Origin of the sequence: Listeria goaensis (assembly GCF_900186125.1) — a bacterium.
Taxonomy (GTDB): domain Bacteria; phylum Bacillota; class Bacilli; order Lactobacillales; family Listeriaceae; genus Listeria; species Listeria goaensis.
In genome coordinates this window covers 115,344-173,014 of sequence record NZ_FYBQ01000001.1, presented here as the reverse complement: position 1 = coordinate 173,014, position 57,671 = coordinate 115,344, and the positions used below count along the sequence as shown (strand labels likewise).

54 protein-coding genes and 1 pseudogene (1 of these 55 only partly in view) are annotated in these 57,671 nt (G+C 38.7%); 9 read left to right on the top strand and 46 right to left on the bottom strand.

Annotated features, from left to right (window positions below; genetic code table 11):
* Window positions 1-10: 10 nt before the first annotated feature.
* The 5 genes from CFT42_RS00865 to CFT42_RS00845 all read right to left on the bottom strand — a co-directional run bounded on the left by CFT42_RS00865 (window position 11) and on the right by CFT42_RS00845 (window position 2,019).
* The gene (locus tag CFT42_RS00865) at window positions 11-913 is read right to left on the bottom strand and encodes an IS3 family transposase (RefSeq protein ID WP_117590146.1); all 903 of its coding nucleotides are present in this window, start codon (window positions 911-913) and stop codon (window positions 11-13) included.
* A complete protein-coding gene (locus tag CFT42_RS00860; RefSeq protein WP_088815168.1) occupies window positions 844-1,035 on the bottom strand; it encodes a transposase in 192 nt (63 codons plus the stop codon). The genes CFT42_RS00865 and CFT42_RS00860 overlap by 70 nt, the downstream gene beginning before the upstream one ends.
* A 10-nt stretch (window positions 1,036-1,045) precedes the next feature.
* A complete protein-coding gene (locus CFT42_RS00855; RefSeq protein ID WP_088815167.1) occupies window positions 1,046-1,366 on the bottom strand; it encodes a helix-turn-helix domain-containing protein in 321 nt (106 codons plus the stop codon).
* 301 nt (window positions 1,367-1,667) lie between these two features.
* Entirely contained in the window at window positions 1,668-1,847 is a 180-nt protein-coding gene (locus tag CFT42_RS00850; protein WP_088815166.1) for a hypothetical protein, read from the bottom strand.
* A complete protein-coding gene (locus tag CFT42_RS00845) occupies window positions 1,837-2,019 on the bottom strand; it encodes a hypothetical protein (RefSeq protein WP_088815165.1) in 183 nt (60 codons plus the stop codon). The genes CFT42_RS00850 and CFT42_RS00845 overlap by 11 nt, the downstream gene beginning before the upstream one ends.
* A 450-nt stretch (window positions 2,020-2,469) precedes the next feature.
* Between CFT42_RS00845 and CFT42_RS00835 the strand changes: the two genes are divergently transcribed.
* Window positions 2,470-3,567, top strand: a complete 1,098-nt coding sequence (locus CFT42_RS00835) for a hypothetical protein (RefSeq protein WP_088815164.1) — start codon at window positions 2,470-2,472, stop codon at window positions 3,565-3,567.
* A gap of 70 nt (window positions 3,568-3,637) precedes the next feature.
* On the opposite strand, the gene guaA is transcribed toward CFT42_RS00835, so the two are convergent.
* The 12 genes from guaA to CFT42_RS00775 form a co-directional block, all read right to left on the bottom strand.
* Window positions 3,638-5,194 carry a glutamine-hydrolyzing GMP synthase gene (gene guaA / locus CFT42_RS00830; protein WP_088815163.1) on the bottom strand — a complete coding sequence of 519 codons (1,557 nt, stop codon included), beginning with the start codon at window positions 5,192-5,194 and terminating at the stop codon, window positions 3,638-3,640.
* A gap of 121 nt (window positions 5,195-5,315) precedes the next feature.
* Window positions 5,316-5,711 carry a PTS sugar transporter subunit IIB gene (locus CFT42_RS00825; protein ID WP_088809064.1) on the bottom strand — a complete coding sequence of 132 codons (396 nt, stop codon included), beginning with the start codon at window positions 5,709-5,711 and terminating at the stop codon, window positions 5,316-5,318.
* Between the two features lies 1 nt (window position 5,712).
* A complete protein-coding gene (locus tag CFT42_RS00820; RefSeq protein ID WP_088808706.1) occupies window positions 5,713-6,021 on the bottom strand; it encodes a putative quinol monooxygenase in 309 nt (102 codons plus the stop codon).
* 12 nt (window positions 6,022-6,033) lie between these two features.
* Window positions 6,034-6,858: an ammonia-dependent NAD(+) synthetase gene (gene nadE, locus CFT42_RS00815; protein ID WP_088808705.1), complete on the bottom strand. Its 825-nt coding sequence runs from the start codon at window positions 6,856-6,858 to the stop codon at window positions 6,034-6,036.
* Window positions 6,859-6,916: 58 nt separating this feature from the next.
* Entirely contained in the window at window positions 6,917-8,407 is a 1,491-nt protein-coding gene (locus CFT42_RS00810) for a nicotinate phosphoribosyltransferase (RefSeq protein ID WP_088815162.1), read from the bottom strand.
* 124 nt (window positions 8,408-8,531) lie between these two features.
* Window positions 8,532-8,915, bottom strand: coding sequence for a glycerol-3-phosphate cytidylyltransferase (tagD, locus tag CFT42_RS00805; protein ID WP_088815161.1), 384 nt, complete (start codon window positions 8,913-8,915; stop codon window positions 8,532-8,534).
* Window positions 8,916-8,932: 17 nt separating this feature from the next.
* Window positions 8,933-10,069 (bottom strand): CDP-glycerol glycerophosphotransferase family protein, encoded by a 1,137-nt coding sequence (locus tag CFT42_RS00800; RefSeq protein WP_159458136.1) that lies wholly within the window; start codon window positions 10,067-10,069, stop codon window positions 8,933-8,935.
* A gap of 62 nt (window positions 10,070-10,131) precedes the next feature.
* On the bottom strand, window positions 10,132-11,157 hold the full coding sequence (locus tag CFT42_RS00795; RefSeq protein ID WP_088815159.1) for a ribitol-5-phosphate dehydrogenase: 1,026 nt from the start codon (window positions 11,155-11,157) through the stop codon (window positions 10,132-10,134).
* Window positions 11,150-11,863, bottom strand: a complete 714-nt coding sequence (locus CFT42_RS00790) for an IspD/TarI family cytidylyltransferase (protein ID WP_088815158.1) — start codon at window positions 11,861-11,863, stop codon at window positions 11,150-11,152. The genes CFT42_RS00795 and CFT42_RS00790 overlap by 8 nt, the downstream gene beginning before the upstream one ends.
* A 97-nt stretch (window positions 11,864-11,960) precedes the next feature.
* The gene (locus CFT42_RS00785) at window positions 11,961-14,531 is read right to left on the bottom strand and encodes a YfhO family protein (RefSeq protein ID WP_159458135.1); all 2,571 of its coding nucleotides are present in this window, start codon (window positions 14,529-14,531) and stop codon (window positions 11,961-11,963) included.
* Window positions 14,532-14,596: 65 nt separating this feature from the next.
* Window positions 14,597-15,583, bottom strand: coding sequence for a hypothetical protein (locus CFT42_RS00780; RefSeq protein ID WP_088815156.1), 987 nt, complete (start codon window positions 15,581-15,583; stop codon window positions 14,597-14,599).
* Entirely contained in the window at window positions 15,580-17,880 is a 2,301-nt protein-coding gene (locus tag CFT42_RS00775; RefSeq protein ID WP_088815155.1) for a bifunctional glycosyltransferase/CDP-glycerol:glycerophosphate glycerophosphotransferase, read from the bottom strand. The genes CFT42_RS00780 and CFT42_RS00775 overlap by 4 nt, the downstream gene beginning before the upstream one ends.
* Window positions 17,881-18,094: 214 nt before the next feature.
* Here CFT42_RS00775 and galU point away from each other — a divergent pair, with 214 nt between their 5' ends.
* On the top strand, window positions 18,095-19,003 hold the full coding sequence (galU, locus tag CFT42_RS00770) for a UTP--glucose-1-phosphate uridylyltransferase GalU (protein WP_088808696.1): 909 nt from the start codon (window positions 18,095-18,097) through the stop codon (window positions 19,001-19,003).
* Between the two features lie 107 nt (window positions 19,004-19,110).
* Here galU and CFT42_RS00765 read toward each other — a convergent pair whose 3' ends face one another.
* The 4 genes from CFT42_RS00765 to CFT42_RS00750 form a co-directional block, all read right to left on the bottom strand.
* Entirely contained in the window at window positions 19,111-21,114 is a 2,004-nt protein-coding gene (locus CFT42_RS00765; RefSeq protein WP_117584596.1) for an N-acetylmuramoyl-L-alanine amidase, read from the bottom strand.
* A gap of 149 nt (window positions 21,115-21,263) precedes the next feature.
* Window positions 21,264-22,205: a glycosyltransferase gene (locus tag CFT42_RS00760; protein ID WP_088808695.1), complete on the bottom strand. Its 942-nt coding sequence runs from the start codon at window positions 22,203-22,205 to the stop codon at window positions 21,264-21,266.
* A 24-nt stretch (window positions 22,206-22,229) separates the two neighbouring features.
* The gene (locus CFT42_RS00755) at window positions 22,230-23,885 is read right to left on the bottom strand and encodes a DUF6020 family protein (RefSeq protein WP_159458134.1); all 1,656 of its coding nucleotides are present in this window, start codon (window positions 23,883-23,885) and stop codon (window positions 22,230-22,232) included.
* A gap of 304 nt (window positions 23,886-24,189) precedes the next feature.
* Entirely contained in the window at window positions 24,190-26,196 is a 2,007-nt protein-coding gene (locus CFT42_RS00750) for an SH3 domain-containing protein (protein ID WP_088808693.1), read from the bottom strand.
* Between the two features lie 247 nt (window positions 26,197-26,443).
* On the opposite strand from CFT42_RS00750, the gene CFT42_RS00745 reads away from it, so the two are divergent.
* The gene (locus CFT42_RS00745; protein WP_088815153.1) at window positions 26,444-28,477 is read left to right on the top strand and encodes a DUF6270 domain-containing protein; all 2,034 of its coding nucleotides are present in this window, start codon (window positions 26,444-26,446) and stop codon (window positions 28,475-28,477) included.
* 36 nt (window positions 28,478-28,513) lie between these two features.
* Here the strand turns inward: CFT42_RS00745 and CFT42_RS00740 are convergent, their stop codons facing one another.
* The 5 genes from CFT42_RS00740 to CFT42_RS00720 all read right to left on the bottom strand — a co-directional run bounded on the left by CFT42_RS00740 (window position 28,514) and on the right by CFT42_RS00720 (window position 35,812).
* On the bottom strand, window positions 28,514-29,449 hold the full coding sequence (locus CFT42_RS00740) for an ABC transporter ATP-binding protein (protein WP_088808691.1): 936 nt from the start codon (window positions 29,447-29,449) through the stop codon (window positions 28,514-28,516).
* Window positions 29,450-29,461: 12 nt separating this feature from the next.
* The gene (locus CFT42_RS00735; protein WP_088809062.1) at window positions 29,462-30,274 is read right to left on the bottom strand and encodes an ABC transporter permease; all 813 of its coding nucleotides are present in this window, start codon (window positions 30,272-30,274) and stop codon (window positions 29,462-29,464) included.
* Between the two features lie 264 nt (window positions 30,275-30,538).
* Window positions 30,539-33,979, bottom strand: a complete 3,441-nt coding sequence (gene pyc / locus CFT42_RS00730) for a pyruvate carboxylase (protein ID WP_088808690.1) — start codon at window positions 33,977-33,979, stop codon at window positions 30,539-30,541.
* Window positions 33,980-34,240: 261 nt separating this feature from the next.
* Window positions 34,241-35,413 carry a putative lipid II flippase FtsW gene (gene ftsW / locus CFT42_RS00725; protein ID WP_088815152.1) on the bottom strand — a complete coding sequence of 391 codons (1,173 nt, stop codon included), beginning with the start codon at window positions 35,411-35,413 and terminating at the stop codon, window positions 34,241-34,243.
* Between the two features lie 120 nt (window positions 35,414-35,533).
* The gene (locus CFT42_RS00720; protein ID WP_088808688.1) at window positions 35,534-35,812 is read right to left on the bottom strand and encodes an Fpa/YlaN family protein; all 279 of its coding nucleotides are present in this window, start codon (window positions 35,810-35,812) and stop codon (window positions 35,534-35,536) included.
* Between the two features lie 160 nt (window positions 35,813-35,972).
* On the opposite strand from CFT42_RS00720, the gene CFT42_RS00715 reads away from it, so the two are divergent.
* Window positions 35,973-36,206, top strand: a complete 234-nt coding sequence (locus CFT42_RS00715; protein ID WP_088808687.1) for a YlaI family protein — start codon at window positions 35,973-35,975, stop codon at window positions 36,204-36,206.
* 54 nt (window positions 36,207-36,260) lie between these two features.
* On the opposite strand, the gene CFT42_RS00710 is transcribed toward CFT42_RS00715, so the two are convergent.
* The 4 genes from CFT42_RS00710 to CFT42_RS00695 form a co-directional block, all read right to left on the bottom strand.
* On the bottom strand, window positions 36,261-37,118 hold the full coding sequence (locus CFT42_RS00710) for a DUF5068 domain-containing protein (protein WP_088808686.1): 858 nt from the start codon (window positions 37,116-37,118) through the stop codon (window positions 36,261-36,263).
* Between the two features lie 103 nt (window positions 37,119-37,221).
* Window positions 37,222-37,821: a GNAT family N-acetyltransferase gene (locus CFT42_RS00705; RefSeq protein WP_244169912.1), complete on the bottom strand. Its 600-nt coding sequence runs from the start codon at window positions 37,819-37,821 to the stop codon at window positions 37,222-37,224.
* Between the two features lie 93 nt (window positions 37,822-37,914).
* Window positions 37,915-39,753 (bottom strand): translational GTPase TypA, encoded by a 1,839-nt coding sequence (typA, locus tag CFT42_RS00700; RefSeq protein WP_088808685.1) that lies wholly within the window; start codon window positions 39,751-39,753, stop codon window positions 37,915-37,917.
* Window positions 39,754-40,038: 285 nt separating this feature from the next.
* Window positions 40,039-40,806 (bottom strand): inositol monophosphatase family protein, encoded by a 768-nt coding sequence (locus CFT42_RS00695; RefSeq protein ID WP_369821455.1) that lies wholly within the window; start codon window positions 40,804-40,806, stop codon window positions 40,039-40,041.
* Between the two features lie 122 nt (window positions 40,807-40,928).
* On the opposite strand from CFT42_RS00695, the gene CFT42_RS00690 reads away from it, so the two are divergent.
* Both CFT42_RS00690 and CFT42_RS00685 read left to right on the top strand, forming a co-directional pair.
* Window positions 40,929-41,540: a YktB family protein gene (locus tag CFT42_RS00690; RefSeq protein ID WP_088815151.1), complete on the top strand. Its 612-nt coding sequence runs from the start codon at window positions 40,929-40,931 to the stop codon at window positions 41,538-41,540.
* 205 nt (window positions 41,541-41,745) lie between these two features.
* Entirely contained in the window at window positions 41,746-42,690 is a 945-nt protein-coding gene (locus CFT42_RS00685) for a magnesium transporter CorA family protein (RefSeq protein ID WP_088808682.1), read from the top strand.
* A gap of 119 nt (window positions 42,691-42,809) precedes the next feature.
* Here CFT42_RS00685 and CFT42_RS00680 read toward each other — a convergent pair.
* The 10 genes and pseudogenes from CFT42_RS00680 to pdhA form a co-directional block, all read right to left on the bottom strand.
* A pseudogene (locus CFT42_RS00680) lies at window positions 42,810-44,302 on the bottom strand (flotillin family protein).
* A 60-nt stretch (window positions 44,303-44,362) separates the two neighbouring features.
* Window positions 44,363-44,905, bottom strand: coding sequence for an NfeD family membrane protein (locus tag CFT42_RS00675; protein WP_088808680.1), 543 nt, complete (start codon window positions 44,903-44,905; stop codon window positions 44,363-44,365).
* Between the two features lie 133 nt (window positions 44,906-45,038).
* On the bottom strand, window positions 45,039-45,575 hold the full coding sequence (locus tag CFT42_RS00670) for a DsbA family protein (protein WP_088815150.1): 537 nt from the start codon (window positions 45,573-45,575) through the stop codon (window positions 45,039-45,041).
* Between the two features lie 15 nt (window positions 45,576-45,590).
* Window positions 45,591-45,863, bottom strand: coding sequence for a UPF0223 family protein (locus CFT42_RS00665; protein ID WP_088808678.1), 273 nt, complete (start codon window positions 45,861-45,863; stop codon window positions 45,591-45,593).
* Between the two features lie 161 nt (window positions 45,864-46,024).
* Window positions 46,025-46,315 (bottom strand): hypothetical protein, encoded by a 291-nt coding sequence (locus CFT42_RS00660; RefSeq protein WP_088808677.1) that lies wholly within the window; start codon window positions 46,313-46,315, stop codon window positions 46,025-46,027.
* A gap of 47 nt (window positions 46,316-46,362) precedes the next feature.
* Window positions 46,363-46,683 carry a hypothetical protein gene (locus CFT42_RS00655; protein ID WP_088815149.1) on the bottom strand — a complete coding sequence of 107 codons (321 nt, stop codon included), beginning with the start codon at window positions 46,681-46,683 and terminating at the stop codon, window positions 46,363-46,365.
* 111 nt (window positions 46,684-46,794) lie between these two features.
* Window positions 46,795-48,198, bottom strand: a complete 1,404-nt coding sequence (gene lpdA / locus CFT42_RS00650; RefSeq protein ID WP_088808675.1) for a dihydrolipoyl dehydrogenase — start codon at window positions 48,196-48,198, stop codon at window positions 46,795-46,797.
* A gap of 4 nt (window positions 48,199-48,202) precedes the next feature.
* Window positions 48,203-49,810, bottom strand: a complete 1,608-nt coding sequence (locus CFT42_RS00645) for a dihydrolipoyllysine-residue acetyltransferase (RefSeq protein ID WP_088815148.1) — start codon at window positions 49,808-49,810, stop codon at window positions 48,203-48,205.
* Between the two features lie 73 nt (window positions 49,811-49,883).
* The gene (locus tag CFT42_RS00640) at window positions 49,884-50,861 is read right to left on the bottom strand and encodes an alpha-ketoacid dehydrogenase subunit beta (protein WP_088808673.1); all 978 of its coding nucleotides are present in this window, start codon (window positions 50,859-50,861) and stop codon (window positions 49,884-49,886) included.
* Window positions 50,862-50,863: 2 nt separating this feature from the next.
* Window positions 50,864-51,979, bottom strand: a complete 1,116-nt coding sequence (gene pdhA, locus CFT42_RS00635; RefSeq protein WP_088808672.1) for a pyruvate dehydrogenase (acetyl-transferring) E1 component subunit alpha — start codon at window positions 51,977-51,979, stop codon at window positions 50,864-50,866.
* Window positions 51,980-52,744: 765 nt separating this feature from the next.
* Here pdhA and def point away from each other — a divergent pair.
* Genes def through CFT42_RS00620 form a run of 3 tightly spaced genes read left to right on the top strand, consistent with a single transcriptional unit; the run spans window position 52,745 to window position 54,846 of the window.
* A complete protein-coding gene (def, locus tag CFT42_RS00630) occupies window positions 52,745-53,296 on the top strand; it encodes a peptide deformylase (protein WP_088808671.1) in 552 nt (183 codons plus the stop codon).
* Window positions 53,297-53,344: 48 nt separating this feature from the next.
* On the top strand, window positions 53,345-54,343 hold the full coding sequence (locus CFT42_RS00625; RefSeq protein ID WP_088815147.1) for a ThiF family adenylyltransferase: 999 nt from the start codon (window positions 53,345-53,347) through the stop codon (window positions 54,341-54,343).
* Between the two features lie 14 nt (window positions 54,344-54,357).
* Window positions 54,358-54,846, top strand: a complete 489-nt coding sequence (locus CFT42_RS00620) for a MogA/MoaB family molybdenum cofactor biosynthesis protein (protein WP_088815146.1) — start codon at window positions 54,358-54,360, stop codon at window positions 54,844-54,846.
* A gap of 45 nt (window positions 54,847-54,891) precedes the next feature.
* On the opposite strand, the gene moaA is transcribed toward CFT42_RS00620, so the two are convergent.
* The 6 genes in view from moaA to CFT42_RS00590 are tightly spaced (at most 11 nt apart) and all read right to left on the bottom strand, a layout consistent with a single transcriptional unit that may run on beyond the window.
* A complete protein-coding gene (moaA, locus tag CFT42_RS00615) occupies window positions 54,892-55,896 on the bottom strand; it encodes a GTP 3',8-cyclase MoaA (RefSeq protein ID WP_088808668.1) in 1,005 nt (334 codons plus the stop codon).
* Between the two features lie 11 nt (window positions 55,897-55,907).
* Window positions 55,908-56,384: a cyclic pyranopterin monophosphate synthase MoaC gene (gene moaC / locus CFT42_RS00610; protein ID WP_369821452.1), complete on the bottom strand. Its 477-nt coding sequence runs from the start codon at window positions 56,382-56,384 to the stop codon at window positions 55,908-55,910.
* Window positions 56,384-56,626 (bottom strand): MoaD/ThiS family protein, encoded by a 243-nt coding sequence (locus tag CFT42_RS00605; RefSeq protein ID WP_088808666.1) that lies wholly within the window; start codon window positions 56,624-56,626, stop codon window positions 56,384-56,386. The genes moaC and CFT42_RS00605 overlap by 1 nt, the downstream gene beginning before the upstream one ends.
* Window positions 56,613-57,035 carry a molybdenum cofactor biosynthesis protein MoaE gene (locus CFT42_RS00600; protein WP_088808665.1) on the bottom strand — a complete coding sequence of 141 codons (423 nt, stop codon included), beginning with the start codon at window positions 57,033-57,035 and terminating at the stop codon, window positions 56,613-56,615. The genes CFT42_RS00605 and CFT42_RS00600 overlap by 14 nt, the downstream gene beginning before the upstream one ends.
* Window positions 57,032-57,520, bottom strand: a complete 489-nt coding sequence (gene mobB / locus CFT42_RS00595) for a molybdopterin-guanine dinucleotide biosynthesis protein B (protein ID WP_088808664.1) — start codon at window positions 57,518-57,520, stop codon at window positions 57,032-57,034. The genes CFT42_RS00600 and mobB overlap by 4 nt, the downstream gene beginning before the upstream one ends.
* On the bottom strand, window positions 57,499-57,671 hold the final stretch of the coding sequence (locus CFT42_RS00590) for a molybdopterin molybdotransferase MoeA (protein WP_088808663.1). 1,039 nt of this gene lie beyond the right edge of the window; the window shows 173 of its 1,212 coding nt (coding positions 1,040-1,212); its start codon lies off the right edge, out of view — the gene reads right to left on this strand; its stop codon occupies window positions 57,499-57,501. The genes mobB and CFT42_RS00590 overlap by 22 nt, the downstream gene beginning before the upstream one ends.

Sequence of the window (57,671 nt, the reverse complement as noted above, 5' to 3'; positions counted from 1 at the left end):
AATAATCATACTATTTATTTTTGAACTTCAAGTATTGTCTAGGCGATTTTCCATCAAGTCGCAAAGATATTCGCTCATTATTATAGTAGCTAATATAGTTATGTAGCTCGTTGGCAAAGTGCTTTATGCTTGTAAATTCTTGATTGTAGTAAAATTCTGATTTTACTGTGCCGAAGAAACTCTCAATGGCTGCATTATCTAAACAATTACCTTTCCTCGACATACTTTGAGTAATCTTCTGCTGGAATAGAATACTTTGGTATAGAAAAGATTGATAGTGATACCCTTGATCAGAATGTAAAATTGTTTCTGTTGCGTATGATCTTCGTCTTGCTACTTGTTTCATCATTCTCTCTATCATTTCTAGATTAGATGTTTGACTGATATCATATGCGATTATTTCATTATTGTACAAATCCATAATAGGAGAAAGAAATATCTTCTTTCCATTAACCTGAAACATTGTAACATCTGTCACCCATTTTTGATTGGGTTTATCAGTTTTGAAATTTCTATCAAGAATATTATTTGCAACCTTTCCAACAGATCCATAATATGAACGATATTTTTTGGGTCTAAGTGTACATTTGAGTCCGAGTTCTCTCATTAATTTTAAGACTGTTTTGGAATTTAATGTTATACCATATTCATGTAAGGCATAAGTTATTCTCCGATACCCGTACCTACCTTTATGTTGCTCATAAATTTCCTGAATATATTTTCGTATGTCTAGATATTTCCCTATTTTATCTAAATGTTTAACGTGATAATAGTATGTACTTTTTGCCAGTCTTGCTACAACTAACAACTCAGTTATTGAAAATTCATGCCTTAGTTCATAAACTATTTGTGTTTTTTCTTTTTCACTAAGATTTTTTTCTGTTGAACTAAGGCATCTAACTTTTTTAAGTATGCATTCTCAGTCCGTAATAAATTGACCTCTTCAACAAATTCTTTTCTGGACTTATGAGATAGTTTTAATGATATAGGTTTTAACTGCTCTTTATCATGCCTTCCTGATCGTTTATCAATCATTAATCCTGGCTCACCATGTCCAATGTATATTTTTTTCCCAGCTTCTTACAATAGTTGAAGAATTCAGATTAAACTTTCTTGCGGTAACTGCCAATGATGAACCGGTTCTATGCATATATTTTACTACATTTATTTTGAATTGACCATCATACACCTTAAACTTTCGTCTTTTTAATACTTCTTCACCATTCGCTTTATAATCTGCAACCCACTTCTGGATTTGGGAACGATGGATTTCATATTTTTCTGCCAAGAATCCAAAATATACCATACCTTCAGTATACTCTTTGAATAGCTTTAGCTTAAATTCATAACTATATTTCATTCTCATTATTATTCCACTCCTGTCTCACTATTATTATAGTCTAACATTTATGGACCACCTCAGACATTATAATAGGCGAATGTGTGGCGATAATAAATTGCGCCCCTTTCTTCGCTAAATTATTTATCGCCTGAAGCAAAGTTAGTTGGTGACAAAGCCGCTTCCGGTTCATCCAATAAATACACGCCATTTTCGGAAAAACGATTCAAAATGACTGCCATAAAAGCCTCACCATGCGATTGTTCATGAAGAGATACCCTGTCCCGTAAGAATCAATAATCGGATTCCCACCACCTTCTTTATCCAATTAATCTATCGTTGTAGCTAAATTATAAAAGCTTTCTGCTCTTAAAAAGAAAGAATAATCTGCTCGTTTTATTCCCTTCACAACCCGAATTGCATCACTTAATTGGCTATGCGTTTCTTTCGTATAGAATGTAAAAATTTTTGTACAGCTTTCTGGATTCAATCCGTAGTTAACCGCCATCGCTTCTAAATAAAGTCGATTTTCCCATGCCGTTTCCGCCAACAAAAAATGTTATATTTTCATCAAAAACTAGTTCTTCGGTCTTTTGAATTGAAGGAATATTGAATGGGTAGATGTCTGCATTGTTTTTGTGGATTCGGCACTTTTTGATGTAGTTTTGGTTGGTGAACATCTTTGGCAGCTCCTTTGTGTTTGACTTTTGAAATAATGCTCTTCTAATTTTTGTCTCAAATTTCGTAATCCGCTTACCAATAGATGTTGGTTAGGCTAGAAAAAAGCAACATGAAAGAATTTAACGTTTTTTAGATTTTTTGACTTTCGATTGTTATTGTAGGGTTGGTTTGCAAAATAGTTGCAGATAAAATTCAAAAAATCTTTTTAAGTCATATCTCTTCAATTGTTTTTTCCAAAAAGGTGATATAATGAAAGATAAACGATATAAAAGCATTCTTGTAACAGTGTTGGGAGAGAAACCGATTATCATACAATCGAGAATTGATAAAATCGAAGGAGTAAAAATTCAATTTGAAAATTTAGTTGTGAATCCTTATGTATCAAATAAGTTCATTACTTTATCTTTCAAAGCAGATAATATGAATTATTACTAAAGGGGAGCTTTTGAATGAGTACAAGAGAGCAAGCAATTTTATACTGGATTCTAATTTCACTTTTCCTTATTATCATATTCGGAAGAAAAAATAATTTATTAAATTCTTTAAAGAACGTTATTAAATACATGATAAAGTTTTTATTAAATCCTATTGCTATAGTGATAATAGTAATAAATTTAATCTACTTAATTATAATATATTCTTTTGTATATAGAGATAATTTGCAGATTTCACCATGGTATATAAAAGACTACTTAATTGTTTTATTTTTTTCAGTCTTTCCAATTGTTGAGTATTTAAAAAAACTGAATTTTAGAGAATTAATTCTTGAAAAGAAAACCGAATTATTTAGTATTGTGGCTATTCCACTTTTCATAAATTCAACCTATACTTTGCCTGTTATCTGGGAAATGGTATTGATATTTATTATAGCAATTCTTTCTGCATTAATAGCAGTCGCAAATAAAAAAGAAGACACAAAAATTGTTGCTAATTTTTTTAACTTCTTTTTGATAAGTATTAGCTTGTTTATGCTAGTTACTGCGATAAATCAATTTTTGAAAAATATTAATGATGTTTTTTCACTGGATTTTTGGCTGTCATTTGGAATAGAACCTCTGGTTTGGGCATTAAATGTTCCTGTGATCTATTTAGCGAGAGAAATGGCTTTTATTGAAAAGAAAGTAATATTTAGCCGATATAAAAATAGAGTATATTCTTATGTAAAATACTATGCGAAATTATTAGTGCGAAAATCAAAATTTAGAAGGTACGAACACCTTGATTCTGATATTGCAAACTATATTCAAGAAGCAAGAGAACTTTCAGCTGCTGGAGGGAATAGGATATATATTAAGTTGAAAAAAAAAGATATATCAAATGAAATTTTAATAGCTATTGCTAGTGATGCAATTTTAGGGAGAAATACGTTTACTAACATAAACAATCAAAGAGAGAAATATCCTAATGTAGTTGAAATTATAAACGTAGATAATGAATTGTGCGTATTCTGGCAAGATAATTTTTTATCTACTGATTATAGAGATACTAGAATAGACAAAATGAAAACCATTGAATTGATAGAAGGAATTAAATTAGTTCAAAAATAAAATCCTAATGGTTACGCAAATAAAAAAACAACCGTGCCCCCTACTATCAAAGGGTTCACGGTTTCTTTATTTACTCCCACTCCACCGTCGCTGGTGGTTTACTCGTCACGTCATACACAACACGATTCACGTGCTTCACTTCATTCACGATTCGCACAGAAATTTTCTCCAGCACGTCCCACGGGATGCGCGCCCAGTCGGCTGTCATGCCGTCGATGCTTGTTACGGCGCGGAGGACGACAGTGTGGTCGTATGTGCGGCCGTCACCCATGACACCCACGCTTCGGATGTTTGGTAGGGCTGTGAAGTATTGCCAGATTTCGCGTTCAAGACCGGCATTTTTAATTTCTTCTCTTAGGATAAAATCGGATTCGCGGACGATTTCTAGTTTTTCTTCCGTCACCTCACCGAGTACGCGAATACCGAGGCCTGGACCTGGGAAGGGTTGGCGCCACACAATTGCGTCTGGCATACCGAGTTCCGTTCCGAGTGCGCGCACTTCGTCTTTGAATAGCGTATTTAATGGCTCAATCAATTTAAATTGCATGTCTTCTGGAAGTCCGCCAACGTTGTGATGCGATTTAATTGTTTGCGCCGTCGCTGTGCCGCTTTCAATGATGTCCGTATAAAGCGTACCTTGCGCTAGGAATTCTACGCCGTCTAGTTTGCTCGCTTCATCATCGAATACGTAAATGAATTCGTTGCCGATGATTTTGCGTTTTTGTTCAGGATCTGAAACGCCTTTTAGTTTGTCCATGAAACGTTTTTTGGCGTCAACCTTAATAATATTCATGTTGAACTCGCCTTGAAGGGTTGCCATAACTTGATCGGCTTCACCTTTACGAAGTAAGCCATGATCAACAAAAATACATGTAAGCTTATCACCAATTGCCTTGTGGATCAAAACGCCGACGACGGAAGAATCGACCCCGCCAGAGAGAGCTAGGAGCACTTTTTTATCCCCAACAAGCTCTTGAATCTTTTTAATTTCGACATCAATGAAGTTCTCCATCGACCAATCACCCTTACAACCGCATATGTTTAAAGCAAAGTTTTTAAGCAGGTCGTTGCCGTATTCTGAGTGGCGCACTTCCGGGTGGAACTGGACACCGTACATCTTTTTGTTTTCATCAGCAATCGCTGCAACCGGACAAGACTTGCTTGTACCGATAACGTCAAAAGTTGCTGGCGCTTCAACAACGAGGTCGCCGTGGCTCATCCAGACAGTTTGGTCAGTCGGAATGCCAGCAAATAAATGGTTTGGAATTTCTAGATGTACATTTGCTTTTCCGTATTCACGGTCTTTTGCAGGTTCTACTTTACCGCCAAAATGTAAAGTCATTAGCTGCATGCCGTAACAAATACCTAAAATTGGAATGCCCATTTCAAATAAGCCTTCATCACAGCGGAATGCACCTTCATCATACACACTGTTCGGCCCGCCTGAGAAAATAATACCAGTTGGGTTAAGTGCCTTCATTTCCTCTACCGTAATCGTATGCGGGTGAAGCTCACTATATACACCAAATTCGCGGATACGTCGCGTAATTAATTGGTTGTATTGGCTACCAAAATCCAAAACGATAATTTTTTCTTGCTCTAGAAATTCTTTCATCTTTTTTTCCAAAACCACCTTATCTATAAAATTAAGCCGAGATAGTCGGCTCAAACCACAAAATAAGAAAAGGACAATCGCTTGCCCTTTCATTCTTCTTACATTTTAACGTCTTGCGAGGAAAGTTGCAACCCTAGATTTCACCAGTGAGCCTAAGCGCCTGCTCTAAAATTTTCGCACCTTCCATGCGACCAAACGCAAGCGAATCAATTTTTGCACTTGGAATCCCGATTTCTCCCAAAACTTTCTCCACTTCTTTATACATGTAACTCACTTGCGGGGCAACCAAAACGGCGTCCACTTGCTCCTTAAAGTCGCGAAAATGCGCACTCGTAATCGCCGTCACCGGACCCATGAAAAACACAACATCACGATCTTTATTTTTTTGGAAAAAATCAGCTTTCAATTTTACGTCCTCCGGGAAAAGCAAAGCGGCGTCTAAGTTTTGTTCTTTCGCGCTTTTTACAACATATTGCGCCATTAAGCCAGAAGTCGCGCCGCCCGCGCAAACAATCATAATCGTTTTCATTTTATAGCCCTTTTCCACCAATAATATCGAGTTCCTTATTGCGTTCCACATTTGCAATTAGCGGCATTGCCCGTTCGATTGCAGCCTTCGTTGCCGGGTTTTCAAGCGAAGCGCGGTGGTGCCCTTCGTCCGTCCAAATTTCGCTCACGTAAACAATATTTTCATCTTGTTCAGATATGCCAACGATGTAAGAAAGGCAAGACGCCTCTTTTTCGAGACCAGCGGCACTTTCCAGTAAAATTTCTGCAAGCGCTTTTTGCTGGCCCGGGTGAGCAACAAACGTCGTGAATAGTCCAAATCCCATCTTCATTTTGCATCCCTCCTATTTCCAAAAATCATCAAATATTGTAATCGCCATATGACGTTTATGCATAGATTTTGTGTACCAAGCTTCGATTTTTTGTGCAGCATCTTCTGGGACTGCGCGCCCTTCCAAGTAATCATCAATCTCATCGTACGTCACACCAAGCGCCACTTCGTCCGGCAAAGCGGGTTTATCGTCTTCAAGGTCCGCTGTCGGTGCTTTTAAATAAAGATGTTCAGGACATCCTAGTTCCTTAAGGAGAGCCTTACCTTGTCGTTTATTGAGGCGAAAAAGCGGATTGATATCCGTCCCGCCGTCCCCGTATTTCGTATAAAAACCAGTAACAGCTTCCGCAGAATGATCCGTCCCAACGACCACCCCTTGATACATCGCTGCAATGGAATACTGAGCCTTCATGCGCTCGCGCGCCTTTTCATTTCCTTTCGCGAAATCGGAAAGTGTTACGCCAGCTTGCTCTAGAGTGATGACGCTCACATCGACGGCAGCTTTAATGTTAATCGTAATCGTTTTGTCAGGCGCAATAAATTCGAGCGCATCCGTGCGGTCAGCTTCATCGATTTGCTTGCCGTACGGTAAGCTTACGGCGATAAATTGATAGCTCGAATCGTTTGTTTCGGCGCGCAATTCGGTAATCGCAAGTTGGGCTAGTTTGCCAGCTAAGGTGGAGTCTTGCCCAGCGGAAATTCCAAGGACAAGCGATTTTAAAAACGGATTTCGCTTTAAATAGGCCTTTAAAAAGTCAATGCTCTTCCGAATTTCTTCTTGTGGGTTTATTTCCGGTAAAACGTGCATCTCACGTATAATTTGTTCTCTCAACATCAAAATCCTCCTATCAAAACAGCGACCTACTTTTAGACAAAAAGAAAGCCGCTCGTGTTTGTTAAAATGGTATATCTAAATCAACTGGTGAATGAAGCTGCACGCTTTTGCGCACTTTCTCGATGTTGCGCATCTTATTTTTCCAGCACTTCACGCTTAAATCAACTGGGTATTGTTCTGGACGAATCGTACGCTTGTATTCATCCCAAAGCAGCGCCAGGTTATCCTCTTTATATTGCTTGATTTCCTCTAAAGTCGGCATCTCATAGACAAGCTCGCCGTCCTCAAAAATCGGCACAAGTAGCTCACGCGCCGTAAAATGCTTCACTGTTTTCGTAATGTACGTATGCACCGGGTGGAACATCGTAAGCTCCCTCGCGTCGTCCAAAGACTCGTCAAACAGTGCCACATAGTCCCCTTCCGCCTTCAAGCCTTCGTCCGTCGTGATGATACGATACACGGTCTTTTTACCCGGGGTGGAAACTTTTTCCGTGTTGCTCGACAGCTTAATTGAATCCTGCAGCACACCGTTTTCGTCCGCGATGGCCGCCATTTTGTAAACCGCACCAAGCGCTGGTTGATCATATGCTGTAATTAGTTTTGTGCCAACACCCCATGAATCAATTTTCGCTTTTTGTGCCTTCAAAGATAAAATCGTATGTTCATCTAAATCGCTCGACGCAAAAATTTTCACATCCGGAAATCCTGCTTCATCTAGCATTTGGCGTGCCTTCTTCGACAAGAACGCCATGTCCCCGCTGTCCAAACGAATCCCCATAAAATTCACCTTATCGCCTAGTTCCTTCGCCACCCGAATCGCATTCGGTACGCCTGATTTCAGCGTATCATACGTGTCTACGAGGAAAATAGCATTTTTATGACTCTTCGCATAACTTTTAAATGCTTCATACTCATCTCGGTACGCCTGAACCATCGCATGCGCCATTGTTCCTGAAACTGGAATGCCGAAAATTTTTCCAGCGCGCACGTTACTTGTGGAATCACAGCCGCCAATATAAGCCGCGCGCGTTCCCCAAATTGCTGCGTCCATTTCTTGCGCTCGCCGCGTGCCAAATTCAGCTAAGCTTTCCGCTTCCACAACCTCACGAATTCGCGCCGCTTTGGTCGCAATTAAGGTTTGGAAGTTCACAATATTTAAAAGTGCCGTTTCAATGAGCTGTGCTTCCGCTAAGCTCGCTTCCACTTGCACGATGGGTTCTGTTTTAAAAACAAATTCACCTTCGCGAACGGAACGAATGTTGCCTTTAAATTTAAAGTTTCGTAAATACTCTAAAAACGGGCCATCAAATCCTAGTTCATCGTGTAAATAGGTGATGTCGGATTCTGTAAAACGCAAATTTTTCATATAAGCAATAATGCGCTCTAAGCCAGCAAAAACGACAAAGCCTGAATCGAATGGCATATCGCGAAAGAAAACTTCGAATACGCTTTTACGCTCATGCAAGCCGTCATCAAAATACGCTTTCATCATATTAAGTTGATACAAATCAGTATGTAGTGTTAAACTGTCGTCTTGATATAAGTTCGTCATCGTTCTCTCCTATCCTCATTTGGAAACGAATTTAATAACCCCATCATAGCACAAAACGGGGTGTGTTACTACTTCCGTGAATTTTTGAACGCAAAAAATCCTACGCAAAAATGGGCGTAGGATTTTAGCTTAAATCATCTTTAATTTGTGTCGTTGAAATGCCGGTCGTTCTTGGTAAATAAATGACTTCACAGTAATCTTTTAGGAAGTCAAATTCGCCGCTCCAATCGTCCCCCATCACGAAAATATCAACGTCATGCGTTTTGACGTCGTCAATTTTTTGTTCCCATGTTTTTTCTGGGATAACTTCGTCTACGTAACGGATAGCTTCTAAAATCAATTTTCTGTGCGGGTAACTGTGATAGGCTTCTTTATGTTTTAGCGCGTTAAATTCGTCCGTTGAGACGGCGACAATTAAGTAATCGCCAAGGGCTTTTGCCCGCTTTAAAAGTTCAATGTGACCCCAGTGGAGCAAATCAAACGTGCCGTAAGTTATCACTTTTTTCATCGTACGTCCCTCTTTTTTTAAAGATTTTTTTTAATAAAAGAAACAAGTTTTTCGCTTGCATTTCCTGTCGAGTACTTGTTCCAGCTTTTTTTAAACGCCTCAATTTGTTCGGCATGCGCAGCCTCCGCTAAAATAGCGTCTGAAAGCGCCTCTGTCGTCTGATACGGCGTCCCCGGAATTAGATCCAAGTAGCCTGTGACAAGACCGCGTTCGCTATCATACGTTTCTAAATCTGGCGTGTAGAAGTACACTGGGCGGCCAAGTAGCGCAAAGTCAACGGGGGTGGATGAATAATCTGTCACGAGAATGTCGCTTCCAGCCAAGACTTCCTTCATTGATTCTGCTTTCGGCACAATGCGTACAAAATCATCTTCTGGCACGTCAAGTTGACTCGCAATTGCGGGATGCAGTTTTAACAGCAAGACGTATTCGCTCGCCAATTTTTCGCGCATCATTTCCACATCGATGAGCAATTTGGCCGCACCAAGCTCATTGTCCCGGTACGTCGGAGCATATAAAATTGTCTTTTTATGATACTTCGCGCGGTAGCGCTTATGCACCCTCATGACCTCTTCTTTTTGAAAAAAGTAGTCTGTACTTGGCACTCCGATTTTGAGCAGCTTACTGTCGTCTAACAAGAAAGAGCGTTTGAAAATGTCAGCCATCACATCAGATCCCACGACCACATGAGTGAACGCCGCGTAGACGCGTTTAAATCGCGTCTGTTCGGCAGCTGTCCGTCCCGCAACACTTTTATCTTCCCATGCAAACTTTTTGAGTGCGCCACTCGCATGCCAAATTTGTACGCAGATTGTTCCTTCTGCCCATTTCATCACAGCAAGCTCGGGGAAATAATTATCAACAAGGACAACTTTTGCCGTGCTCATATGATAAATGCGCGACACCAATGTTTTTGTTTTCATAGGAATCATTCGCATAAAATTTTGAGCGATTTTTGTTGTGTCTAAACGTGGGTCATAAAAAACAATTGTTTCAGGTGTCACTTTTAGTTCCACCATTTTTTTGGAGATTTGTTCTGGGCTATCGCTAAACGTAATCAGCATAACCACTTTGTTTTGCCGTTTAAACATGCGACAAAGGAAGGCGATTACCTTGACGAAACACATGTATACAGAAGCTAAAATACGCTTCATTTTCATCACACTCCTTATTCTTTGTCCCTTTTATAAAAGCGCCGCACAGCGACGCCTTTTTCTTATATGTTCCACGACATGACCGTTTTCCCCCACGGGCTTCGTAAATCGGATTCGAACGCTTCAATGACATCTTGAATACTGCGAACATCATGGATTTCACCGACTAAATTGGCTAAGTATTCCACAGCGCGTTTATTTTCATTTAAAAAACGAACGGTTTCTTCAAAGTCAACACGACCACTGCGGCTACTACCGTAAACGGTAAGCCCTTTTTCAAGCACCATGCGTGTATTAAACTCAATCGGATATTCTGAAACACCGAGTAGCGATATCGTACCTTCTGGTTTGATGAGGTCAATAATTTGGCTGACCGCGTACTGGCTGCCTCTGCCTCCCGCACATTCAAACGCTTGGTCAATAACAAGCCCTTCCGGAATCTCGTCAATATTATAGGCACCGTCTACAAACGAGAAGAAATCCAGTTTGTACGGTGTTTTTCCAAAAATATAGACCTTCGCATCTGGGTACTTATCTTTTAAAAGAAGCGTCATGATGAAGCCTAAGTTGCCATCGCCCCAAACGCCGAAAGACGAGCGATTTTGGTCGGCGCGTGAATCAAAGCGAAGTAGCGCATGAACAGCTACTGAAATGAGCTCTGAAAAAGCGGCAACTGACATGTCCATATCTTCTGGTAACACCACAAGACGGTCCCGACGCATGAAAACATTGTCCTGCATGAGTCCATCAAAACCGCTTGAACGGAATTTCGTTGAACGCAAGTAGTTTTCTGCAATGACAGGGTCACTTTCAACGGGTGTATTAGGAATCATGACGACTTTTGTCCCAATAGGAAATTCTTTTTTAGCATCATAAACGACTTCTCCGACACCTTCATGAATCAGTGCCATTGGAAGTTTTTTCGCTAAAATTTCTTTTCCGCGTGAACCAGTATAATAGCGCTGATCGGCCGCACAAATCGAAAGATAAGTTGGGCGAACAACAACGACATCTTCCGTCAATGTTTCATCAATGTTCGCGACTTCGAATTGTCGTTCAGACACGAGCCTGTATACTTGATTAATCATTATTTATCCGCTCCTGTATAATGGCATTCGCTACTTGCAAATCGTACGGTGTCGTAATTTTAATATTAAAAATTTCACCTTTTACTAAACTCACTTTTTCACCAGCTAACAGACAAATTTTACAAGCATCCGTTAAAATTTCTTTTTGCTCGGCAGAAAGCGCGTTGTAGTGCCCATAAATCATTTTCATGTTAAAACTTTGCGGCGTTTGACCTTGATACATCACATCACGAACCGGAATATCTGTAATAAATTCATGGTTGGTCGATTCAACAATTGTATCCGTCGCCGTAATTACCGTATCTACTGTGCCGTATTTCAAAGCCGCATCAATATTTTCTTCAATAATTCGGTGCGTTAAAAATGGACGAACAGCATCATGTGTGATTAAAACATCATCTTCATTTAAACCGAAATTCTTCTCTACATAACGAATTCCGTTCATAATCGTTTCATTGCGGTCGGTACCACCTTCAATGACAACAACTCGGTCATCTTGAATATGTTTTTTTAGGACATCTTCTGTGTGGTTCATCCACTCTTTTGGTGAAGCCACAAAAATCTTATCAAAACGCGCATTTAAAATAAATTTTTCAACGGTATGCACAATAACGGGTTTACCGTTAAGCGGTAAATATTGTTTTGGCATACTCACATTGCCCATCCGGGTACCTTTACCCCCAGCAAGAATTTCAGCATAAATCATTTCTTTATTCTCCTTTATTTCTAAAGTTTGAAAGCTCATACAGCTATATTGTAACACAAAAGATTGTAAAAAGAAGCTATCCATATTCACGCGAGTCTTACGAACGTTTCGCTCTAAATCTTAACCAGATCAATAGCGCACTACCTGCTAGTAGCGCAAGGAATCCTGCAAAAAGACCAGGTTGTCTGTAGCTCAGCTCAATTTTATTTTTCCCTTTAGGCACTTCAACCCCAATAAAACTCTTGTTATAAAGTGGCGTTATTTCAGTTTTTTCGCCATTTACTTTGGCACTCCAGCCTTTGCTATACGGAATTGTAAATTGGACAGTTTCTTTTTCTTCTGCTACAAAATTTGTTTCTAGCTGATCTTCACGTATTTTTTCTACATGTACGTTACTTTTTTCTAGGGCATTCACTCGATTTCGGAACATTTCTAAATCCAGTTTAGCAAACTGTAAACCACCGATGTTTTCCACCGCGTTTCGAACTACAAAAGTAACGGTGGTCACCCCGCTTTTTTGTTCGCCAAGATTAATAATATGCGGCGCTACCTCAAAGGTAGAATGTGAAACTTGTTTACCGTTTACATAGATTTGTAAAGGCGTAGCGCTATTCACGATTCCATTTAATGACAGGTAAAGTTGCGAAGGTTTTTGGATTTCAATTTGTGCTTCCAATTTCCCTTCCGTGACGTGTTGATTTTTTTGGAGCGTCAAAACATTATTGTTTCGCGTCACTGTTAAATCTTTTGCCTCCCATTTTACTGGGGTCGTCATTTGGAAATACGGTAACTCACTTCCTTTTTTGGAAAAAAGTAGGTTTTGCTTCTCAAAGTAATTTAGCGACGGATCATCAAGTTTACTGCTAACCGCTTGATAGTCCACTTGCGGAATGTAGGCTAAGGAAAGCGCGTTTTGATTTTGATAAACGTCGTAAGAAGCAGTTTGCATGACCCGCTTAAAACCCTCTTTTGTAATCTGGCTATTTTTAGGTTGTATGTTGTATGCCACGCCAAACAAGGAGTCGGTAATTAAAGTGTTCCCTTCGTAGCGTAACCACACCATCGAAGGTGTTGTTAAAAAGCCTAGTTTCCCTAGATTTTGGTTCAGTTGCTTATGCGTAAGTGTATTGTAATTGGTTATGCCATTCAAACCATAGCGGAATGAATCATTATTTCGAAACGGCTGTTGACTTGTAAAATCCATTCTTGAAAAATCGCTACCGCCAACTTCCGAGACAATCGCTGTTTTTTCTTTATCAAATTGGTTGTATTGTTCATACGTTTCAGCCGGGTAGACGCGATTTGTTTGATAGGTGTTCATCAGTAAGTCCGCTGCAACGAGTAACACTAAACACGAAATAGCGATTTTTTGATATTTCTCGAGACCAATCAGGCCAATCGTCAAGCAAATAAGCATAGCCGCATTGATAACTAAAATTTTTCTAGAGATGATTTCGCCATTGTTCAAGTAAAGCAGTACAAATAACAGCAGCAGAGCAGATAAAACGATTAAGATTTGATACATTTTCAAACCTGAAAATACATCGATACTTTTAGCCGCCATAACAACTGCAAAGGCCGAAAAGATGAAAATATAACGATATGGCCATCCGTTTGGTTCCGCAAACCCGTGGAAAACATAGTTCATTCCAACACTTTGCGTCGCTATAAATAATACGATTAAAGCGGCTAACCACAACAACTTCGTTTTCAATAAAATAGTGCGATTTAAAAAGAATAACACAGCTAATAATAAAATAAAGAGGCCTACGTAAACATTGGGCGCATTTTGATTCACATCCACAAGTGGATACTGAACGCCCGTTAAAAATTTGCTTAACGTATTGATTGGTTCTGTTAAATCAAACTTAAACCATTGAATAGCCTGATCCTTTTTTGGTGCAGATAGCGTTTCTAACACTACTGGCACAACAATTGGTGCCGCTAATAAGGCAGAAATAATTCCCGATGAAACGAAATGGAAAAACTTCTTCCAAAAAGAAATCGGCTTTTCCCCGAGCTCAAAAATCCGAACAAGAAAATATAAGAATGCCCCGATACAAGCCATATAGCCAATATAAAAGTTTGTAACAAGAGCATATGTAATACCAAAAATGAATATTCCAGATTTTCCATCTTGAATAAGTTTATCTACCCCAAGCATAATAATGGGGAAAATATAAACTACATCCAGCCACATAATATTCGATTGATAAACAACTATAAAACCTGATAGCGCGTAGCTAATAGCAAGCGGAATTGTCCACCACGTCATCTTTTTAAATGTGTTTTTTAAATAGATTGCCATGAATAATCCTGCAAGACCTACTTTAATCCAGTAAACAATTTGAATCAGGTATACTAATAAGTCCTTTGGGAACAACGCGATGATGAAAGCAAATGGGCTCATCAAATAGTAGCCTATTATCCCGAGTGTTCCTACACCCATGCCACCTTGAAATGTAAATCCCCAATTCGCTTTTCCGTAAATCAAATCATGCAGTAGATAGTGAAATGAGATATACTGGCTTTTCAAATCGGCAGCCAGAAACGTTTTTGTTCCCAAAAAAGACATGCTGTTTAATGATTGTGCAATGATTACTAACAAAATAGGCAAAACAAAACTAATGCCATATATCCACTTTTTATTAAGTTCTTTCGTCTCCATATTTATCCCCTCAGCCATAAAGAGAAGCTAGCTAGTTTTTTAGCTAACTTCTGTTTGATATTGATTTACTTGCTAAAAAATAGTTCATTACATTTTTGTAGTTCTTTATCAGAATTTGCCCGCACAGCTTTATACAATGCATTCGTTGTTTGACGGTAAAAACGCAAGTAGTATTGTCTTGAATTAAAATGCATTTGATCAAATAAAAATGTACTAAATTTCAGATATGTTTCGACAAATAATGAGTCGCTCTTTAAATTTTGATAATTTTCGATTGGAACTTGCACGAAGAAATAACCAAGTGAAACTAAATCAGAAACAATTATTTTATCTAATTGCTCTAGTTTTTTCAGTAAACTGGTTAAAAATGTTTCCGCTTTTGCTACTTCATTTTTGAGAATGAGTTGCTGGAAGTACGGGCCAATTTGCTCCCGAACTAAATAATTCAAAGTATTAATATTATACTTTTGATTAAGCAAACGAATATGGCTATGTTTCTCCTGCCGCATCTTTAAAAACGCATACTTCTCAAAAACTTGTTCCACATCCACTTCAGCTAATTCTTTTTGGAAAACATCATCTTGAAATTCTAAGATTTTTTGTTTAACGATACTTTGATTTTTCGAAAGCAATCTAAACATTAACTCCTCAAAATTGTCGTGGCCATCAAGTTCACTCGCTGCACTCAAAAGTTCTTTTTTACGAACCAACATAAAATGATAATTTTCTTCAAAGATTAGAAAGGGCTCTTGTTCGAGATAGCTAGGCACAGAAAGCTCTACTTCATTGATATAGTTTAACCCTTCTTCTAACTCTGTTTTTTCATAAGAAAAGTTCTTGACTTCTTTTAAAAAGACAGGGTTTTTTTGAAAATAATGAATGTCTGCACTTGCAATAACTTCCTCATAATTTTTAGCGAAAGTCATAATTTGAGAAGTTACGATGTCCGATTCATTTCCATTTAAAAGGATAAATTCGCCTTCAGCTGTGTTTAATTTCGGAAGCGCTTCTTGAACACGTTCCTCCGAACTCACTTGGATAATTGAAATCATGCTCTCCCCCCTTTATTATCTATAAAAGTTTCAATAAAGCGACGGGTGGATTGACCATCAATACTAGACATAAATTGCTTTCTAAATGAAACTAATTTCTCATAATCATATTGATCCAATTTGATAGCTTCAACCAATCGATCTGTTGTCTTGTAAATATTCCCGGGAATCATTTCCTCATAGTTGAAATAAAAACCACGTTCATCAAAATAATTATCAATATCATAAGCAAAGAAAAACATAGGTTTATTCATAATGCTATACTCGAAAATCACTGAAGAATAATCTGTTATTAGAACATCACTAAATAGCATTACGTCATTTATATCATCTGTTGAATCAATCATAATAATAAATGGATCGTCTAAATCAATATTCATGGTGATATTTTTAATCATCGGGTGAAATTTTAAAATTAAGACGTATTCATCGCTCAAGCAGTCGCGCATTTTTTTGACATCCATGACAACAGAGAAATTCTTCCGCTCGTCTGGTCCGCCCCTAAAGGTTGGCGCATATAGAATGGCTTTCTTTTCGCGTAAAATCGGATATTGCTTCCGATAAACTTCCTCGATATATTCTTTATAGTCATGATCAAAAAAGATATCTGTCCTAGGCACACCAATTGGAAATATTTGAGATTCCTTTTTGCGAAACGCCTCTGCATATTGCGGGACAATCGCTTCTGAACTCGTTAAAACGGCAGAGTAAGGCGAATGCGCTCGCGCTTCAAATTCTTCAGTGTTTGAATCATCGGCTTCTAATGCGCTAAAGCCAAACTTCTTAAAAGCCCCTGCCGCATGCCAAGATTGAATAACATTAGTTCTTTTACTGAACTTCAATCCATAGATTTTATTGTAATAATCATCTAAAACAATATTCTCAGCACGCCCCAACACATAATAAAGCTGTAGTATTTCTAGCCAACTTCGCTGTTTATTCAAAAAGACAAAAATTCGTTCAGGTCGATTATTTAAAAACATAAAGTCATAAATCGCTAATAAATTGCCTTCAAGCTTTACGCTTCTTTCTGTTGCAAGTACAAGATAATCTTTTTTCGGCAAAAAACTCACCAATTTAAATAAGATTCTTCGCGCAAAACCATTTACGAGGCGTGGCGTTTTTAATTTCGAACGAATAATAAATCGGTTAGAAATTCTCTTCGCTTTTTTCCAGTTGTCTTCCTCTATAATACTAATGGTCGCTTGGTAGTATACAGGATAGGTTTTGATGAAAGCATCCTTTGCCTCTTCTCTTTGTTTTGCCCACAAGTAAGTAATTAGTTTGCGGAAAGAATCCCTAGCTCCCTTTCGAATATAGTTTGCTCGGTCCATCGTACTATACATAAGAAAATAACGGAAAGATGGAATTAAGTTTAAAAACTTATCCGATTTTGTTTCAAACCAATTTAAAATCATCGTATAACAGGTGTTTTGAATGTCAACATCTTTACTTTCTGTTGATGCCTTGAGAGCAGCCCACAATTCAACACTAGAAACACGTTTATAATACTCCAACGCAATATTTTCAGGCGTCTTACTGTTTTTAATTTCTTTCTCCCCGTAATCAAAAACATCAAACACAGATTGCAAAATACGCACAGGATCTTTATAGACTGATTGTGTTAAGGACTCACCTTCACCATCCCTCAAACGGTAGTAATAAACCACTTTTTCTACCGTATAAATATTTTCTGCATTCAGCAATGCATGAAGTACGAATGGCTGGTCCTCTCCATATCTAATTGTTTCAGGAAAAAAAAGGTTTTCGATTAATTGGTGGTGATATAATTTAGCACACGGCCCTATCGAATAAAACAATTCCGGATTTTTGAAAATCGTTTTACTCCCCGGTTTGGCAATATTGTGTTCCACATGAGAAGGAATAAACCATTCTTTCTCTGAATTAAACCTTTTAGTTGCCCCTGTAACTAAATCAGCATTATTCTTAACTGCTGCTTGATACATTAAATCAAGCGCATTATCAGGAATAATGTCATCGCTATCTACAAAACAAATATACTCTCCTTGAGCCTTTCGAAGACCATGATTCCGAGCAACTGCTGGCCCCGCATTTTCTTGTTGAATAAGTTTAAATAGTTTATGGTTTTTGATAAAATCTTTTACAATTTCAATTGTTCTATCTGTTGAACCATCATCAATAAGTAAAACTTCATAATTATCAAATGTTTGAGCTTCAATACTTTTTAAAGTTTCTAAGATGACTTCTTCCACATTGTAAAGCGGCACGATAATACTTATTGCGACTCTTTTGTTTTCAGTTACTCGCATGTTCATAAAATATTATTCTCCTAACTAAATGGCATATCTTGTTTAATTTTAGCTATTAAATTTATGGATGTCAATTCCAATTCGATTTTCTCCCGCGCATGTTAGCTTCCGCCAATCTATTTCTACGCTTATCAGTACAGAAATCAGTCTTGCTATTCTGCATCAATATCGTTTATAATGTTAGGAGGCAATGAAGTACATATTTATTGGAGGTTTCGAGATGAAAGTAAGAAAGGCTGTTATTCCAGCTGCAGGATTAGGGACTAGATTTTTACCTGCTACAAAAGCTATGCCAAAAGAGATTTTACCTATTGTAGATAAGCCTACGATTCAATTTATTGTTGAAGAAGCGATGGCCTCAGGAATTGAAGATATTTTAATTGTTACAGGTAAGGGAAAACGTGCGATTGAAGACCACTTTGACTCTGTTCCTGAACTTGAAATAACATTACGAGAAAAGAACAAACTTGAATTACTCCACCTTGTGGAAGAAACAACAAATATTAACTTGCATTTCATCAGACAATCTAAACCTAAAGGGTTAGGTGACGCCATTTTACAAGCAAAGGGTTTTGTTGGTAATGAACCTTTTGTTGTCATGCTAGGCGATGATATTGTTAAGTCTAAAGTTCCTTGTGTGAAACAACTTATCGACCAGTATGAGCATACTCATAGTTCGGTCATTGGTGTTCAAACAGTTCCACACGAAGAAACATATCGTTATGGAATTATTGATCCTGCTGATAAGATGAGCGATCGTTTATTTAATGTAAAAGGTTTTGTTGAAAAGCCTGATCCAAATGAAGCACCATCTGATTTAGCAATCTTAGGTCGTTATTTATTGACACCTCAGATTTTTGATTATTTAGCAACACAAGAACCCGGCGCTGGTGGAGAAATCCAGTTAACCGATGCGATTAATCGCTTAAATGAAATCCAACGTGTTTTCGCGTATGATTTTGAAGGGCAACGTTTTGATGTTGGTGATAAATTCGGTTTTATCGAAACAACAATGAAATTTGCTTTAGAACACCCTGAAATTAAAGATAACGTACGTCAATTAGTCGATAAGCTTTATCTTGAAATGCATAAAGACGATAAGGCTACAAGCAAGAAAAAGAATTCTTAAGTCACAACTATCGGATAGAGAAGGATCGGAATCCCGACCTTCTCTATTTTTGTTCAAAAAAATCCTCAAGGTATCGACTTATCGTCTCCCCCTTGAGGATTCACTATTTATTTACTTAAATAAACTTCGGGAATGTAACCTTTTAAATTATTGTAGGTCACATATAACCAACCATTTTTAGTTTTACTTAAATCTACAGCCACTTTTGCTCTAGCAGGAATCACACCAACAACGGCAGAATTCCAGTTACTATCGGCTCTTAAATTAATCGCATTTATCGCATAGTAAGCTGTATATTTATTCTCTTTTGAAACATATGCCTCAGACAAATATCCTGATTTCCCAGCATATGTCATGTAGGCCCAACCATTTTTCTCTTTAGAATCATTAATTTGCACTTTTTCACCAGCTGGCACCACGACACTAATCGCAGAACTCCAGTTGCTGTCAGCGCGAACATTTAGCAAATCATTAGCATAAGCATAACGAATCGGATTCGTTGTTTGCAAATACGTCCCCGGCAAATACCCTGCAACACCTTTATAAGTGATATACCACCAACCATCTTTGGCTAAAGCAGAGTTTACAGTTACGGCTTCACCAACCGGAACTGTTGTGGTGACGTTTGAATCCCAGCTACTATCTGCCCTAAGATTCAAATTATCCTTGCCATAGTAAGTGGCAATCGGGTTTGTAGTTTGCAAATAACTTCCAGGCATGTATCCTGAAACGCCGTTGTACGTAACATGCCACCAGCCATCTTTAGCGAGCGCACTGTTCACAACAACCGCTTTTCCTACCGGTACTGTTATCGCAACTTTTGAACCCCAATTGCTGTCAGCTCTTAAATTAAGATCATTTTTCCCATAATAGGTTTTCAATGGGTTTGTATCTTGAAAATAAGCAGCTGGAATATAGCCAGAAATGTTTCCAGTACTCGTGACATACGTGACATATGACCAACCATTTTTATTCTTTGATGAGTTAGCCACAATAGCTTTCCCTGCCGGAACAACGCCAGATACGCTTGAACTCCAACTAGAATCAGAACGTAAATTCAAGTTATCTTTTGCATAAACCGTTTTAAAGGTGTTCTGTGTTTGAATGTATGCATAAGGAATATATCCAATCGTTCCATTATAATTGACATAGGCCCAGCCATTCTTACTTTTAGCTGGATCAACTTTCATCGAACCACCAATTTTAATTGTTGCTACCGTCTTGGAAGACCAATTTGCATCCGCTCTTAAATTAATTGGCGAAGAAGCATAGTAAGTTACATCCATACGATCATATAAATACTGAACCAATTGGAAAAACTCATTAAATGAATAGTTCCATCTTGAAAAGTATCCAACCGGATCACTGTGTGTCGTACCACCTAGGTAACGTGATACAGCGTCATGAGACCAAACCGTTCCACTACCTGTATTATGGGCATTTACTGGTGCTAAATTATACTTCTTTAAAATATAAGCCGCATAGTAAGCATCATTATAAACAGAGCGGTAAAAACCATCTGCTGTTCGTTCACGTACTAGCTCAACTTGCACAAAATATGGATTTGCTTTCGGTCCAGCTCCCCAAACTGCATAATCAGTTGGATGGATTTCGATAATTTGATTATGATCTACGAACGTATGGACAAATGCATTTTGCCAATTGTTCGTCATATAGTTGATTTCTTGCGTAATCGTTGAATTATCATTAGCCGTTTCATGAATAACAATACCTCGAGGCTTCCCAACACCATCCTGATAAGCAAAGCGATCAAAATTCTTGATTTGTTGTTGAATAGTTGCTTTCGGATAGTTTTGGTTAATGATATGCTGATTTAGCGTAGAAAGAGACGTCGCGGATACTCCTGGAAGTGCAGAACGAAAAAGCATTTGGCCCTGTTCTTCCTCGACAGGCTTTTGCTTATTCTCATCTTTTTCTTCCTCAGTTTGTTGTTTTGGGGTATACACCTTTTCGTTAACTTCTTTATCTAAAATTTCATTTGCTCCAATACCACTGTCCCCAGATTCTGCTAAAACTTTCTCCGGATTCACAAAAAATAACATCAGAGAAAATATTCCAAGCAGAATAACAACCCAATTTCTTTTTTTCATAGCGCATCCTTTCTATTATTAAATTTGTAATCAAAAATGATTACTATACATTCCATTCTAGCGCCTCAACAACAAAACTTCAATAGGTCTTTATGTTTTAAAAATCCGTTTTTTCTGATTATTAATATGAAAAACGACTTAATATGTAATTAAGTCGTTTTTCGTGTTGCTTTTTCTTTATATTTTACTAACTCTAAAAAATAAATTTGTTTATTTCGATGTTGAATTGTATCTAAAATAAGTCCACAAATGAAAAATAACATAGCTAGAATGATTAAGCCTACAGCTAAAATAGCACTAGGGAACTTCAAAACTAACCCAGTTTTAGCAAAACCAACAAGCACTGGAATACCTACGGCTATGCCAATAATTAGGAACAATGCTGCCAAAATGCCAAAGAACAAAAACGGTCTGCTATTTTTAAATAAGCGTATAATAGTACTAATTACCTTCATCCCATCAGAAAATGTATCCAGTTTCGATTCGCTTCCTTCAGGGCGGTCACGGTAATCAATTGGAATCTCTTTAAGTAAAAAACGATTTTCTAGCGCATGAATACTCATTTCTGTTTCAATTTCAAACCCTGGGCTTAGTACTGGCATTGTCTTTACAAAATACCGATTAAAGCCACGGTAGCCTGTCATGATATCACGAATATTACTCTTAAAAATACTATTAATCGTGTTGCGCACTAAATTGTTCCCAAAATCATGGAAGTTCCGCTTATTTTCGCTCGAATACGTTCCATTACTTAAACGGTCACCAATGACCATATCAGCCTCGTTATTTCTTAGAACGTCTAAAATTTCGTGCACAGCTCCTGCAGGATATGTATCATCGCCATCAATCATCACATAGTAATCTGCATCTATGTCTGAGAACATGCTTCGAACAACATTCCCTTTTCCTTGTCTAACTTCCGAACGTACAATTGCACCTTCTTCTTTCGCAATTTCAACTGTTCGATCGCTTGAATTATTATCGTATACGTATATGTCAGCATTTGGTAATTCTTGCTTAAAATCCCGTATTACTTTTCCTACAGTAATTTCTTCATTGTAACAAGGGATTAAAACAGCCACTTTTTCCATGTTTTTCTTTGCCTCCAAATAATTCTAATTTTTTTCCAAGTTTAGCTTTGCAACAAAAAATAGGAAAGGCACTGTGAAAATGAAGCTAAAACTGTATCTAAAGTCTGTCGCTGGCATCGCAACAGCAATTGTTGCAACAGCTAGAAACGCTGGTACAAAAAGTAGCCAACTTAATCTTCTGCCCCTACCAAGATTTGAAACAAATGCAACTAGAAGTAGCAATAACGGAATTGCCCCTTTAAGTAAAATATTTTGCCAATCCGTTCTAACTTTTTCCATAAGTTGGTTTAAAAAATTGTCATAGCTTGTAAATTTAGAGTCGGAATATAGCGGTTTAGCAGATGGCTCAACACTATTTTTAATGTAATCTTCATAAGAAAGATTGCTGTCTACACCTACAGACTTAAGCTCATTCATATAGCGTTCGTACCCTGCCCGATTAACCTTTTCAACATCATTCGGCGTATTTGTCATTATCGCAAATGTTCGAATATCATAATTAATATCTTGTAATTTTGCTGTTGAACCGAAAAAGACTGAATAGTTGTCTGGCGACTGATAACGCCAAATCGCACTAGTTTGATCCAAATATGATTTTACATAAATCCCAAAATTATCCGTCATTAACTTCGCCCAGTTTTTAATGTATAGCCCAAAATCCGCATCAATAGGCGCAGAGTTATAAGCTGCATCATGTTTAATTGGGTCAACCGTATAAGGATTATAGTCTTTTTTCCAATTTTCTTCAGGTAAAATTTCAGTAAAATAGTCCTTTAATTCTTTTGTAAACTGACCGTTGTAATAAAAAGTTGCACCAATTTGTTGTGAAGGAATCGCTAAAGCTTGGTTTAACGGATTTTGCTGCACATTTAGTGCGTTTGCAACCGGACCATTGAAAAGCAAATTCATTGCCATAACGATAACAAACACAAAGCCCATTCGGATTCTGAAACCCTTCATAAAAATGACTAAAAGAAGCAAAGTAACGACGACAATAAATACACCATTATTTCTTAAATTAATTGTTACAAAAGCTACTAAAATAAGTGCAGTAAGATTAAGTGGTTTTTTCAACCAAGTACCGTTTGAAGCAACAATTTTTGCTAATAATGTTGTGAATAATAGAATGAATGCCGCGAACGGAATATCTTTCCACGCTGTCACACTATATAACATCATAACAGGCCAAAGCGCGTAGCCAAAAGCAAGTAAATACCCTAAAAATTTCGGTAAACCTAATTTCGTTAACGAATAGATGGCATAGCCAACAATAAGTGCCACTACGACGATTTGAGTGAAAATATAACTAGCTGGAGAATTATAAATATTAGATGTGAACTCCACCCATAAGGTGTGTAGTAGCGGATGCCATGCGCTATACTGCCTAACATCATGTGCCATTGCCCATTGATAATAAGAATCAAAAGTCATTTTTGCTGGAAAATAAGCTAAAAATGAAAACATCCATGAAACAAAAGGTATGCCGGCATATATGGCTAATTCATATTTTTTAATTCGACTCTTAACTAAAGGTGAGAACGGATGAGCAAGTTCAAGTAAAAGTAAGTAAAATAAATTTGTTAAAAAGTAAAATGCCCCTAATATGTAGATAAAGCTTATTATTGTGTGAGACGATAAATTTCCTAAATATGTAGATGCTAACCAAAATGCAGCTATCAAAATGCTACCCACGCATTTTAGCCAATTAAATGTGAGATGTTCCAATTGTCGTATGCATAAAAAAAGCATTGCTCCAAAGGAAAAGATAACTAAAAAACTAATGATATCAAATTTATAAAAGCCTAATAAACAAATAAATCCGATAAAAATAGAGAAAAGATACCACATCTTTTTTTTGCTCTTCAAAAAACCATCCTCCTTTTCAAACTATCTATTAATATAGCAAAATAAACTTTTTTAATCAACTTCTACTATAAAAATACAACATGAAAAGCCAAAGGTAATAATACCCTTGGCCTTTTGTTTACCTATAAATTGGTGTATCAAATTCTTGGGTGTAACGCGTAAGCTTGCTATAAATTTGATTCATTGTATTCACTTGCTTGTATGCCCAAGCAATGTCAGTTGCATACAAATGAGTACCTGGAGTAGCTGGATTCCATCTCATTTTGTATAACGTATTTTGACCTGCATTAATGTACTTATCACCAATAAATTTAGCTCCACCTATAATCGCTTTTTCAGGTGTGTCCCAACCTTCTTTATAGGCGCGTTCTGAGCCTTTTTGAAGTGGCGCGCTATCAACAGCTCCAATGCCATACATGTTATACACCTTTTTAGGTGTAACAGGTTTGCCATCTACGCTGCTCACAACTACACCATTTGCTAATTGAGATGTACCATTACCTGTTTCTAGAAGCGCATGTGCCAGCAAATAAATTTCGCTAACACTATTTTGCTGAGCCGCAGTTTGGAAACTAGTTGCTTTATTCGCTAGTATTCCTTTTCCAGCTAAGACCGTTCGATTAACCTCTGCTGGATCAATGTTTGCTGGCTTCGACAAAATAAGAAATTGCAAGTAGCTTGCTGAGTTTTTACTAAAATTATTAGGATTTAAATAATAGGCAGTATCAGTTCGATTGGCATTAAACCATTGTCTCGAAAAGTTCACTTGATACCATTTCTTCTTGTTGCTATCAGTTATCGTATTTAAAACGGTAAATGTCTGATCTTTTTTCAACGTTGCTACAACAAAACCATTGGTATTAGCGGCACTTCTAACTGAAATGTTAGTAGCCGTAACTTTGCCGCTTGTGCCTGTAACAGATGTTCCATCACTTGAAATATACATTTGACTTGGTTTTTTATCCGTCTGCGGAGTTAGCCTCATGTTTGTATCAAGCATGCTTGAAAACGTTGTAGGATAAGTTGTCGTGTAATAACGTTTTTGGATAGGAGCCCCATTAGACAAGTATCCTAACTTCGTATAACCAGGAATATTGTTATACACTACACGCACCCATTCTTTACCGATATCAGCCTTATTAACGAGTGCAGGTTGATTCGCAGGAATCGTTACGGTGGTTGGTGAATTATAGTCTTGTTTATTTCTTAAATTAACATTGTTAATTGCATAATAATTAACATATGTGGCATTAGGAATTTTAGCTGTAACATATCGCAATTGCATATAACCTTTTCGACCATTTGCTTGAAATTCTGTCCAGCCATTGCTATCTGTTGATCCTTGCAAAGCATACATGACTTGTCCTTTTGGTACCACGTAAGAAACGCTTGTTGAAAAATCACGACCTGATCGCAGATTTACTACATCAGAAGCATAATAATCGTTGTATGTCTTACGAGGATCATAGCCACTTAAATAACGTTGCTGCATATAACCAACGATATTATCTTGATAAATAATTCGCACCCATCCCGCACTATTTGCTGAGTTGTCTTCCACAGAAAAAGATGCATTTGTTGGAATTTGAGTTACCGTTGCTGAATCAAAAGTTGCTGATTTACGTAAATTAATCGGGCTCGGCGCATAATATGTGCCGTAACCTTTCGAGGGATTATACAACGTTAAATAGCGTTTTTCCATATAACCCTCTTTTTGATTATACATAATTCGTACCCAATTATTTCCATCTGCGGAGTTGTCTTCAACAATAAACGATGCATTTTTTGGAATAACGACAATCGTTTTTGAATCAAATGTTCGATTTTCACGCAAATTGATATTTGATGGCGCATAGTAAGTCGTGTATGTTTTAGTTGGATTTGTATTCGCGAAATAACGCGTTTGCATATATCCTTTATATGACTTATATGTGACCTCTGCCCAATCATTTTTGTCCTTTGATCCATCAAGCACCTTAAAGGATGCATTTTTCGGAATTTGAACAATCGTTTTGCTATCAAACGTTCTGCTTGCTCTCAAATTAATTGTATTTGGCGCATAATACGTACTATATGACGTAGCAGCTTGAGCATTTTCTGTCACAGGCAGAATGAATAGCAACATAAGAGCTAAACAAATCAAAAATCGCCAATGATTACTTCTATGTTTGATTAAAATCTCCTCCTTGTTTACTTTGGTACTTTTTAGTTATAACATATATTACAGCGCTTGCGGTCAAAAAATAGAATTGTAAAGAAATCGAAACATCTTTCGACAAAAAATATACACTTTTTAAGCAATGAAAGATTTAAATTTTTCTTTTTATGGTACAATATTTTATGTGAGCATTACAATGAAAAGGAGAATACGCATGGAAGTTATCGCTGCTAAAATTACTACCTCTACAGAAACACAATCTTGGTTAATTGATTTAAAAAGTTCTGTAGACATTCAAACTGTTTCTGCAGTTTATAAGCAACAAAACCAGTTTATCCATCCGGCGAAGTCATTTGAGTTAAAAACCGCTTTTGCAGATGGTTTCTATCAAATAGAAGTCCCTTTTGCTTTACTCTCTAAACAATCGCTTCACGACCGAAAAACAAATTGGACATTTTTATGCCATACAAGTCGAGGCGAAGCTATCGTTCAAACGAATGACATCAGCCAAGTAGATACATTAAAAGATGCTGATAGCTTTTTTGAATTTGAGTTTAATCTTTCAACGAGTAAGCTTATTCTAGTCGCAACGCCTAAGCCATTTCAGGCCATATTAGAAACATTTACTTTAACCAAAAATGGTTTTAGTGGTTCCGGTTCTATTCAAGCAGATGCTTTTAACTGGGCTAGACAAAACTTGAAATTGCAGTTGGTGATTAAAAGACGTCCTAACCCTACCCTCTATAACTATTTTGAACATGTACAAAAATTCGAACTTTTTGATATTAAAAATCAGAATTTTAGCTTTGACATTTCTTTTGATAGATTAGATTATGCTTTCTTAGTAGATGATTTAAATAATTTAGACTGCTTTTTAGTTGTAAAAACTGCTGGCCAAGAATCTCATCCTATGTACTTAGATTTAGCCGAATCTTTGAAAAACAATGTGGATCAAACTGTTTTTCCGGATGCAATTCCTTACACGAGTATTTCTTTTTATAAAACTGGCTCAAATCGGTTGGCTTTTTATTTTATCAAAAAAGTGGAGCAAGAAGTGCAAATACAGAGTTTTTCTGAGAGTTCAAAAGAGCTATCGTTTAAATTTGCAAGTCAACACTCACTAAAGAATGGCAAATTTGTTTTAAAACGGCGCGATAAGAAATTCTTGAAATTTGAGTATTTAGAAGAGCTGATTTTTCCTTTTAAAACAAACTGGTTATCGTCCTATCATGTAAAAGTAAATAAAGCGAATTTATTTCCGTTCGATACTTTCAAGCCATATCAAATTTGGGATGCATTTATTCGTCTTGATGGTTTCCCTGATTTTCCTGTTTATGTGCCTGAAAGTATTCAATTTGAGAATAAATTACAAACGGCTCCCAAAAAAGCATTTGATTTTAAATTAGCTAAAATGTCTAGAAATAATTTATATATTCGAATTGCTCCAAGTCCAACGAGCAAAGGACAAGCTAAAAATATCGCTGTACTGGGAACTTGCTTTAGTCGCAATGCGTTTAACTCCTCCCCTTATTTTAATCCAGAGTATAAGTCTTTCTTTCATGTTGCTCTTACGCAAATGCATTCCTCGCTCATAAGCATTATGACGGAAGATTTTGATGAAAAAGTGGATTTTAATAAGTATAAGGATGAAATCACTCATTTTGATATGACTTATATGAAAGACGATTTTAAGAAGGATTTCTTTAAGCGGCTAAAAAAAGCAAAACCGGATTATTTTATTATTGATTTATATGCCGATGCTATTCGCCCTGTTATGTGGTTGAATGATAAAACGGCCATTACTTTTTCCTACATTGTTGAAGGTAGCCACATTGCTGATGATTTACCTTGTCACCGAATGATGACGCATTTGAATGATGAAGAATTTTTTAACGAATGGACGCATTATGCCGATCGTTTTATTGAAGAACTTACGACAATTATTCCTGAAAACCGGATTATCTTGAATAAAGGCGGCTTCACCTGTGAGTATTATGATGAAGTTGGGAAAAAAACAGTTTATCCAAATAAAATGGCTATTCAAAAAGCACAGTATTTATGGGACCGTTTAAATAACTACTTCTTGTTGAAAGCACCAAACGTTCGTGTCATTGATTTCACGAACAAAGGCTATATCGGTGATTATTACTATCCATTTGGGCATTCCTTTTCACATTTCGAATCGGATTACTACAAAGATTTCTTGAAAGAAATGATTTATATTGATCAAACCGATCGGCTTCTATAAAAAGAACAGCTGAACCAAAATGGTTCAGCTGTTCTTTTAAAATAAACCTAAAAATGAATGTCCTGTCGCAACTAAAGTTCCAAAAAGAGCCAGACAAGCTACGCCCGAAACGAGTAGCCATTTATCGCTTACTTTTACTTTTTGTTCACTAAAGGCTGGGTTCTCATGAATTTCTTCAGGACGGCTTTTTTGTGCTGCTTTCATTTCTAGTTGGTAGGCTTTCTTAAACGATCTCGATTGTTCATTAAACCATTTTACAAACGACTCATAGGACTCCGCCACTTCATTTGCTGCGCCAATTTCCTTTAAGCTACCGTAATGCATCCAAATAATACGGTCACATAGCTTTTTCACTTGCTCTAAGGAGTGACTCACAAAAACAATCGTCTTCCCTTCTGCTTTAAACGACTCGATTTTATTCACACATTTATGATAAAATGTGTCATCCCCGACAGAAAGAGCTTCATCGATAATTAAAATATCCGGGTCAATATGAACCGATACAGCGAATCCCAGGCGTGAGCGCATGCCGCTTGAATAGTTTTTGACGGGTTGGTTGATAAAATCGCCAATGTCGGCAAAATCGATAATATCTGGTAGGATACGTTCAATTTGTTTGTTCGTTAATCCTTGCATAAGGCATTTCAGGCGGATGTTTTCAAGCCCAGTGAGTGGTCCCTTGAAACCTGCATTAATCGCAATGAGCGATGCCACGCCATTTGTTTTAACTTCGCCTTCTGTCGCCTGCACGATACCAGCCATAATACTTGAAATCGTGGACTTTCCAGAACCGTTAATGCCAATAATACCGATTGACTCCCCTTCAAAAATAGTAAAGGACACATCTTTTAATGCCCAAAATGAATCTTGGGACTCTTTACGGAAGGCAGCTTTCATACTTTCCGCCTTACTCGCAAATAAATCGTATTCTTTAGACACGTGCTTAAAAGATACTTTTAGATTTGTACTCATACAAAACGCTCCTTATACGAAATCAACGAATCTTTCGCGGAATTTCATGTGTAAGATTGATCCGACAAAGAGGAAAAATAAGGTGAGCAGCCAGAAATAAATCGTATAAGACGGCGACTCCCAGAACCATTTTCCGAGCAGAAGCGAATCTCTAAAGCCGTCTACAATGTACATAAATGGATTTAGTTTTAATAGGTTAGCAGCCCATTCAGGCAATAGTTGCGGGATATTCCAAACAATCCCAGTTAAATAAAATAAAACGCGCATAACGCTTTGAAGCGCCATGTAGTAATCTCGTACTAAGACAGTGATTGTCGCATTGAAAAGCGAAAAGCTAAATAAGAATAAAATCATCGAAACGAAATAATAGAGGTATTGCCCCCAGTAAATACTGATAGGTGTTCCTTTCACTAAGAAAATGATTACCATAATGATGGTCATCACAAAATAGCTCATTAGATTCGAGATGATAGTAATATTCGGCAAAATGCTCATCGGAAAATTCATTTTTGATACGAGATGAATTTTATTAAAAATACTATTTGTTCCTTGCATGACAACACTGTTAATGAAGAACCACGGCACAATTCCCGCTAGCATCCATTCAAGGAAACTAACGTCTGTCCCTTGAAGTGTGGAGCTTCCTCTTAACCCGTAACCAAAGACTAGGAAATAAATAGCGACTTGAATTAGCGGATTTAAAATCTCCCATAATAATCCTAAGTAGTGACTTTGATAGTTCGCTCGGTCTTCATAACGCGAAATACGAATCATCATCGGAGTATATTTAATTTGTTCTTTTAAAACTTCCCATACTTGTTTCACAAAAACACTTCTTTCCAAGTTTAGTAAATAAATTCTCGTCAATTTATCTCTCTCTTATAAAAATCGCCTCCAAGTTAGAAGCCTACGGATGTCGATGTATTTGTATGTTTTCTTATGTAACGCCTTCCGTTTCGCATAAGCTGCTTTCATTTGGTGGGAGAACCACCTTATGTTAAGTTACCTCAAAACGTAATATTTGTAAAGTAATTTCAAGCCTTTTTTCATAAAAAAGGGGCATGGCGAGCCATGCCCCTAGAGGTTTTCTTAAATGCGTGCGACTTCCATTAACAGATCGCCAGATTCAATCGTATCACCGTCTGATACGAAAATAGTTTTGACTTCACCATCAAATGGTGCTTGAATGGTCGTTTCCATCTTCATCGCTTCCGTGATGAGAAGTGGGTCGCCTTTTTTCACTTTTTGTCCTTTAGCCGCAACAACTTGGATAACAGAGCCAGTCATTGTTGCACCTACATGTTCCGGATTCGTCGTATCAATTTTACGCCGCGCAACAACAGTCGCTTGTACGTTGAAATCTTGCACGTTAATTTCACGTGGTTGACCGTTTAATTCGAAGTAGATGACTCGTGTTCCGTCAGCAATTGGTTCTCCGATAGAATTCAATTTGATGAGCAGGATTTTTCCTTTTTCAAGCTCCACTTGAATTGTTTCGCCGAGACGCATTCCTTTATAGAATGTTGGTGTATCAAGAACTGTTACATTACCATATTTATCAATCATTTTTTGATAATCAAGGAATACTTTTGGATAGAGAATGTAAGCCATCACATCGCGTTCAGTTGGCTCGTAGCCCATTTTTTCTTGTAATTCTTCTTTTACTTTAGAAAAATCAACTGGCTCCATAAGCGCTCCCGGACGATCGATTAGTGGCTTTTGACCTTTTAATACGAGCTTTTGTAGCTTCTCAGGGAATCCTCCGTACGGCTGTCCAATTTCGCCGCGGAAAAATTCAATGACCGAATCAGGAAAATCAATCGTATCTCCTTTTTCATAAACAAGCTCTTCTGTTAAATCGTTTTGTACCATGAAGAGTGCCATGTCACCGACAACTTTTGAAGAAGGTGTCACTTTTACGATATCGCCAAACATTTGGTTCACTGTAGAGTACATTTCCTTCACATCATCAAAACGATCGCCCAGTCCTACAGCCGTTGCTTGTTGTTGTAAGTTGGTATATTGGCCACCTGGCATTTCGTGTACATATACTTCTGTTTGCGGTGAATTGAGCGCATTATCGAAGTCTTTATAGTATTTCCGAACATCTTCCCAGTAATGGTTCAAAATTTGCGAGTTATGCGCATCTAAATTTGTTTGGCGCTTCCCGTTTACAAGACCGTAATAAAGACCTGTCATGCTCGGTTGGCTCGTCGCCCCACTCATCGCGCTTGACGCAACATCGACAATATCCACGCCAGCACTAACTGCAGCAGCATATGTGTAAATTCCATTACCGCTCGTATCATGCGTGTGCAAATGAATTGGTACATCGACCGTATCTTTTAGTTCGTTAATTAAACGATAAGCAGCTTGTGGTTTTAAAAGGCCTGCCATATCTTTGATACCGAGGATATGTGTCCCTTGCGCCACCAATTCTTTGGCCATATCTTTGTAATAATCGATTGTGTATTTTGTACGCGTTTCGTCATCAATATCACCTGTGTAACAAATTGTCGCTTCCACAATTTTGCCTGTATCGCGAACAGCTTCAATGGACGTTTCCATTCCTTTAATCCAGTTTAAGCTATCGAACACACGGAAAACATCGACGCCTGACTGAGCGGAAAGTTTCACGAATTCGCGAATGACGTTATCTGGATAGTTTTTGTAACCGACGCCGTTTGCACCACGAAGCAACATTTGGAACATGACGTTTGGAATTTGTTTGCGCAAGGTTTCTAAACGTACCCACGGGTCTTCATTTAAGAAACGATAAGCGACATCAAACGTGGCACCACCCCACATCTCGAATGAAAACATATTTGGAAGCAAATGCGCCATAGCATCTGCAATTTGGAAAATATCTTTAGAGCGAACGCGTGTCGCGAGCAAGGATTGGTGCGCATCACGAAGCGTGGTGTCTGTGAGTAATACTTCATCTTGTGACTTCACAAAATCCACTACACCTTCTGGCCCTTTTGCGTCTAAAATTTGTTTCGTACCTGGTTCAATTTTTTGTCCGTAAGGGATTTTTGGCACTCGTGGCTCATTATAAACTGGCTTTTCATCTTGCTTAATTCCCGGGAAGCCGTTCACGGTGACGTTACTAATATAACGCAGGGTTTTTGTCCCGCGGTCGCGTACGTGAGGGAATTTAAATAGTTCTGGCGTTGAGTCGATAAACGATGTGTTGTAGTTTCCGCTAATGAAGTCTGGGTGACGTGCTACGTTTAATAGAAACGGAATATTCGTTTTTACGCCACGAATTCGGAATTCAACTAGATTACGAACCATTTTTCTTAGTGCTTGCTCAAATGTCATACCCCATGTTGATAATTTTACGAGTAGTGAATCATAGAACGGTGTTACGACTGTTCCTTGGAAACCATTCCCCGCATCAAGACGGACACCAAAACCACCTGTTGAACGGTAAGTATTGATTCGTCCAGTATCCGGCATAAAATTATTAAGTGGATCTTCTGTTGTGATACGGCATTGAATAGCTGAACCTTGAATACGAATATCTTTTTGTTGCGGGATAGCAACGAGTTGGTCATGCATTGAATAGCCATCTGCAATAAATAATTGCGACTGCACAATATCAATTCCAGTAATCATTTCTGTGATGGTGTGCTCTACTTGAACACGCGGATTTACTTCGATAAAGTAGAAATCTTCCCCTTCAACAAGAAATTCAACTGTACCTGCGTTTAGATAATCCACGTTTTTCATTAATTTAACAGCTGCCGAACAGATGCGCTCACGTAAATCTGATGTGATGGCATTACAAGGGGCAACTTCCACTACTTTTTGATGGCGTCTTTGGACAGAACAATCACGTTCAAACAAATGAACGATATTGCCATGCGAGTCGCCTAAAATTTGAACTTCAATATGCTTTGGATTCATGACGCATTTTTCAACGTAAACTTCATCGTTACCGAAAGCAGCTTTTGCTTCTGAGGCAGCCCGTTCAAAGGCTTCCTTTACATGCTCTTCTGATGGAACAACACGCATACCTCTTCCGCCGCCGCCTAAAGAAGCTTTAATCATGAGCGGATAACCGTTTTTCTTACCAAATTCAACGACGTCATCAATTCCAGAAACAGGACCATCGCTTCCTGGGATAACTGGAATATCAGCTAGTAAAGCTTGTTCTTTCGCTTTAATTTTATCGCCAAACATGTCTAAATGCTTCGATTTAGGACCAACAAAAATGATGCCTTCTTGTTCACATCTGCGCGCAAATTCAATGTTTTCAGACAGGAAACCATATCCTGGATGAATCGCATCAACTTCTGCTTCTTTTGCAATTTCAATGATATTTTCGATATCTAAGTAGGCATCGATTGGTTTTTTACCCTCTCCGACGAGATAAGCTTCATCCGCCTTATATCTATGAAATGCTCCCGTATCTTCTTGTGAATAGATTGCTACTGTCTTGATTCTGAGTTCAGTACATGCACGTAACACGCGAATTGCAATTTCACCGCGGTTTGCTACTAATACTTTTTTAATATTATTCATTTTTCTCCTCCTAACCAACACTCTGCCTTTTTAGCACAAAATAACCTTCTGGTTGCTTAAACCCTTTTTATCAACAACAAGAAAGCTCTTTTCATTTTGTTTATTCTGTCATGTAAAAAGCGGTATATAAATTCAATTATAGTATTAAAACATACTAGATGTAAATTACTTTCTACCAATTTTTTAGAAAGTCTACAAAACAAACGAATATTTTTGAAAGAATGAGGCAAAACATTCGTCATGTTTTGCCTCATTCTCCAATCATATTTCCTCTTGTTTTCCGTATTTCCGCTGATAGTTTGTGAACATCCCCACGTTTGCAACAATTCCAATTAAAATTGACATAACCATTAGCGAGGAGCCCCCGTAACTAATGAACGGCAATGTAACCCCAGTAATTGGAATTACACCAGTTGCACCGCCTAAATTGATAAATGACTGTATGCCAATAAGTCCAGCCGTCCCGTAACAAAGCAAAGCACCAAATGGATTGTTCGCACGTAATCCAGTCAAAATAATTCTAAAAATCATGAAGAACAGTCCGAAAATAACAACTAACACGCCGAATATGCCTAGTTCTTCAGCAATGACAGCTATAATGAAATCGGTATGCGCTTCTGGCAAATAACCAAGTTTTTGTACACTTTCTCCTAAGCCTTGTCCAAAAACACCTCCAGAACCGATGGCAAAAAACGAGTTGACGAGTTGATGTCCTGTATTGCCTCGGTCGATAAACGGGTTAAGGAAACTTGTCAGCCTTCCCATTCTAGTCGGAGAAATGATTTCTTTTTGAATTTCATCTGGCAGCAGAAGCACTATAACGCTTAAAATTAAAATGATACCTAGTCCAAGCCCAATTAGTTTTAAAATTGTTTTAAGACGCATGCCTGAACATATAATGATACAGCAGCCTGTCATAAAAATAATAAATGCGGAGCCAATGTCTGGCTGAATGGCAATTAAAAAGCAAACGACCGCTAGGAAGAAAATAGGTGGCAATACACCGCGGTTAAAATCATCAATGTATTTTTGCTTTTTCGCATAAATCGCGGCTAAATAAATGATGACCGAGATTTTCACAAATTCCGCTGGTTGAAGCGAAGCAGTACCTAGTCTAAACCAACTTTGTGCATTGTTTGCCGTATGCCCCATCGCAAAAATAAGTAAGAGTAATAAAACGGAGCCGAACATCATCGGAATTAAAAATTTATTGTTTTGATAAATTCGGTATGGGAAAAAAGCAAACAAACCGAAACATAGCAAGCTAATCACTAAATTTTTAACTTGGCGCAAATAGTAAAAGTCCGCAGGCAAATCTTGCCGATAAGCAAGCGACCAACTGGAACTATAAACCATAATCAAGCCAAATATACATAGGACAAGATACACTGCTATTAACGAATAATCATACGATTTTAGAATTTTTTTAAGCATAGTCCTCTTCCAATCTTTGTTGCGCTTTTTTAAGCGTTCTATTTTAACATTATAAAGAAAAAGAGCCTAGGTGTAAACGAAAAAAAGCGTCTACAGAATTTGTAGACCCTTTTTAAAATCTCACTGTTTGTTCATTGACAATTCATGTAATGTCGACAATTCTTTTTCTAATGTTGCTAGAAGACGTTTGCCTTCTTCCATATCAATTAAGCCAAGTCTAGTTGCAAAATTAATTTCACGGGATAAACCGTACATTTGTGTATCTAGTACTTCTTCGTACGCTGGACACTGTGGCAAAGTTAAATTATCCATCTGAACTTTAATCAGTTGCAAAATTCGACGCGAATCTTCTTTTAGTAACTCAACAGCCTGATCTCGGTGGCTTGTATTTTCAGTCATCACAGCGACCTCCCTCTCTATGCGTTCTCTAGACGCTTCAATCTATTAATAAATTAAGTATAGCACAAAATCGATGGACTGCAAACGGTTTATGTTAAAAATCGCGCTTCTCTTCTTTTTCTTTAAAACATGCTATAATGGATTCACGAGGTGATTTTTCATGAAAGCAACTTGCATTTTATGCGACCGGATAGACGATTTAGACAAACGTGAATTTAAAACGAAGCAACTGCGCAATAAACCAATTCGTATGTATATTTGCCCAGATTGCGATCATCGCGTTGCTATTCAAACGATGGCGCGAATCAATTCCGGGAAATTTCATTTTAATAAGCCGTTCAATAAACCGCTTAGTCAATTAAAGCGCGAAATTTTAGAGCGGGAATCTAAATAAAAACTGCGTGTAGCGCTTAGCTTAACCTGCTAAGTGGAACTACACGCAGTCTTTTTAATTTAAAGTTAATGTTGCAACTGCCGCTTCACTTTTCGGCAAGCTAGCATCAAACTGTCCTGGACTAGGAACTGCAACGCTTGGGCTCGCTTTAAAGTCCGCATATTTGGCATCATCCATCATGTACGTAATGAAGCCTTCTGCTGTTTTCCCTGGGCTAAACACATAAGGATCAGCTGCACTTCCTGCTAAATGGTACTTATTCGGAATGAAATTATCTAGGCTACCACCAGTACTTTTACTTTTTCCAACTAAATTAATTTGCTCGGCTTTATAAGTAATATCTTTCGTTGTTTTGTTAAAAATTGATACGTCTAATGTGACGACATACCCGCCGTGTTTCATGTAACTTTCAGGTGAGTAAACATCAATTTCCTTCGTCGGATTTTGAACGCGCTCTACTTTATATTGATTAATACGAATAACAAGCGAATTAAAATCTTTTATAAAAGATGGACTGTAATTTCCAGAAACAGTAGTCACTTGACCGCCTGTAATTGGCAATACGTTTGATACGCTAAATGCTGATTTATCAATTTGCGGTGCTGCAATCGTTTGTTTCGCTGCATCATTTGAATTCTCCGATGCATCTTTGTTCTGACTTTGATCCTGATTTTCATCAGCTGCTGGTTTGTCTGCTTCCGAGTTATCTTTACCATCATCAGAAGTTGTATTTGTATCCGCATCTTCTTTTTCCGCCTCAGATGTTGCCTCTTTTTTTGCAGTTTCCTTCTTCTGTACTTTTTCTTGCTTTTCAGATGTTTTTTCTTTATCAGAATTTGTTGCATCTGTTCCACAAGCCGCGCCTAAAATCGCGATGCTCAAAATGATTAAGCTTAGTAACCACTTTTTCATACTAAACACACTCCTTTCTCCTTATACTATAGCAAAAAACTGGGAATATTACAATCATATTACAATAAAAAGACCGCCAAAAAAATGGACTGGTCTTTTTCTGTTAAGCAGTTTCTTCAGTTCGCTTCATATAAATTAAATAATTTACGCCACTACGCTTCTTATGTTTCATTTCAACGCGCATAAATTCTTTGAAACCAAGTTTTTGATAGAGCATAACAGCATGGCTATTCGTATCCGCCACTTCAAGCGCGTAAGAGGTGAATCTGGCTGTTTCAAGGAGCGACTGAATAAGCGTGCTTGCTACTCCCATGTGCCGGTAATTTTCCGAAGTAGCTACGAATTCAATGTAGCCGAGTCCAACTTCTGACGGGAACGGATATTGCTTCTCTTCAAATTCATATTTTAAAACTTTAAAAGCAATGCTTCCGCGAATAAAACCGAGGTGTTTGCGTAACTCCTTTTTATCCAAAATAAGTGTTGGCTTTGAACCATCGTTTAGCGCGGTCATTCCGGCAATTTCCTGATCGATTATGGCCAGATGAAAGACGTCTAATTGGAATGCATGACTAAAGGCTTTCGCGAGCTTTTTCTTATCTTTCGAGAAAAATTTCAGCCACTGATAAAAGCCGTCCACAAAAATACGGCTCATTTCCATGCGTGGGTCCTTACGACACTCTGTAGAAGTAATTACTTGAATCAATGTGTCCACCTACTTTCCTACTTCCATCTTAGCAAATGATTACTTGGAATACAAAAAAACTGCTACTTGATTAAGTAGCAGTTCCATCATTCATTATTCAGCGCTTTTCGCGCGTTTTTGAGCTTTTTCACGTTCATTTTTATTGAGAATTTTCTTGCGCAAGCGTACACTTTCTGGTGTTACTTCACAGTACTCATCATCATTTAAAAATTCAAGTGATTCTTCTAAAGACATTTGACGTGGTTTTTTAATAACGTTCGTTTGGTCTTTCGTTGCGGAACGAATATTCGTCATTTGTTTAGCTTTTGTGACGTTAACCGCGATATCATTTTCACGACTATTTTCACCAACAATCATGCCTTCATAAATTTCCGTACCTGGCTCAACAAAAATGGTTCCGCGGTCTTCCACTTGCATAATACCATATGTTGTTGATTTTCCTGTTTCCATTGATACTAAAGCGCCGTTACGACGTCCGCCGACACGACCCGTTTGCATTGGTTCATACGCTAAGAACGTATGGTTGATAATACCATAACCACGCGTCATAGAAAGGAAGTCAGTTGTATAGCCAATTAAGCCACGTGCAGGCACTTTAAATTGTAATCGCACTTGACCGTTTCCGTCATTGACCATATTTTGCATTTCACCTTTACGCTGGCTGATTGATTCAATGACAGCGCCCATGAATTCTTCAGGTGTATCAATTTGAACATCTTCGACTGGTTCACATTTTACGCCTTCCACTTCACGAATGATAACTTCTGGTTTGGATACTTGTAGTTCGTAGCCTTCACGACGCATCGTTTCAATTAAAATCGACAAGTGAAGCTCACCACGACCTGAAACTGTCCACGCATCTGGCGAACTTGTTGGTTCTACGCGAAGTGAAACGTCCGTTTGAAGCTCGGCCATTAACCGCTCTTCAATTTTACGACTCGTCACATGCTTTCCTTCACGACCCGCAAAAGGACTATTATTTGTTACGAAAGTCATTTGAAGCGTAGGCTCATCGATACGTAATACAGGGAGCGCATCTTGTTGATCGAACGGTGTCACTGTTTCTCCAACGAAAATATCTTCCATTCCAGAAAGAGCCACTAAGTCGCCTGCTTTTGCTTCTTTAATTTCTTCACGTTTTAAGCCGAAGAAACCGAACATTTTTGTTACGCGGAACTGTTTCACAGAACCGTCAAGTTTCATAAGTGCTACCGTCTGGCCGACATGCATTGTTCCGCGGAAAATACGACCAATCCCAATACGACCAACATAATCGTTATAGTCCAAAAGGGAAACTTGGAATTGAAGCGGCTCATCGCTATTATCCACTGGCGCTGGAATATGATCCACAATAGTATCTAAAAGTGGCGCCATTGTTTTCTCTTGTTTTTCTGGGTCAGAATCTTCGCTTGAAGTCCCGTTAATTGCGGATGCATAAATGACAGGGAATTCTAGTTGGTCATCGTTTGCACCTAATTCAATAAACAGTTCTAAAACTTCATCGACAACTTCTTCGGGGCGCGCAAAATCGCGGTCAATTTTATTTACAACAACGATTGGTGTTAAGTTTTGCTCAAGCGCTTTTTTTAGTACGAAACGCGTTTGTGGCATTGTACCCTCGTAAGCGTCGACAACTAAAAGTACACCGTCAACCATTTTCATAATCCGTTCCACTTCACCACCGAAATCGGCGTGTCCTGGTGTATCCATAATGTTAACGCGGATACCTTTATAATTAATAGCTGTATTTTTTGCTAAAATCGTAATACCACGCTCACGTTCAATATCATTTGAGTCCATCGCACGTTCATCAACATGCTCATTTTCACGGAACGTTCCGGATTGTTTCAAAAGCTCATCCACGAGCGTTGTTTTACCGTGGTCAACGTGGGCAATAATCGCAATATTACGAATGTCTTCTCTTAATTTCACTGGTTTGTTTCCTCCTAAAATCGGGTTTCAATTTGCTTTTTTAGAACGAAATGTGTATGAATCTCATCTAACTTCCAAATAAAAAGAAAAAGGAAAATAATTTATTTTCCTCGGAAGCAGTAAAATTAAACTTACGAAGTACTAAACGCACGACGCGCAACCAGATGAGTCATCCGTGAAATCGACCATTTATGCCTAATCCGAACATTTCGTATAAATCAACTTTCCTATTATAGCACAACTTCTTTCACTTGACACCCATTTGTTTTCAGAAAACGAAATTTTTTATGATAAATAACTGTCCAAAAGTGTCTTATGAACGTTTGGTAAAGCCACAAGTGACGAGCCTTGTTCAAGCATGTTGATGGGACTTCCGTCTAGGCGGGTTACGATGCAGCCCAATTCTTCGGCAATCATTTTACCTGCCGCAATATCCCACGGGGCCAAGTTTGCCGACATATAAGCGCCGACTTTTCCTGTTGCAACATACATATATTCCAGTGAGGCAGCGCCGTAAAGCCGCAAGCCGCGTGACGCTTTAACAGCCTCCCAAAGCCGTTCATTGGTCTGAATCGCACTTAAATTCGCCACTAGCAAATGATCAGCGAGCGTGTCGTCTGCGTTTACTGGTGTTAATTTTTTGCCGTTTAAATAGGCACCGCAACCTTTTTCGCACGTGTAAATGTCCCCTTTTTCAACTTCATAAATGGCGCCATATACGCCCACGCCATCGATGTAAAGCGCCACTGAAATTGTAAAGTTTTTTTGCTGCATGACAAAATTAAGCGTGCCATCAATTGGATCGACAATCCAAACGGGGCCTTCGAGCGAATCGATTTCGGCCGCCATTCCTTCTTCTCCGAAAATACGATGGTCTGGAAACTGTTCTAAAACGCGCTTCACAAATAAAGTTTCTACTTGCTTGTCGATATTCGTGACTAAATCATTACGATTTGATTTTGTTTCAATTTCTAATTTTTCCTCAAAAGAAGCCATGATTTCGGCCCCTGCTTCTTCAAAAAAAGCGCTAACAAATTGTTTTTCTTTATCCAGACGGCTCATCTTAACAGCTCCTTAGTTATAATGTTTTATTTTAGCATAAAATTCTTCTGATTGTATATGCCTCGCTACTTTCGTATAATAGTCATAACAACTATTTTTGGAGGGTATATAGCATGACAAACGGTTTTACAAAGAAGGAATTTAAGGCGATGAGAACGCCTGGACTCGCGAATCGAATGGAAGCGATTCAGATGGACATTCAGCCGAAATTTAAGGCGCTTGGTGAGGAACTTACGGGATTTTTAAGTGATGCCCTTAATACGGAGATGCATTTACATATCGCACGGCACGCTAGGCGGTCGGTGAACCCGCCTGATAGTACTTGGCTTGCCATTTGCGCGGATAAGCGTGGCTACAAGAAACACCCGCACTTTCAAGTCGGCCTTTACGGCGATTATGTGTTTATTTGGCTCGCTTTCATTTATGAAAACGAGGACCGGGATCAAATTGCCAGTCGCTTTTTGGCGCACCAGGCCATGTTTGAAGCGTTGCCAGATGGCTTCTCCCTCTCGAAAGATCATACCGTCAGCGCCACTTTTGCTTTAAACAAAAAAGAACTTAAAAGCGCTTTAGAACGTTTTCGCGATGTGAAAAAAGGCGAGTTTTTAGTTGGGAAGATTTATTCGGAAAATTCGGCTGTGCTGCGCTCCGAGAAAGCGTTCATCGAGGAAGCGGAAGACGTTTTGCGCGCGCTCATACCACTTTACAAACTTGCGCTAAAATAAACATGTACAAATAGGCCTAAACTCGATATAATAGTGAAGTTGTGAGTATTTTGGAAAGGAAGTGAATTGTCATGAAGAAACAAAATCGAAAGCCTAGTGAGCCTGATCCACATCGAAGTATACAGGCGCGAGTCAATTTTGCGGAGGACAATTCCTTCACTAGTTGCAAAACGCCTGCTCTAGTTAAAAAAGAGGAGGGTTCCAAATGCACCAAATTTTTAAATCCGATGAAGATGGCAAATTAATTGAGCTTGAAGAAGTGGAACGCAATGCATGGATTAACATTGTTGCGCCTACATCAGAAGAAATCAATCAAGTTGCCGAAAACTACAATATTCCATTAGAATTTCTCGAAGATCCACTCGATAAAGATGAAAGTGCGCGGATTGAACGCGATGACGACACGGAAGCCGTTTTAATCATTTGTGACTTTCCAGTTGTGGATGAAGACGATATTCATTACGCCTCGTTTGAAACTATTCCAATGGGGATTATTTTAACAAAAGACTATTTTATTACGATTTGCACGATTGATTCGTCGATTATTCAATCCTTTATAAAACGGCGTATCAAAGGCTTTTATACGCATATGAAAACGCGCTTTGCCTTACAAATTCTCTATATGATTTCCACGCAATTTTTGCGCCATCTAAAACGCCTTAATCGTCAAACCGATGAAATCGAAAAAGAATTGCATGAATCCATGAAAAACAAGCAGCTCTATGATTTGATGGGGATAGAAAAAAGTTTAGTTTACTTTGTCACTGCCCTCAAATCCAACAAACTTGTGCTAGATAAAATGATGCGCCAACACATTGTAAAAATGTATGAGGAAGATCAGGATTTACTAGAAGACGTCATCATTGAAAACCGCCAAGGAATTGAAATGGCGGAAGTTCATTCCAATATTTTAAGTGGTATGATGGATGCGTATGCTTCGATTATTTCGAACAATATGAACATCGTCATGAAATTTTTGACATCTTTCACGATTATTTTAACGATTCCAACGATGGTATTCAGTTTTTATGGGATGAATGTAAAATTGCCGTTTATGGATATGTCACTCGCCTGGATTGTCACGCTAGGTATTTCATTTAGCATCGCCGGAATACTTGCACTTGTTTTTTGGCGAAGAAAGTTTTTTTAAAGCATAAAAAAGCATAAATCCTGTAAAATCCATTTTTCAAAATGGTAATCTTACTGGACTTATGCTTTTTTTATTGACTATCTTTTGGAATAAAAGCTGACGATGCTTACCCCACCTTTTTATTCCTTATCTGACTGAATCGTTTTAGTTAGTTCATCCACACTATTTTTCACATTACCCTTACCAGAAAAGTTCTCCAGCAATTCGCGAATGTCAAGGCCTGTAGTGGCTTTTAGGCTTTCTTGTGCGGTCGTCATCAAATTCGTTGCATACGCACTTACCTTATTTGCACCACTGTTTGTACCATCACTTCCAGTATCAACAACAGTAATCGTATCAATATTGCTCATTGGAGCTGCTACTTGTTTCGCATATTCAGGCAGCATATTGACAATCATATCGAGCATCGCTGCTTGGCCATACAATTCGTAAGCTTCCGCCACTTTTCGTTTTGCCTCTGCTTCTGCTAAACCACGTAATTTGATAACTTCGGCTGCCGCTGTCCCTTGTGCTTGCTCCGCCTCGGCTTTTGCAATCCCTTGAACGCGAACTTGTTCCGCTTCTGCTTTCGCTTTTGTTTCAATACGATATTGGTTCGCTTCTGCTTCTGCATATTCTTGGCTCTTTCTAGCCGCCGCTTGTTGCTCAACAGCATAACGATCCGCATCCGCTTTTTTCTTCACTTCCGCATCATATTGACGTTCACGGCGTTGAATTTCACGTTCTTCTAATTCAATTTGTTTTTGACGCTCAATAATTTGAATTTGCATTTGTTGCTCAACAACTTCTTGTTTCGCACGTGCGCTTTCTAAATCATAAGCTTGGTCGGCATTCGCCTTTGCTGTTTCTTGTTCCCGGCGATATTCAGCAACTTTTAATTGGTTTTGCTTTTCAGCTTCAGCAATTTCTGTTTTACGCTCTAGTTCAGAACGAGTCGCTTCTTTTTCTGCTTCCGCTCGTTTCATACGCGTTTCTTTACTCGCTTCTGCTTCCGCCACATCTGCATCACGCTTCACTTGCGCAATACGCGGCTTACCTAGCGCATCTAAGTAGCCATTGTTATCTCGCACTTCTTTAAGCGTAAAGGAAACAATAATGAATCCCATTTTAGCTAAATCTTGAGCCGCAACTCCTTGCACTTCTTGAGAAAACTTATCGCGATTTTTATAAATCTCTTCCACCGTCATGGACCCTAAAATCGCACGAAGGTGCCCTTCAACCACTTCAATCGCTTCTGCTTCTCGCTCTTCACTTGTTTTTCCCAAAAATTGTTCAGCGGCTGTGGCAATTTCGGAAATAGATCCACCGATTTTAATAATTGCCGTACCATCCGCCATAACAGGAACCCCTTGTTCCGTATAAATCTCAGGCGTTCTAACATCTAATTTACTCGAAAGTAAACTAATTGGACGCGATTGCTGGAAAACTGGCATTACGAATGTACCGCCACCACGAACAATTTTGACTTTTTTTCCGCCTTGACATTTTTACGACCTAAGTAGCTTCCCGAAACGATTAATGCTTCATCTGGTCCGACAGTTTTGTATTTGGTTACAAACACAATTAAAAACAAAATTAAAACAACAACTGCAACGATTAAAACTAATGTAATTCCTCCGGTTAAAATATTCAAACTTTACAGCCTCCCTTTTGTGTAGTAACTAATTTGTCCTTATCCTAAGAAAGAGGTATAGGGCGAAACTAAAATGTAAGCATCTTCTGCATCAATAATAAGCACTGTTTCTCCCAGCGAAATAGGTTCATTATCACTTGATTTCGCCGCCTTTGCTACTTTACCTGCATTCATTTCAATCAAGACCTCACCGAAACCATCGCTCGGAATAGAAGTAATGACGACACCTGTTTTTCCTTCTAAATCCTTTGTTTCATAAGCAATTGAATCACTTGTCCTAGAAAGTGGCAAAAGTATTCCAAAATAGAGGATTGACGAAAAAATCAATCCGATAATAATCGAACCAATTAAAACATTTATACTTGATAAAGACGTATATTTCTCACCTAAAAAGCCGGCTAATGAAAACGCACCTAAAAAGTATAAAATAATCGATCCTGGAATAGGTAATAAATCTAAGGCAAAGCTGACAATACTAACTGAGAAGATTAACGCCGATATTAGATCGATTACAATCAGTATACCTACCACAATCAATATGTAATAATATACATTCTCTATTGGCATTCCAAATACCATCATGTTGTTCCCTCCAATTACTTCTTTGTGAACAAATAGTCATACTTCCATTTTAACAGAAAGTCGGCACCACATCAATTGTTCCTAGGAAGCCAAAAAAAGAAGTGAGTACACTTCTCACTTCCATTAAAACATGTTATTTTTTAGCAAATTCAGCGTTTAAAAGTTCTTCCAGCTCTTCGGGTGTAATGTGTTCATCAAAAATATGTTCGCTGACAATGACAGTAGGAACAAAAACAACATTCGCGCGGTTCGCTTCCTCGATAATAGCCGCCGTCGCCTCTTCGTTATTTTGCTCTTTTAACTGCAATTTATCTTCCATATAAGAAGCTACTTCGTGAAGCGGCAAATTGCCCCACTCATCTTGCGTCGCATAAATTTTATCAATCACTTCCCACGTTTCAAACGGCGTATCGTAATTTAAATAGCGATGCGCCACGTTGCCCGGCTGAAGTTTTTCTTTTTCCTTATCAAATGGTTTAATAATTAACTCAATCTTTCCATCTCGAACGAAACGATCTAACACTTTTCTTGAATCAGTATGCCATTTACGGCAATATGGACAACGCAAATTCACAAATGACATCACTTTAACTTTCGCATTTTGTGACTGTGCAATATGAATTCCTTCTGTTGTTTTCACTTCAGCAGCCTTAATTTGACTAATATCCACTTTTATTCCCCCTAGTTATGGTTTCATTTTAATCGTACTCGTCGTAGCATTTTTCAGCATTTGCATCACCTGATAAGGCGAATAACCACTAACGTCTTCAAACTCACGCCCAAGACGCTTCTCCTCACCAATCGACGGCACGACCGTCTTAAACGCCCGGTACGTTTCTTTCAATTCCGCCGCACTGACGCCTTTCTCATAAGCCTTCTCAATCGACTCAAAATAATGGATGACGACCGCAATTTCCTCTTTCGTCCAGTCCATATCAATCGGATAACTATAATTCATTTCTTGTCACCCCTTCTTTTGGACAAATTCCCAAGTTCCACATTTCCAATACAACATAAAATGCTCAGTTTCGGAACTAACAGCCTATTAAATTCATTTTATCATGCAACTTCCAAAGTTTAAAATGAATTGTTTACAAAAAAAAGATGCTAGCAGCACCTTTAATAACCTTGTTCTCTTTTCCGTTTTAGTAACATTGTCATCACAACAAAATAAGCCGGTAAAATGTAACTTACAATAATTAAAATGATAATTTCCAGCGTCGATTTTTGAATGTAGCCATTCGTTAATTTAATAAAACCAGTAATCGGTGTTTCTAAAATTTTAAAAACCGCCTGAAATCCCCCTGCATCATGCATATGTTGAATAAAGCCAATAACGAAAGCCACAATGGCTAGCAGAAAACAAATTCCCGCTATAACATAAGATATCCAAAACAAACTTTTTTTCATCACTTCACCTTACTCTCGTTTATTTCCCAGAATAAAAACATCAACGCCTAATAACTATGCGATTCCACATGTTTTTCTCTGTAACTGATTCTCGCGAAGTGCATGCCAACAAAAAAGAATGCGGGAAGAACAAAATTCAAAATAAACACGACTACATAGCGCACAAGAACGCTTGCAATTGGAATGGTGACAACAGGATTTGTAAACGGTGTCGCAACGATACGCAAAACAGCTTTATAGCCATCGGTATCATGCATATGATGAATAAAACCAATCCCAAATTGTATAAATGTATCCACTGTACAAAGCCCTGCAACAATCATAAGTAAAATAAAAACGGAATGCGGAATATGCCAATGCTTTTTCATTTTCACACCTGAATTCTAAGTTATTTTCGTGAAATATTCCTCTTTTTTACGCCATGTAAATTTTAACATATAAAATACGCTGTTTACAATTGTAAACAGCGTATTTTTTTATTAAATGTGAATAGGGCGTCCTAAAGCAAGTTCAGCCGCTTCCATTGTAAGCTCTCCAAGTGAAGGATGGGCATGGATTGTAAGGGCAATATCTTCTGCGGTTACACCCGTTTCAATTGCAAGACCGATTTCAGAAATAATATCTGAAGCGTTCATTCCTGCAACTTGAGCGCCAAGTACAAGGCCATCTTCTTTACGTGTCACTAAACGTACAAAACCTTCTGGTGCATCAAGTGAAAGAGCACGGCCGTTTCCGCCGAATGGGAATTTCGATGCTTTCACATCAATTCCTTTTTCTTTCGCTTCTTTTTCTGTCATACCTACAGTTGCAAGTTCAGGGTCACTAAACACAACAGCTGGAAGCACAGTATAATCATTTTCAGATTTTTCCCCAGCAATAGCTTCAGCAGCAATTTTTGCTTCATAGCTTGCTTTATGGGCTAAAGGAACACCTGGAACGATGTCGCCGATTGCGAATACGTTCGGTACATTTGTACGTCCTTGTTTATCGACTTCGATTAATCCACGTTCAGAAACTTTTACGCCTAATTGTTCCAAGCCGATGTCATCTGTATTTGGACGACGACCAACTGTTACAAGTACATAATCCGCTTCGATTGTGTTTGTTTCGCCATTTGCTTCATAAGTCACTTTCACGCCATTTTCAGTTTCTTCTGCTGACTTAGCGAGTGCTTTCGTTACGATTTCAACGTTTTTGCTCTTCAAGCTACGTTTAACAAGCGATACCATATCTTTTTCATATGTTGGTAAAATTTCAGGTCCGCCTTCAAGAATCGTAAGTTCAGTGCCTAGGTTAGCAAATGCTCCGCCAAGTTCAGTACCAATATAGCCACCGCCGATAACAACGAGTTTTTTCGGTACTTCTTGTAAAGCGAGTGCTCCTGTTGAACTTAACACACGTTTGCCATATTTGAAACCTGGGATTTCGATAGGACGTGAGCCAGTCGCAATGATAACATTGTTGAACGTATAAGTTTGAGCAGAATCTGGGTGAATGACACGAAGTGAATGTTCATCTACGAAGAATGCTTCCCCTTCTAACATTTCAACTTTATTCTTTTTAAGAAGGCCACGAACGCCTGTTGTTAATTTGTTAACAACGCTGCCTTTCCATTCTTGTGCTTTCGCAAAATCGAGATTAACATCTTTCGTTGTAATCCCCATATTATCAGAATGACTTGCTTCTTTAAAACGGTGACCAACTGTGATTAAAGCTTTGGAAGGAATACAACCGACGTTTAAACATACACCGCCGAAATATTCTTTTTCAATAATCGTTACTTTTTGTCCAAGTTGCGCTGCACGAATTGCGGCAACATATCCACCGGGGCCTGCACCGATAACTATCGTATCTCTTTCTTCTGGAAAATCTCCTACAACCATTATTTTACGCCTCCATTAGTAATAATTCTGGATCATTTAATAAACGTTTAATATTGTTCATTGCTTTTTGAGCTGTTGCGCCGTCAATTACACGGTGGTCAAAGCTTAATGATAAAGCAAGAACTGGAGCAGCTACAATTTCGCCGTCTTTTACGACTGCTTTTTCAGCAATACGACCTACACCTAAAATAGCAACCTCAGGATAGTTGATTACTGGTGTGAACCATTGTCCACCGGCAGAACCGATATTTGAAATTGTTGCAGAACCGTGGCGCATTTCGTCAGCTGTTAGTTTACCATCGCGTGCTTTTCCAGCTAGCTCATTAATTTCATTTGAAATGGAGAAGATGGATTTTGTATCTGCATTTTTAATGACTGGCACATATAAACCGTGATCTGTATCAGCCGCAATGCCGACATTATAGTAATGTTTATAAATAAGTTCTTCAGTTGCATCATCCATCGTTGTATTAAGCACTGGGAACTCTTTTAATGTAGCAACTAACGCTTTCACCATATAAGGGAGGAATGTCAGTTTGATACCTTTTTCAGCCGCAACTTCTTTGAAACGTTTTCTGTGCGCCATAAGAGCAGAAACTTCAATTTCGTCCATTAATGTAACGTGTGGTGCTGTGTGTTTCGAGTTCACCATTGCTTTTGCAATCGCGCGACGAGTTGGTGTAAGTTTTTCGCGTGTTTCTGGATAAGCATCGCCAGCAGCTGGAACTGGTTTTGGTGCTGCTTTCGTCGCTTGCGCTTCTTTTTGCGGTGCTCCCGCTTCTGCAGCTGGCGCTTCTGGTGCATCGCCACTTAAGTAAGCTTCGATATCTTGTTTTAAGATGCGGTTATTTTTGCCGCTTCCTGCAACAAGGCGAATGTCAACGCCTTTTTCACGAGCAAATTTACGAACAGATGGCATCGCAATAACAAGACCATTTGGATCTTTTTCAGCAGATGGTGTTCCGTTGCCGCCACTTACAGGAACCGCCGCAGGTTTTTCTTCTACTTTAGCTGTTTCAGCTGGCGCTTCTGGTGTAGAGGAATGATCCGCTGTACCTTCAAAGTCACCAGTAAATGTGATCAACACTTGACCTACTGTTGCAACTGTACCTTCACCAACTAAAATGTCTTTAACCGTACCATCAACTGGCGATGTAATTTCTTCGACTGATTTATCATTTTGTACTTCAAAAATTGCTTGATCTTCTTCTACTTTGTCACCGGATTTAACAAACCATTTGACGATTTCGCCTTCATGGATTCCTTCACCAATGTCAGGTAATTTAAATTCAAAAACGCCTGCTCCGCTAGAAGGTTTTGCCGCTGGTGCTGTTACTTCTTCCTTCACTTCTTCAGCTGCGTCTTCATGACCTTCAACGCCATCAAAAGTAATTAAAACTTGACCTACAGTGGCTACTTCGCCTTCAGCTACTTTAATTTCTTTTACTGTACCTGAAACGGGGGAAGTAATTTCCTCCACAGATTTATCGTTTTGTACTTCGAATAGAGATTCGTCTTCTTCAATTTTATCGCCTGGTTTTACGAACCATTTGACGATTTCACCTTCGTGGATACCTTCACCGATATCCGGTAATTTAAATGAATATGCCATTGTCTATTAAGCCTCCTGTTTTTATTCAAACTTTATATAGAATGTTACGCCATCACGTAACGTACGCTTTTAATTAGAAAGCTAAAACTTCTTTAACACGTTCAACTACATCGTTATGGTTAGGTAACCAAACTGTTTCCGCTTGTGAGAATGGGAAAACGCTGTCTGGTGCAGTAACACGCATAACTGGCGCTTCAAGTGAAAGAATTGCACGGTCATTAATTTCAGCGATAACGTTTGCCGCTACGCCGCCTTGTTTTTGTGCTTCTTGAACCATAACAACACGGTTTGTTTTCTTCACAGAGGCAACAATTGTGTCGGTATCGATTGGGCTGATTGTACGCAAATCAATTACCTCAGCAGACACGCCTTCTTTTTCCAAAGCTTCCGCTGCTTTTAAAGATTCTTGAACCATTGCACCGTAAGCGATGATTGTTACATCTGTACCTTCGCGGCGAACTGCTGCTTTGCCGATTTCAACGGTATATTCGCCTTCTGGAACTTCTTCACGGAACGAACGATATAATTTCATATGTTCTAGGAAAATAACGGGGTCATTGTCGCGAATCGCAGAAATAAGCAATCCTTTTGCGTCATATGGTGTGGACGGAATAACGACTTTAAGCCCTGGGGATTGTGCCATTAAACCTTCTAAATTATCGGCATGAAGTTCAGGTGTGTGAACCCCGCCGCCAAATGGTGCGCGAATTGTAATCGGTGCAGTACGTGTACCACCTGTACGGTAACGCATACGTGCCATTTGTGCAACTACAGAGTCCATAACTTCAAATACGAAACCGAAGAATTGAATTTCAGGCACTGGGCGGTAACCTTCAAGTGCTAGACCAATTGAGAGACCGCCGATACCGGATTCTGCAAGTGGTGTATCAAATACACGGTCTTCGCCAAATTCAGCTTGTAGACCTTCTGTTGCACGGAAAACTCCGCCGTTTTTACCAACGTCTTCACCGAATACTAAGACGTTTTCATCATTTTTAAGTTCAACTGCAAGCGCATCTGTAATCGCTTGAATCATTGTTTTTTGCGCCATGATTATTTCGACTCCTTCGCTTCATAAATTGCCAATTGTTCTTTAACGTTGGCTGTTGGTGTTTCATACATATTTTTAAGAAGATCAGATACTTTTTGTTTAGGAATTGCGTCTGCTTCTTTAATTGCTTCTTTGATTTCTTCTTTCGCACGATCGATAACTTCATTTTCTTTTTCTTCGTTCCAAAGGCCTTTGCCTTCTAAGAAAGTACGGAAACGAACGATTGGATCTTTTAGTTCCCATTCTCCGTCAAGTTCTTTCGTACGGTAACGAGTTGGGTCATCCCCTGAAAGTGTATGTGGACCATAACGGTAAGTCATCGTTTCGATAAGTGTTGGGCCATCGCCTGCAACTGCACGTTCACGAGCAAATTTCGTTACGGCATAAACTGCAAGTGGATCCATTCCGTCTACTTGAACACCTGCAATACCAGCTGCAACAGCTTTTTGCGCAAGCGTTGGTGCTGCGGATTGTTTTTCACGAGGAGTCGAAATGGCAAACATGTTATTTTGTACAACGAAAATAGCAGGAGCATGGAACGCACCAGCGAAGTTTAATCCTTCATAGAAGTCACCTTGAGATGAACCACCGTCACCTGTATATGTGATAACAACATTATCTTTTTTACGTTTTTTAAGTCCTAATGCAACACCCGCTGCTTGCACGATTTGTGCGCCGATAATGATTTGCGGGGACAACACTTTTAAGTCTTCTGGGAATTGGTTCCCTACAAAATGTCCACGTGAGAAAAGGAATGCTTTTGTAAGCGGTAAACCGTGCCAAATAAGTTGTGGCACATCACGGTAACCTGGTAACACGTAGTCTGATTTTTCAAGGGCATAATGACTTGCAAGTTGAGATGCTTCTTGACCTGCTGTAGGTGCATAGAAACCTAAACGACCTTGACGGTTTAACGAAATGGAGCGTTGATCAAGCACACGAGTCCAAACCATACGCGTCATAAGTTCAACCAATTGTTCATCTGTTAAATCAGGCATTAAATCCGGATTTACAATTTCACCTTTTTCATTTAAAATTTGAACCATTTCAAATTGTTTCGCAACTGCATCAAATTGTTGCGTTACATTAATTACTGCCTTCTTTTCTTTAGAAGCCATTACGTATCTCTTCCTTTCGTTTAACAAAATAGTGGAGAAAATGAATGCGCCATCATTCAGACTCTCTGAAAGCTTCATTTCCTGAAAACCTGATTATGTATTAATAAAAATGTGAGCATTAATAATAGAAGAAATCATTCTAAATGTATGTAAAACTTGTTTGGTTGCACTTTAGAATATTTCTTCTAAACATGTTCACTGGTCTAGTTGCTGCTTTACTTTTCCCCAGACACACACAGCAAAACATCTGTATATTTCTGAGTTTGTGAATTTTCGAATGTTTTTTCACAAAAAGACCTTACCAATTTTTTAATCAGCTCATTTTCTTTACGAAATCTGTTCTAATCAAAAACGGAATCTTTATTAATACACCAATCTTCCCTTTTAATTTACACTACTAACCAAAGGAAGTCAATATAATGAACTTCGGAATTTCTATCGCTTTCATTAGCTTAACATCAGTCATTATTCGTTTATTCACACTGTACTAAAAAATACCTTCCATTTTAAATTCTGTTATATAATATAATAAAACAGTTATTACCACACCAGTAAGACACTTTTTCATCCGCCTATTAGTTAGTTTGTGAATTCACAAACTATAAAAATTTTTCTTCTGGATTAAAAACGAATAATCACTCAGATATTAATCAATTCGTTCGCTTTTATCTCTCAATATAATTTAGTTTTCTCAATCCATTCCAATTTTAAAACATATTTGATAGAATAAAGAGTAGTTAATGAATGAACAGGAGCGTCGATGAGATGATTTTAATGAAAGATATTGTTCGTGAAGGTCACCCGGCTTTACGCGAAGTTGCAAAAGAAGTAACTTTCCCTCTTTCTGATGAAGAAAAACAATTAGGACAAGAGATGTTAACTTTTTTAAAAAATAGTCAAGATGAAGAAATAGCAGAAAAATATGGACTACGTGGTGGTGTTGGTCTTGCTGCCCCGCAACTTGCTGTTAATAAACGAATTATTGCTATCCATATTGAAGATGAAAATGATAAACTGTATAGCTATGTTTTATATAACCCAAAAATTAAAAGCTATTCCGTTCAAGAAGCATGCCTTGCAGGCGGTGAAGGCTGTCTATCTGTTGACCGCGAAGTGCCGGGCTATGTCGTTCGCAGCGAGCGCATTACGCTTACTGCTTTTGATGAAAACGGAACACCTATTAAGCTTCGCCTAAAAAATTATCCTGCGATTGTGGTGCAACATGAAATTGATCATTTAAACGGCATTATGTTTTTTGACCACATTAATAAAAATAATCCATCTTACCTTCCGCCAGATGTGGACGTGTTAGGTTAAGATAAAAAAAGATGCCTATTTTGCGCATCTTTTTTAGGAGGTTTTGCTATGGAGAGATACGATAGACAGATTCGGGTTAAGGAAATCGGAGCTTTTGGGCAAAAAAAAATTAGGGAGACGACTGTCCTTATTGTTGGAGTGGGTGCAATTGGGACTTATGCGGCTGAAATGATTGTCCGTATGGGTTTTAAGCGGCTTGTTTTAATCGACCGCGATTTTGTTGAACTGTCGAATTTGCAACGTCAGACGCTTTTTACGGAAGCTGATGCGGAAGCAAGACTTCCTAAAGCGTACGCTGCAGCCTTAGCTTTAAAACAAATGAATCGTGATGTTGTGGTGGATTTTGTTGTGGACGACGCCAATGCCGAGTCGCTTGCCCCTTTTACGGATGTGAATTTTGTGCTTGATTGTACGGACAATTTTTTGACGCGGCGCTTTTTAAATGATTGGTGCCGGGAACACGAGATTCCGTGGATTTATACATCTTGTGCGGGGACTTACGCTGGGCTGATGCCGATTGATTCAAAAGCTTCTGCTTGTTTAACTTGTCTGATTGGGGAAATGCCGCAAACCAATGAAGCGAGTTGCGATATTATTGGGGTGCACGGTGCACTTATCCCCATTGTAGCAGGGGCGCAAGTTTCGCTGTTAATTAAAATGATGCTTGATGAAAATTTTACATATAATACGTTTTATCAAATTGATAACTGGCAATTATCATTACAAAAAATTGCTGTTTTGAAGTTGCGGACTTGTCCATCTTGCGGGGAAAAAAAGCAAGAGCAGAGAGCATTTTCTTCGCAGCCTATTTTGCTTTGTGGGCGTGATACGGTGCAATTTCAACTGGTGGAAAGTCGGCAGGTTGATTTTGACGGGATTATGAAGCGGCTTGTGCGGGAACAATTGGACGTGCACCGCAATGATTTTCTGCTTTATTTTGATTTTGAAGGCTACCAACTCACGGTTTTTAAAAACGGGCGCGTTTTAGTTCATGGAACGGACGAATTAAATACGGCGCGGAAAATTTATCACCACTTTTTCAATTAAAAGGAGGCATTTCAATGCATGCAGGCAATTCATTTGTGGCGACTGTGGCCATTTTGACAATTAGCGATACGCGGACTTTTGAAACGGATTCTAGCGGAGCTTATATTGAAGAGAGTTTAGCGGCATCGCCTCACCACGTTTTAAAGCGCGTAATTGTGCCAGATGACGCGGTGCAAATTAAGCAGGCAATGGAAGCTCTAAAACAAGAGGACATACACTGTATTATTTCGACTGGTGGTACGGGACTTGCGAAACGCGATGTAACATTCGAAACGCTTGTTTCGGAAATCATACAAGAAATCCCCGGCTTTGGTGAGCTTTTCAGACAAATTAGTTTTGCTGAGATTGGCACAAGAGCCATGGCAACCCGTGCGTTTAGCGGATTCCTAGATAACGATATTTTATTTTTTGCGTTACCGGGTTCAAAAAACGCCTGCGAAACGGGTATGAAACACTTAATTTTGCCGGAGATGGGGCATCTTTTGGCAGAACGACATAAATAAAAATGCAAAAAGGACGAAACCTTTTCCGAGATTTCGTCCTTTTTATTATCCACCAATCTGGCTCATTCGTCGCCAAGTTGGTTTATGCGAAGTATCCTCATCTTGAAGTTTCAAGGCCATTTCGTGATTTTCAGGCTTATTGTCGATGGATTGTTGCACAATCTTCATCAATTCTTCAGGATTATTTTGAATGTACGGGCGAATATTAAGCTCCTCGTCCCAGTATAAACATGCTTTAATGTAGCCATCTGCCGTCAGACGCAACCGATTGCAACTCGCGCAAAAATGCGAGCTCACCGGATGGATTAAGCCAAAAGTCCCGGCCGCCCCTTTCAAGCGGTAATTCTCAGACGGACCGTTCCCTCTCACTGAATCGACCGCTTCATATTCAAACCCAACTTCTTTACACTTGTCAAAAATGGTCGTTAAAGACAAATATTTCTTCTTCCAACTATTTCCAGCATGACCAATTGGCATGTACTCGATGAACCGAATGTTAATATCTTTATCCTGTGTAAACTTTAAAAAGTCGATAATTTCGTCGTCATTCTGCCCTTTGATGAGGACAACATTTAATTTAATCGGAAAAAGGCCCACTGCTTCCGCTTTTTTTATGCCGTCAAGTACCTTCTGTAAGCGCCCACCGCGTGTGATTTCCTTGAATCGGTCCGCTTTTAAAGAATCAAGGCTAACATTAATTCGCGAAAGTCCCGCTTCTTTTAGAGCTTCTGCTTTTTTAGCCAAATACATGGCATTTGTTGTAATCGCGATGTCTTCAATTTCTGGAATTGCTGCGATGCCTCTGACGATTTCGACAATATCCGTCCGGAGAAGCGGTTCCCCGCCTGTTATCCGTACTTTTTTTATGCCAAATTGCGCCATAATTTTCATGAAATCGACAATTTCGTCCTTTGATAACACTTTTTCGTGAGGTAAGAATTTAAGTCCTTCTTCTGGCATACAATAAACGCAGCGTAAATTACAACGATCCGTAACCGAAATTCGAATGTAATCATGCGCCCGACCAAAACGATCCGTTAAAACTTGCACAGCTATTCCCCCTATTTTGACGAAAATTCGCCACTTTTACCGCCTGATTTTTGAAGCAAACGCGTCCGTGTAATTTCCATGCCGCGGTCCATGGCTTTACACATATCATAAATGGTGAGTGCCGCGATGCTTGCTGCTGAGAGTGCCTCCATCTCGACCCCTGTTTTGCCAACTGTAACCACCGTCGCTTGGATGGTTAGCGTCCTGTCACCGTCATCTTGAAACGATAAATCCGCTTTTGTCGTCATTAACGGGTGACACATGGGGATAAAATCGCTCGTTTTTTTCGCGGCCATAATACCAGCCACTTGAGCTACGGCCAAAACATCACCTTTTGAAATTTTACCTTCTTTAATGCGCGTTAATGTTTCAGGTTGCATCACAACAACTGCTTCTGCAACCGCAATTCGTTTTGTTTCATTCTTCTCTGTCACGTCTACCATTTGAGCGCGCTTTTCTTTGTTAAAATGTGATAATTTATCCATCATCAACCTCCACTAACAGGCGGAATGACCGCAATTTCTAGAATTGACTCGGGTAATTCATCTGTATCTTGTTTAAATTCCATGTTGACGGCAAGCATAGATCGATGTAAGTCATCTGCGATTTCTGGAAACTCACTGCTAATTAAATCCCGCACATCGCCTACCGTTTGGCAGCCTGTCACGTTGAGTGCAGCTTCAGGCGCGACTTTTTCTGTCAAATAGGCAAAAAACTTAATGGTTGTCATCGTTTAAGCCTCCCCATCTTACTTTATCCGTATCGAATTCCTCTTTCCAAATGGGAACCGATTTTTTCAACTGCTCAATAATATATCGAGAGCCTTCATAACTTTCAGCGCGATGCTTCGTTGCGACACCAATAAAAACGGCAATATCTGAAAGTTCTAGGTCGCCTAGGCGGTGCACAATAGCAACACGTGCATCAAATTTAGCTTCTACAAATTGGGCAAGCTTTTCCATTTCTAAAAGCGCCATCTCCTCGTAGGCTGTGTAACGCATTCGCTCCGTCTGAACTTCCCCCGTCCATTCGCGAATCGTACCTACAAATGTATTGATTCCGCCGTATTTAGCGTCAATTAGAAAATCATACAGCGGCGCAATTTCAATTTTTTTATGTGTTAATTCTACCCTTTTCATTCTAAAAACTCCCCAATTAACGATTCTAAAAATGCCGTTCTCGTTTCGTTTGTCCCAATGAAAGTCACTTCATTCTGTTCCAACCTCACAAGGGAAACAAACGCGATAATTTGCCCTACTTCCTGCTTAAACCACATCATCTCGTCTGCCGAACGCAGAAGGACAATTTTAGGAAAAGGCGCATTTTTATAGCCTTCTACGAGCGTTATATCTGCTGCCCCTAATTTTGCAATCGCATCATGAAGTGTGACATTTTCCTGACTGACGATGGCGTATTTTTCGCTAGACGTAATCATGACCGCATCCGCACCTTCTTCTGCAAAAAAATACGTATCCGTTCCGATATGATCCATCTCAAAATCATGAGCGTCATGCTTAATGGCGTGAACTGTATAGCTTTGTTGTTTCAACATGCCGATAAAATCGCGAATGAGCGTCGTCTTACCGCTATTTTTAAAGCCCACTACTTGGAGGACAATAGCCATACGCTAACCTCTTCTCCTTTTTTCTTGCCGACTTGTCCCCGCGGAATCATAATTAAACAGGTTGCTAGATGCAGGTTGCCAAGCGAACTCGACATATCACTTCCTACTTTGGAAACAAAAAAGGTGCCTGCTTGCTCGCTATATGTGCCGC

Excerpts from the sequence above, each read along its gene's own strand:
- CFT42_RS00860 (WP_088815168.1), bottom strand. The coding sequence starts at position 1,035 with ATGATTGATAAACGATCAGGAAGGCATGATAAAGAGCAGTTAAAACCT.
- CFT42_RS00855 (WP_088815167.1), bottom strand. The coding sequence starts at position 1,366 with ATGAGAATGAAATATAGTTATGAATTTAAGCTAAAGCTATTCAAAGAG.
- CFT42_RS00850 (WP_088815166.1), bottom strand. The coding sequence starts at position 1,847 with ATGGCGGTTAACTACGGATTGAATCCAGAAAGCTGTACAAAAATTTTT.
- CFT42_RS00845 (WP_088815165.1), bottom strand. The coding sequence starts at position 2,019 with ATGTTCACCAACCAAAACTACATCAAAAAGTGCCGAATCCACAAAAAC.
- CFT42_RS00835 (WP_088815164.1), top strand. The coding sequence starts at position 2,470 with ATGAGTACAAGAGAGCAAGCAATTTTATACTGGATTCTAATTTCACTT.
- CFT42_RS00825 (WP_088809064.1), bottom strand. The coding sequence starts at position 5,711 with ATGAAAACGATTATGATTGTTTGCGCGGGCGGCGCGACTTCTGGCTTA.
- CFT42_RS00820 (WP_088808706.1), bottom strand. The coding sequence starts at position 6,021 with ATGAAGATGGGATTTGGACTATTCACGACGTTTGTTGCTCACCCGGGC.
- CFT42_RS00810 (WP_088815162.1), bottom strand. The coding sequence starts at position 8,407 with ATGACGAACTTATATCAAGACGACAGTTTAACACTACATACTGATTTG.
- tagD (WP_088815161.1), bottom strand. The coding sequence starts at position 8,915 with ATGAAAAAAGTGATAACTTACGGCACGTTTGATTTGCTCCACTGGGGT.
- CFT42_RS00800 (WP_159458136.1), bottom strand. The coding sequence starts at position 10,069 with ATGAAGCGTATTTTAGCTTCTGTATACATGTGTTTCGTCAAGGTAATC.
- CFT42_RS00795 (WP_088815159.1), bottom strand. The coding sequence starts at position 11,157 with ATGATTAATCAAGTATACAGGCTCGTGTCTGAACGACAATTCGAAGTC.
- CFT42_RS00790 (WP_088815158.1), bottom strand. The coding sequence starts at position 11,863 with ATGATTTATGCTGAAATTCTTGCTGGGGGTAAAGGTACCCGGATGGGC.
- CFT42_RS00785 (WP_159458135.1), bottom strand. The coding sequence starts at position 14,531 with ATGGAGACGAAAGAACTTAATAAAAAGTGGATATATGGCATTAGTTTT.
- CFT42_RS00780 (WP_088815156.1), bottom strand. The coding sequence starts at position 15,583 with ATGATTTCAATTATCCAAGTGAGTTCGGAGGAACGTGTTCAAGAAGCG.
- CFT42_RS00775 (WP_088815155.1), bottom strand. The coding sequence starts at position 17,880 with ATGAACATGCGAGTAACTGAAAACAAAAGAGTCGCAATAAGTATTATC.
- galU (WP_088808696.1), top strand. The coding sequence starts at position 18,095 with ATGAAAGTAAGAAAGGCTGTTATTCCAGCTGCAGGATTAGGGACTAGA.
- CFT42_RS00765 (WP_117584596.1), bottom strand. The coding sequence starts at position 21,114 with ATGAAAAAAAGAAATTGGGTTGTTATTCTGCTTGGAATATTTTCTCTG.
- CFT42_RS00760 (WP_088808695.1), bottom strand. The coding sequence starts at position 22,205 with ATGGAAAAAGTGGCTGTTTTAATCCCTTGTTACAATGAAGAAATTACT.
- CFT42_RS00750 (WP_088808693.1), bottom strand. The coding sequence starts at position 26,196 with ATGTTGCTATTCATTCTGCCTGTGACAGAAAATGCTCAAGCTGCTACG.
- CFT42_RS00745 (WP_088815153.1), top strand. The coding sequence starts at position 26,444 with ATGGAAGTTATCGCTGCTAAAATTACTACCTCTACAGAAACACAATCT.
- CFT42_RS00740 (WP_088808691.1), bottom strand. The coding sequence starts at position 29,449 with ATGAGTACAAATCTAAAAGTATCTTTTAAGCACGTGTCTAAAGAATAC.
- pyc (WP_088808690.1), bottom strand. The coding sequence starts at position 33,979 with ATGAATAATATTAAAAAAGTATTAGTAGCAAACCGCGGTGAAATTGCA.
- ftsW (WP_088815152.1), bottom strand. The coding sequence starts at position 35,413 with ATGCTTAAAAAAATTCTAAAATCGTATGATTATTCGTTAATAGCAGTG.
- CFT42_RS00720 (WP_088808688.1), bottom strand. The coding sequence starts at position 35,812 with ATGACTGAAAATACAAGCCACCGAGATCAGGCTGTTGAGTTACTAAAA.
- CFT42_RS00715 (WP_088808687.1), top strand. The coding sequence starts at position 35,973 with ATGAAAGCAACTTGCATTTTATGCGACCGGATAGACGATTTAGACAAA.
- CFT42_RS00710 (WP_088808686.1), bottom strand. The coding sequence starts at position 37,118 with ATGAAAAAGTGGTTACTAAGCTTAATCATTTTGAGCATCGCGATTTTA.
- CFT42_RS00690 (WP_088815151.1), top strand. The coding sequence starts at position 40,929 with ATGACAAACGGTTTTACAAAGAAGGAATTTAAGGCGATGAGAACGCCT.
- CFT42_RS00685 (WP_088808682.1), top strand. The coding sequence starts at position 41,746 with ATGCACCAAATTTTTAAATCCGATGAAGATGGCAAATTAATTGAGCTT.
- CFT42_RS00675 (WP_088808680.1), bottom strand. The coding sequence starts at position 44,905 with ATGATGGTATTTGGAATGCCAATAGAGAATGTATATTATTACATATTG.
- CFT42_RS00665 (WP_088808678.1), bottom strand. The coding sequence starts at position 45,863 with ATGAATTATAGTTATCCGATTGATATGGACTGGACGAAAGAGGAAATT.
- CFT42_RS00660 (WP_088808677.1), bottom strand. The coding sequence starts at position 46,315 with ATGAAAAAAAGTTTGTTTTGGATATCTTATGTTATAGCGGGAATTTGT.
- CFT42_RS00655 (WP_088815149.1), bottom strand. The coding sequence starts at position 46,683 with ATGAAAAAGCATTGGCATATTCCGCATTCCGTTTTTATTTTACTTATG.
- lpdA (WP_088808675.1), bottom strand. The coding sequence starts at position 48,198 with ATGGTTGTAGGAGATTTTCCAGAAGAAAGAGATACGATAGTTATCGGT.
- CFT42_RS00645 (WP_088815148.1), bottom strand. The coding sequence starts at position 49,810 with ATGGCATATTCATTTAAATTACCGGATATCGGTGAAGGTATCCACGAA.
- CFT42_RS00640 (WP_088808673.1), bottom strand. The coding sequence starts at position 50,861 with ATGGCGCAAAAAACAATGATTCAAGCGATTACAGATGCGCTTGCAGTT.
- pdhA (WP_088808672.1), bottom strand. The coding sequence starts at position 51,979 with ATGGCTTCTAAAGAAAAGAAGGCAGTAATTAATGTAACGCAACAATTT.
- def (WP_088808671.1), top strand. The coding sequence starts at position 52,745 with ATGATTTTAATGAAAGATATTGTTCGTGAAGGTCACCCGGCTTTACGC.
- CFT42_RS00625 (WP_088815147.1), top strand. The coding sequence starts at position 53,345 with ATGGAGAGATACGATAGACAGATTCGGGTTAAGGAAATCGGAGCTTTT.
- CFT42_RS00620 (WP_088815146.1), top strand. The coding sequence starts at position 54,358 with ATGCATGCAGGCAATTCATTTGTGGCGACTGTGGCCATTTTGACAATT.
- moaC (WP_369821452.1), bottom strand. The coding sequence starts at position 56,384 with ATGATGGATAAATTATCACATTTTAACAAAGAAAAGCGCGCTCAAATG.
- CFT42_RS00605 (WP_088808666.1), bottom strand. The coding sequence starts at position 56,626 with ATGACAACCATTAAGTTTTTTGCCTATTTGACAGAAAAAGTCGCGCCT.
- CFT42_RS00600 (WP_088808665.1), bottom strand. The coding sequence starts at position 57,035 with ATGAAAAGGGTAGAATTAACACATAAAAAAATTGAAATTGCGCCGCTG.
- mobB (WP_088808664.1), bottom strand. The coding sequence starts at position 57,520 with ATGGCTATTGTCCTCCAAGTAGTGGGCTTTAAAAATAGCGGTAAGACG.